The sequence below is a fragment of the Bacteriovorax sp. PP10 genome, from assembly GCF_035013165.1.
GTDB classification, from domain to species: Bacteria; Bdellovibrionota; Bacteriovoracia; order Bacteriovoracales; family Bacteriovoracaceae; genus Bacteriovorax; species Bacteriovorax antarcticus.
Genome location: NZ_JAYGJQ010000001.1, coordinates 979497 through 1036419 on the forward strand (window position 1 = coordinate 979497; position 56923 = coordinate 1036419).

A 56923-nucleotide genomic window follows, 5' to 3' on the forward strand; every position below is an offset into this window, starting at 1 on the left:
TGTCTACTTTTCGAAAACCACAGACTCTGAATAAGTAAATTATCCTTTGATTAGAATTCCGATACCAAAGGCAATGAAAAGCACGCATGAGAAAACACGCACCCATTTCATTGGAACTTTTCTCAGAAGTTTTTCACCTAAGAAGATGGCCAGTGCATTTGATCCCATCATCCCAATCGTTGTCCCCAACGTGACCATAACGATATCCTGATAACGAGCTCCCAGAGCAATCGTTGCTAATTGAGTTTTATCTCCCATCTCTGCGAGGAAAAAAGCAATGATGGTCGTAACAAGAGCACCGAAGTGTCCTCTTTCTTTAAACTCTTCTTCTTTGTCTGGAATTAAAATCCATAAACCAAAGACGAAGAAGATTCCCGCTAAAATGTAGATTAATGTCTGATGAGTTACGAGAGTTGAAACCCATGCTCCGGCCCATGTTGCTAGTGCGTGGTTTAAAACAGTCGCTATGAATACACCCAGTAAAATCGTCCACGGTTTTTTATAACGTGTGGCCAGAAGAAGAGCGAGTAGTTGGGTTTTATCACCCATTTCACTTGCGAAGACTAAAAGAAAAGAATTGATTAACGCTTGCATGACACCCCTACAGTATTTTAAGCCGTGAGGTTTTTGTTAGGTAATAACAAGACGACACGACGATTATAAAAATCATCAGTATCAGTCTCGCCGACAAGATTGCTCTTGCAGATGTGCCGGGGTTTTCACCCAATATGTCGACACAGCTTCTGGAATTTTAGGTATCCAGATGACTACTCCCTAATATGAGTCTTCAATTTACACGGTGATGGGAAATTTGGCAAAAGGAAATTTAGGATTTCAGTTCAGAATGACCATTTTTAGATATTTAAGCAAACCCAAGAGAACAAATTTTATCTACAATCCTTGATCCCATTCCTTTTCTGGAAGCCAGGTAATCACATTATTATCAGTCGCATTGACCTGGCCTGCTTCGATTTTTTTCATAACGGTTTCGTAAAGATCGCCAGTGCCTTGGCCTATTCGTGATCCAATTTTATTATTATGAATGTCCATTTGATCGAAGTGGTTCGTTGGATCTCTCTCACACATATAAGTCACAAATTCAACAACCACGGGAGAAAGATATCTCGATGTCAGAGCAGCAGAGTAGGTATGCCTGAAAGCATCCTGAGGGCCGCCTCTTCTTCCAGGAAGCTCCGTCGCCATGGCCAGGCGATAAAGAGCAAAGACAACAATCATGGGTGAAATAAAAATTAAAACCAAAAGTGAAATCAGAATTTTTTTCTTCATGAATTAAAGATCAGACGAATTTGCATGAATGTAAAGTAGCCCTTGGCCCTTTAGTTTTTTAATCACTCCTTCAATTTTATTCGGAGCAACCGCAGGACATCCTTGGCTTAATCCAAGTCTTCCCTTTGTATCAGCAAACCATTGAGTGGCATAATCAGCTCCGTGAAGAACGATAAGTCTTTCGCGTGCATTTTTATTAGTATCAGAAACTCCATCAAGCTTTAATGAAATTCCATGTTTTCCATAATAAGGTTCAACATCAGTAATAAAGAATCCCAGAGAACTCATCTCACTTCCGACGACATTAGAAAAAGCTCCGGCCCATCCAGGACTTGTCTCAGACTTTTTCCCGTGAGTCACAAGCATTGATTCAACGGCACCTGTTTTAAGGTTTAAGATAAAAAATCTATTCTTAGTCGATTGGATCGTGAAATCGATAATTCCAATATAGCTAGTATTAGCGACCATGCCGCCTTGATTGTTCTTATAAAACTGCAGAGCAGGCGCCAGGGCAAGGTTTGGGATCGATTCAGCACAGAATCCAGGCTTACAGTAGTTGGTACCGTTAAACTTCAACCACAGCTGCTTAGAGGAACTCTCAGCATGGGCCATTGAAGTGGCCGCAGCGATAATGGTAATAATGAATAGTGCTTTAAGATTTTTCATAGTGAGCCTTCTACATGTATTTTGTGGAGTCCGTAAGGGATAGGGAAAAAATTTCAAGGAAATTAAGCGGCCTGATGTTAAACCAGGCCGTTAATCATTAAAACTTGAGATCTTATTTAGTAAGGAAGGTTGTTAATTAAGCACTTTCTCACTTCAACCAGCTTTTCACCGTTAAAGTCTTCAGTGATTGTATAAGAGTCTTTTGTAATCTGAAGCTCAACTGACCCAGTTTTTGTAGGGTAAGACAGAACATATGCTCCGTTTACCTTATTAAGGGGAATGTTTTGAGCGTAAGCAAATCCAGTGTGCAGATCTTTGTCGCTAACAAGAAGTGCGTTAACAAAAAATACATTGTTTGAACCTTCCTCTGTTTGAACAAGAGTGGCCATATAATCACAAACAACAACTTCGTTATAGTCATAAGCAAAGACGTTTAAGCTCATTATCATTGCTGCAAGTGTAATCATTTTTTTCATCGATATCTCCATTGTTAATTATCGCCGAACGAGATGAAGCTAGCGTGGTTAAAGCTTTTTTGTCCAGTATTTAAGCTTAATCTTTCCTCAATCTGCACTCGCGAATTTTCAGTCTTTAGTTATAATTAAAGAACTATTAAGTTTGAAAATATTGAATGTAAGAATCAGTATCAAAAGTAATGAAGAAGTTACTTGAGATAGATGGATTACGCTGGGAGAAACCTTTGAAGAAGCGCGTATTGAGTTTTAAAAATCACTATCACGAAGAGACTCCTAAACATTTACAAAATTTTATGAAATCTAAAATAGAAGTCCATAATCACAAAACTCATATGTGGAATGCTTTTACTGACTCAGGGCTTTCAGATATTTTAGATCAAGACTGTTCTATCTATCCTCGAGTTCTTCCTGGCTCATACCTTCCTGTGATTAATAAAACCGCAAAACAAATCACAGAAATGATTTTAAAATTAATCACACTTCCCGAAGCAGAAGTGCAAGCAATCTTTCCATCAGGTCCCGTCAGAGATTTCTTAATTAAAGAATTAAAAGTGTTAAAACATAGACCAGATAGACTCGTTGGAAGTTTACGTTTTGATATGGCCATCGTTGGTGAGCCGACGGTCAATAATCCACCGAAGCTTCTAGAGATTAATGAAATTGGTTTTGATGGATTGGCGAGAATGCCTTTTATTCAAGACACATTGTTTTCTTTAATGCCTGACTTGAAGAAAAAGTATTTCTCTTTAAATACATCGCAAGCAGAAATTAAGAACATGAGACGCTTAGGAAAAAACTTAGCTCGTTTTCAAACTGATTGTTACAACTGGGATGAAGAGTGTCTGCTTAGACGTGCTAAAGAAATGAAGTATGACTTAAGGCTTATCACTCCGGCCAATTATGGATTGGATGTTGAGACAGAACATTATCCATCTTTAAGGGAAGAAAAAATCCAGATTAAAAATGGAAAGATCAAAATAGGTAATGACTGGTACCCTGAAAGTTATATGGTGAGTTTCGCTTTAACGATCGAAGATTATATTCAGCAAAAAAACTTCTATGCAAAACTTATTAAAGAAAAGGTTCCTCATTACGGGCCGTTTTTAACAGGATTGTTTGCTTCAAAAAGCATTCTTCCTATTTTAGCTGATCCACATTTAAGACTTAAGATGCTTGGATCATCTAATAAACTTAAAAACTCAATTCTTCCTGCCCAAATGCTTCCAACTGTAAGGGGAGAAGTTCTCGCTCACCCAGAAGATTACGTTATTAAGTTCACCGATGGATTTGGTGGTGAGCATGTATTCATGGATGATGAGCTGGTTAAAAATATTAAAAAGATCCCAGCGAATAAAATGCACGAGTGGGTTATTCAAAAGCGAGTGAACTTAAATACGATTGGTATTGATGGATTTTTAAGTCATCCTAAAAGAGCGATTTCCGATTTAGGAGTTTTTGTTCAGTACGACTGGAGCAATGGTAAGTTCAATCACTTTGAAGTGGGAGGATTCTTATCGCGTGCAACAAATACAAGCTTAAAGGTTAATATCAGCTCGGGCGGATCTCAGGTCGGAGTTATGTTCAGCAAAAAAGGTTAATAATCACATCGGCCCGATAGATATTGAATTAGTTGGATTTAAAATTATTTCAAAATATTGGGTCGCTGAAAAAAATAATAGAAACTAAGTTAGTTTAAATTAAAAAATCAATTAGCAATTCCCCATATACAAATTAAAAAAAACTATAAATGAAAAAAAATATTCTTCTTGATCTTCTCTGATCTCAGTTTTTTTCCTGATGAAAATCATGTTCACCTTTAATATTTTTATCCCGACTAGCTGGTGAAAGAAATCAAAGGAAGAGTGAATGAAAAAAATTGAAAACATGAAATTTAGAACTAAACTTTTATCTATTATAGGGATCTCTTGTTTAATATGTGCAGGCACATCAATTGTGACTTCATTATATTTTTCTAAGCATCAGTTGAATGCAGGTATAGAAGAAAAAGCTCTCACTATACATTCACGTCTGGAAGCAGCGACAGAATTCGTTGCTTTGCAGGGAGGATTAACCCCCTTTGTAGAGCGTTTAAAGAGCAAGTATAAATCAGATGCAGATATGACTGATGGAGATAAGTTAGATGTGCTTAAGCAGGTTCCCATTTTTGCAGCGATGAAAATTGGGGCAAAAGATGCTGAAAAAGAAGGTTATGAATTTCGAGTGTTCTCTGATGAGCCGAGAAAAAAAGAAAATCAAGCAACAGCATTTGAACTCTCAATTTTTAAGAAATTTGCAGACGATCAAAAGTTAGACAAGTTTGTTCATAATGATGGAGTAAGAATTATTGTTTATAAACCAGTTCGACTTTCTGACAAGCAGGGATGCATGACTTGCCACGGGGACCCAGTGACTAGCCCGTGGGGAAATGGAAAAGATGTATTAGGTCATAAAATGGAAAACTGGAGAGATGGTAAACTTCATGGAGTGTTTGCAATATCGACAAATATCGAAAAAATTTCTGAATTAAGAGAAGTAGATAAAAATACCAGAACGACGATTATGTTAGGGCTTGTTCCAATTGCAGTGTCCTTGTTTGTGGGCTCTTTCTTCCTTAAAGGCCCAATGGCCAGTTTAACTAGTATTGCTGAAGTACTTTCTCAAATCAGTGGGAATGTTGGAAAAACATCAACTAGTATGAGTGATAATTCGTCCGGTCTGTCTCAGGCATCAGTAGAGCAGATGGCCGCTCTTCAGGAAACCGCAGCTTCGCTGGAAGAAGTGGGGGCAATGATTAAGAAGACTTCAGAAAATGCCAAGGCCACTTCTGAGGCTTCAGCGAAATCTCATAGTAAGGCCAACCATGGAAATGAGATTGTAACTAAGATGATTCATTCAATGGAGGATATTAATAATTCTAACCATGCTGTTCAAGAGCAGATGAATAAATCTAATCAGGAATTTTCAGAGATTGTGAATGTCATTGTTGAGATTGAAAAGAAAACAAAAGTTATTAATGAAATCGTTTTCCAGACAAAGTTACTTTCTTTTAATGCTTCAGTTGAAGCAGCAAGAGCAGGAGAGCATGGAAAAGGGTTTTCTGTAGTGGCAGAAGAGATTGGAAATCTTGCCAGTATGAGCGGTACGGCGGCGTCAGAAATCAGTGCGATGCTTGATCATAGTATAAAGACAGTTGAAAAAATCGTAGCGACTTCAAAAGATAAAGTAGATAAGTTAATGGTCGATGGAAAAGAAAAAGTTAATTATGGAACTGAAGTTGCGCGAGACTGTGGAATTATTCTTCATGAGATTGTCGACAATATAAAAATTACTTCTGAAATGGCCGGAGAGATCTCTAGTGCCAGTCGTGAACAGGCACAGGGAGTTCAGGAGATTTCTAAAGCAATGTCTCAATTAGATATTGTGACTCAGGAGAATTCAAAAACCTCGCAGGATTTATCTGATATTGCCGGTAAATTGAATGAAGATTCAGTTACGCTAGAAAATACAGTTGTTGATCTAATTAAGACAGTAAACGGACAAAGTTAAAACATACGAGGGGGAGCAACAGCAAGAAGTTGTCCCCCTCTTCTTATTGGATTGTTGAAAAATTATTCTTGCCCCAATATGGGACATTTATGGTTTCAGTTTCGATTCAGAACTCATAAAAAAATGGTTTCCAATTTGCAATTAACCTTTTCGACTCTCTGTCGCATTATGCGCAATAATAAATTCGTAAAAGGGGGATACACATGATTTGGACATTAATAGTTGGTTTAGTTGTTGGGGCTATCGCAAAACTTCTTATGCCGGGGAAAGATCCTGGAGGAATTATTATTACCATGGTGATTGGTATCGTCGGATCTATGATCGCCTACTTTATTGGAAGAGGACTTGGATGGTACGCAGAAGGTGAGCCAACAGGGTTCATTGCCTCAGTCATCGGTGCAGTGATCTTACTTGCGATTTACCGTGCAATTATCGGACGCAATTCACGCATTCATCACTAGAAATCTTATTTTAAATAGAACGAGGTTTATATGGGACGCTTTGATAATAAAGTTGCTTTTATCACTGGAGGAAATTCTGGTATCGGTAAAGCAAGTGCTTTGATGATCGCTAAAGACGGTGCGAATATCATGCTGGCCGATTTGAAAGAAGACCGCGGTGTTTTAAAAGAACTCGAAGAGCTGGGAGTAACAGCATCCTTTGTGAAGTGTGATGTTTCTAAACCAGAAGATGTTGAACACGCCATTAATGAAACCATTAAAAAGTTTGGTTCACTCGACATTGCTCTTAATAATGCTGGAGTTGGTGATCAGGGAATGATTCACGAAAAAAGTATTGAGCAATGGCACAAGGTTATTGAGATTAACCTTAGTGGTGTCTTCTACTGCATGAAGTACGAGATCGAGCATATGTTGAAGCAAAAGGATGGCGGTAAAATTATCAACATCTCATCAATACTTGGACAGGTTGGTGAAGCTGGAGCTGCCGCTTACGTGGCCGCCAAACATGGAGTTGTTGGATTAACTCAAACAGCTGCTATCGAGTATGGCGCAAAAAATATTCGTGTGAATACTATCGGCCCCGGATATATTTCAACTCCCTTATTAAAAGATATAGATAAAGAAAAGCTTCACGAGATTGAAGAAAGACATGCGATGAAGCGCTTGGGACATTCAGAAGAAGTGGCCAAGGCCTTTATATGGCTGGCCTCAGATGACTCGAGTTTCTTAACCGGGGATTATATTCCAGTAGATGGCGGGTATCTCGCACAATAAAAAATAAAAGGGCCATCGTTTGATGGCCCTTGTTTATTTTATAATAAAGCTCTGATTTTTTCTTTAAGATTTTGAGGAGCAATTTGCTCAAGCCTGCGAAGAGTTTGTATCACGAAGAGTGATAATAAAAGGCCCTGCATAAAGCAAGGCCTATCATATTTTAAAATTAGTAAGGAAAACTTAATTCCACTGGCGTCTTGTTCGGAAGAAGTTCTTCAATTTCATCAACACCTGTCATGTTATCTTGCCATTTACCAAAAGAGACATTCAGTTTTGTACCTTCTTTTCCTAAGTAAAGAGAAGCTCTAATTGTTTGATTAGTTTCTTTGATAGTTGCTTCTAAATCAACACGAGTAAAAACTCTTATTTCACACTCATTTTTAGTTTGAGCATTAAGTTGTGTTTCAAGGGCCACATATTGAGAAACTAGTGCTGCTTCATTAACTTCTAAAGTTCTTGCCTTGTTGTTAGCAACTAAAAGATCACTCGTATCTTTAGAGATAGTAAGTGAAGCATAGTTATACTTTTGAAATGGGCTCGCTGGAACATTTAATGTTTTCTTATAACAAGCTTCCCACTGTCCAAATAACTTTGGGTTATTATCAGTTGTAGCAACAACTGATATTGCTGTGATTTTCGTAATTGTATATTCCGAGTACTCAGTACCTTGAGTGCGATCAACAGCATTACCAAGATTTACTGTCGCTGCCATTGATGAAGAGATTGTTAAAAGAATTGCAAAGGGAAGTGCTCTTAAAGCTAATTTCATAAATACTCCGATGATTGGTTACTTAAATTCAAAGTACCTTCTTTTCTCATTTAATTGGGAGTTTTGAAAAGAATTCATAGTGCCATTCATTAACAGAAATAAAGGAAAAGTGTTAAATACCAAAACGGGTATAAATGGTTATAAAGAGACGTTCCGCCCCGCAGGCCCTCAAAAATATTTTACTAACTATTAAGTTCTACATACTTTTCATTATTCTCTTAAGAAAGAATAGAGGTATCCATATTGCAAATTAGTAGTTTGATAATGAAGGCTTATCTCAGGAGAGAATTATGCTTTATGAATTTTTGCTAAAAAACCAAGAGGAAATCTTAAATTTGACTTCAAAGAAAACTCTTGAGTTAGCAGGAAAACGGTCAAGTTCTACGCAGCTTGAGGCAGGACTTCCCATTTTTTTTGAACAGCTTCTGGATGTGCTTTTGCTGGAAAGAGAGGAACATAAAATTTATGAAAGCGAAAATCAAAAGGTTCGTTTAAAAAATAAAGGACTGATGGTGAAGGCCGCAGATGAAAGCGACGAAACCTCTTTAGCAGAATCATCAGGCAGACCAGATGAAGCCGAGCTTGCCAAAACAGCTAAACGTCATGGGGAAGAATTACTAAGATTAGGATATACACTTTCCCATGTCGTCCATGCATATGGTGCTATTTGCCAGGCAATCACTGAACTTGCCGTCATAAAAGACGCTAAGATTACGGCCAATGAATTTCATGATTTTAATCGTTGTCTTGATATTGCAATCGCTGGTGCAGTGACAGGCTTTTCAAGTGATCAAAATCTTAAAGAAGCTAATAGAGAAGTTGAACATCTTGGATTCCTCGCTCATGAATTACGGAATGCACTTACAAGTGTGAATCTTTCATTTCAATTAATAAAAAGAGGCACAGTCGCGACAGGTGGAAGTACTGCACAGCTTGTGGATAAAGGACTTAGCAGAATTGAATACCTGATTGATCGCTCTCTTACAGAAGTGAGGATGAAAATCGACCCGAGAGTCATTATTGAAACAGGTTATTTATTGCAACTAGTAGATCAAATTGTTACGACTGCCTCAATTGAGTCCCAAATTAAACACCAGAGTCTTGAAATTAACATTGATCCAAAAATTGTTATTAAAGCGGATCAACAGCTTTTTTATTCTGCGATTTCTAATTTAATTCAAAATGCAATCAAGTACACACGTATAGGTGGTAAAATTGAAATACGAGGCAGAATCGTTGAACAAAATATTGTGATTGATGTAGAAGATGAATGTGGTGGTTTATTAACGGCAAATGCAGCAGATCTTTTTAAGCCATTCGAGCAACAACATAAAAATAAACAAGGATTAGGCCTGGGTCTTACGATTGCTCAAAAGGCGATAGAGCTCAATCTTGGAACTATCAAAGCAAAAAATCTTCCAGGTAAAGGATGTATCTTCACAATTACTTTACCAAATCATACGATGTGACATTCTGGATTTTTGACAAAAAAGCCTTATTTAAGAACGGCAGGGGACTTTAAGGGCGAATTTGTAAGTTTTTGAGGGAGATTTAAGGGCTTAGCTGTTGTTAATACTCGACTCATCAACGGGATATATTTTTCACTCCCATTGAAATATCAACATTTTTCAGTTAAAAATTGCTTTTATTTAATAAGGGTAAATCCATGAAAAGTTTATTTTCGCTAGCATTCATTTGCTCGGTCAGTTTCATTCCTGCTGCTGTTATGGCCTCTAATGCTCCTGTCGATAGACCTCGCGTTTTATTAGAAGAAATCAAAATGCTTGATGATAACAAACGCATCATCGTTCCCGTAAAAATCGAAGCAAAAATTCAATCTCTTGTCAGTGCCGATATCGAAGGTCACGTGACTCGCATTCTTAAACCTCTTGGTTCTCTGGTTAAGTCTGGCGAAGTGATTATGTATCTTGAAAATAAAGATCCAAGTTTTACTTACGCTGCAGTTCCGGTTAGATCTCCAATCACTGGAGTCCTAAGCCAAATGCACACGAGCCAAATGACGAAGGTTATGCGTGGAGATAAACTGTTTGCAGTTATCGATCCTAAATCACTAAAACTTTCTGCTGAATTCCCAAGTAACGACGTTATGTCAGTTCACTCAGGACTTGTTGGTCAGTTTAAAATGGATTCAAAGTCAGATATTAATCTTCCAGTGAGAATCACAGGAATCAGCCCATTAGTTGATTCACGTACAGGAACAGCATCAGCTGAATTCGAATTCACTGATTTCAAAAAAACACTTCCTCCAATTGGATCAATCGGGCAGGCGACTTTTGAAATCAATCAAGGATCAATCATCATGATCCCTGAAGCTTCATTAGTTTTCCAAGACGGTAAGGCCATGGTGAGAGTTCTTAAGGGAAAAAATCAATTCAGTAAAAAACTTATTGTTTTAGGTGAGCAAAGAGATAACAACTACGTTGTTAAATCAGGAATCACTAAAGGTGATAAGATTATTGTCCGCTCAAGCCGTCCTTTAAAAGAAGGCGAAATGTTTGATGTGGATGCACCAGCGAAAGTTCAATGAGTAATCTCTATTCCAAACCTCTAAGGGTTTATATTATCCTCGGAGCGCTTGCGATCTGGGGGATTATTAGTGGACTGCAGTTACCGATATCACTATTTCCTAACAGCAGTCAGATTACCATTTCAGTTAGTATCCCGATGGGATCTTTATCTTCACAACAATTCTTTGAAGCTTACGGGAATGACTTAGAGTCAAACCTGCAAGGGATGAAGATTGAGTCAGTGGCCGTTAAAGAACTTCACGCTGAATACAGAAACCAAAACGCCAATTACCAAATCACTTTTGAATGGGGTGCAGATCCTGAAAAGGCCAAGAGTGATGTTCAAAATCTCGTCAACTCACGTATGGCCAGCGCCAGTGAAGATATCCGCCGTGGGATTTCAGTTTACTCATGGAGCGAGAACCGTGGTTTTTTCGCCATAAGTTTTTATAGTCCAATGCGCTCTCTGGATGATTTATATCAAACACTAGAGCCGATGATTACTCCGCTAAAATCTAAAATTGAAGACGCAGGCGACTTCGGATTATTTAATCCAAACAGCAAAGAAGTCTCAATCAGTTTGATCCCAGAAAAGCTTGCTCAGTATGAAATCACCACTGTTCAAATTCAACAGGCCATCGAAAACTCAGTTGTTGGATTAACTGGTGGAACACTTAAGTTAGGTGAGAAAGATTATCTGATTAACCTTCCTAAAAACACTCCAACTTTTGAGCAGCTCTCTCAAGTCAGAGTTTCTGCAGCAGGAAAACCTGCCATCTTTTTAAAAGACATCGCCAAGATTACGATGGGAGTTTCGAAGAATAACCGTCAGAAGTTTAAAACCAGTGGTGTCGAAAGTTTGATTTTATTTGCCAGCCCTAAAGAGGGTGGAAACATCAAGCAAATGTCTGATCAGATTATGACCCAGATGGAAATTCTAAAAAAGCAGTGGCCAGCTGATGTTGAATTCAAAATCCTGGTAAACCCAGCTGAATTTATCAATAGCAGTGTAATGAGCGTTGTTCATGAAGTTTTTCTAGCGGCCTTTCTTGCTGTTATCGTTTTATTTGTTTTCTTAGGAAGCTTTAAGAACGTTATTACTGCTGCTATCGAAATCCCTTTAAGTTTACTCATGGCCTTCATTCTTATGCGTTTAGCAGGAATGAATTTAAACCTCATCTCTCTTGGTGGATTGGCCTTATCTGCAGGTATGAACGTTGATGCCTCAGTTGTTGTTTTAGAAAACATCGTCCGCCATTTTGAACATAAAGTAGGGAAGCTTACTTATCAGGAAAAACTTCAAACTGTTATAACAGCAGTTAATGAAGTGAGACTTCCGATCATTGCTTCTACGCTTGCTTCTCTGGTTGTATTTTTTCCATTAATTTTCACTCAAGGTTTAACTCACTCATTATTAGGTGACCTTGCTAAGGCCGTTATTTTCTCTCACGGTCTTTCGGCAGTAGTTGCTCTTGTTTTAGTTCCAACGATTCGTCTTCAACTTTTATCAATGGGACAAAACTTAGAATCAAAGTCTCCAGTTGAAGGAACAATTCTAAAAATAGAAAATTTCTATCGCAAAACTCTTGAGGCCTTTTTAAATAGCAAAAAATTGCAAAGTGGAGTATTCGGTGGAGTTATCCTTCTTCTACCTATTCTTTTCTTTTTAGTCATTCCACGCCTGAATAAAGAAGTTATCGGTAAACCTGATAGTGACTGGCTTATTATCGGAGTTTCATCACCATCATTTTCAACGATGAAGCAATTGGAGTCTGAACTAGACGATCTCGAAGCAAGCATTGATAAAAACTTTGGTGACGAAAAACTTTATACCTTCACTCAGATCCAGGGATCTCATGATGGAAACATCATGGTGAGAATGAAAGATAAAAGCAAAATCCTAAAGATGGTTGAGAAGGCCGAAGAATTATATAAAAACACTTCAACGAAATTCTACTGGGCAGAATCATGGAACCCGTCAGAGTTATCCATTCCTGATCCTCCTCAATACCGTTTAGAAATTACTGGTGGAGACCCAATCAAGAGACTGGAAGCCGCTCAGGACATTCAAGCATTGTTACTTGAAAATGGAATTTTTGATAAAGTCCGCGTAACTCCGACTGCCGATAAAGAAAAAGAAATCCGCGTGCAACAATTCGTGGAATCGGGAGCTGCGTCCGAAGTTCTTTCAAAGTATGAACTCTCTCATTATTTGCGAGTCGCAACTGATGGTGTGTATGCGGAAAAGATTTTTTTAAAGCAACAAGAGATGCCAATCTACTTAAGATTAAATAATGATGATGTGACTTCTGTTGATCAGCTTAAGGCCCTTCCAATTGGCTTTGAAGGACGCTTAATTCCACTTGGAGCGCTTGCTAATATTACCTTAGAAGATCGTGCACCTAGAATTTATAGAGAAGATCAAAAATCACTTATCGTTCTTACCGGAAGGCTTAATAAGGCCCAACTGGATCAGGCAAAAGAAAGAGTAAAGAAAGCTAATGAAGTGCTTGTGAAATATAAGGCCGGAAGAAATGCTAACAATCCAGACTTGCCCTCACTTGTAGAAGTTCAACCTGATAAAGAATTACAAGCTTCACTTGACCAGCTTAAGTGGGCCGTAGCGATTTCAATCGCTCTAGTTTTTTTAACGATGGTGATTCAGCTGGGAGACTTCGTTCACTCACTTTTAGTACTTGTTGCGATCCCACTAGGATTCATCGGTGTACTTGTATCGTTATTTGTTTTTAGCAGCACACTCTCACTTAACTCAGGACTCGGAACAATTCTCTTAAACGGAATTGCCGTCGCCAATAGTATCATCCTCGTGGACTTTATTCGTAAGCTTCATGAAGAAGGCAAGGACGCCAAGACTGCCACTGTTGAAGCTTCACTGGCACGTCTACGCCCGATCCTTATGACTTCCATGACAACTGTTCTAGGTATGCTTCCAATCGCTCTAGGCTTCGGTGAAGGTGGAAAGATCCTTCAACCTCTTGGGATTGCCGTATGCGGAGGTCTTTGGGTGTCGATGCTTTTAACTTTATATATTGTTCCCGCACTTCAGTATTTATATCTGCACAGCAAGGAAAAAAAAGCGTGATCATTTTACTTCTTAGCTTAATGGCATCTGCCCATGCAGAAATAACTCCCTTTTTTGGTGACCTGGAAAACTTTAAGACTAAAAGTTTAACGATTCAGACCGAAGAACAAAACTTAGTTGCGAGTAATGATTTACTTTTATCACGTAGACTTTTTTGGACGCCAAAACTGACTCTTTCATTAGATAAAAACCGCACGAAATTAAATAATGTGACTGTGACCGATAACGACGGCATCAATGCAGACCTGACGTTAAACCTCTTTAAAGGTGGGACAGACTGGAACAACATGAAGGATGCTAAGGCCCAAAGAAGTGCTCAGAGGCTTCAGGTCTTAAATGAAAATTTAAGGGTAGAAGTCAAAGCTTCTGACTTAATTTTCAGAGCTCTTTACATTAATGAGTCTCAGAGAATTGAAGAAAAACTTCTTAAGCTAAAAGAAGAGTCTTATAAAATTGTTAAGGACAGATACAATCAAGGGAAAATCCCACTTCAGGAAGTCACAAAGTCTGAAGTCGATCTTGTTCAACAAAAAAACAAATTAAGAACAGCTGTTTTAGAGTTAAGTGAAAACAGATCTCAAATCGCTTCTTTATTTATCAATGTGATTCAAACTAAGACTTGGCCTTTTGATGAAAAGACGATGCCGAAACTTCCGAGTTCGACAAACCTTCCTGTCGCGGAACAAAAGTTTTGGATTAGCCAGTCACGTGAACAAGCATGGCAAGCAACAAAAGGCTTCCATTGGCCTTCTCTTGATTTTCATCTTCAATATCAAGTCGCTCCAATAAAAGAGCGTACTGATAAGCAGATAGTAGGGGTGCTTTCTTTAACACTTCCTATTTGGAATCAATATGAGACTTCATCACAGATTTCTACTGCATATGCCTCTTATATAGGCGCACTTAACGATTACAAAGAAACAGACCAAGCTCTTCAACAGAGAACATTGTTTCTAAAAGAAAAAATAGAAATGGCCCGTTTGAACTTATATGAGTCGAAGAGAAATTTAGATTTATCTAAAAAGCTTTATGAAGATATTATGAGAAGCTTTCGATTGGGACGTATTTCAACGAATGATTTGATCATTGAGCAGAACCGCTTGCTGGAAAGTGAGAATAACTTGGCAATCAGTCAGTTGACGTTTCATCAGGGGATTATTGAAGCTTGCACGCTATCAGGGTTAAAGTCTGTAGAATGCTTGCAATAATTATCTATCGGACTTAGTTGAGGCCTTTCTTTCGAAATAAGCAATATCAATAAGCAGAGTTGCAGCTAGGATCAGCTCTTTTTCTTTTTGATGCATTTTTTGTGATCGGAAATCGATTGTGAAATTATCTGCGTCTGTAAAAGTTTCCTTCAGAAGCCCAGACCATTTCTTTAATATTAAAGCGACTTCAATATTGTTTCGAGTCACCGAGAAAGTCCATGGCCTCCAGATAGGGGAGTCAATGTTCATGATCGCATTGTCATTGGCATCACATAAATCGAATTTTTTATACAAAAGACCGAAGCGTTGTTGAATGCAACCAATCTTTATTCCAGTATTCGTTGTTAGCTCTAAACGTTGAAATAAAAATCTAAACGGATGATAAGCTAGATACACTGGGTTTCTTTCATTATCCATAATCGTAATTGTAAAAGTTCTCCAGTGTCCGAAAAACTGACGCCAGAGAGTTTGCGAAAGTTTCTTTCCATCTTCGGCCGCAAAACCAATCTGCTGCCCATACTCATTTTCAATGCTGTACTTATTGCGAGATTCAAATCCAAAAAGTTCGACGACTTCTTTTTTTTGATTGATGAGTATTTTGCTGCTGCTTTTAAGATGTTCTATGATCATAATTTTTTTCTTTTTAAGTTGAAAGGGGGGCAGTAGTTCCCGACAATGATACCAGACTTGCACTTATAGAAATAATATCTACTACTGCTTCGACCATGCATTTAAAAAACATAACCTTTTTCATATTCATACTTCCTCCTTAGTTTTTGTCTGATTTATTTCAGATAACTCGTAAAAATATCTTACGAAAGTGACTAAAAAGACCAAAAGTACAAATCCGGCCATTGCCATTGGGAACCCCACTGCCCCACAAATTGCCTGAGCAACTCGATTCCAGAAGAAGATACTCCTGAAACTAATCCCGAACAATTGATGTATGAATTTATAAGATTAATGACTGTGATTTAGATTTTGGACAAAAAAAAGCCTCGCGTGAGCAAGGCTATTTTCGTTTTTTTGTATGTCTCTAAAATGGCGGGAGCGAAGGGACTCGAACCCTCGGCCTTCTGCGTGACAGGCAGACGTTATAACCAACTTAACTACGCCCCCAACAATCTTAAAGAAGCTAAAATATAAGGATAAGAGGCAGAATCGTCAAGGAAAAAGTCAGGTATTTCAAAAAAAATGCGCCTGTTGCGATGCTTAAAGATTGTAGGCATCGGGGATTCATCTTAGACTATTAGTACAAAAATAACCGTTTATGTACTCATAGGAGTCTTGTGAATATTTTTATCACTGGTGGAACGACTGGTATTGGCCTTGCTCTCGCGAAACTTTATTTAGAAGAAGGGCATCGTGTAGGCATTTGCGCCAGAAACCTTAGCAAGTTCCCTGTAGAGATTAGGAATAAGTATAAGCAGCTTTCTTGTTACGAAGTAGACGTAACAAACAGAGAAGAGCTTCATAAAGCGGTCACACACTTTGCACCGGTTGAGCTTGATATGATTATCGCCAACGCTGGAAGATCTGTGGGAGCAAAATCAAAAACTCCGATGTTTTCTGTCGCTAACGAAATTATCGATATCAATGTTAAAGGTGTGCTGAATACTTTTGATATTGCTTTAGAGATCATGCTTCCAAGAAAAAAAGGTCACCTTGTAGCGACGGCTTCTGTTGCTGGATTCATGGGACTTCCTGGAGCGGGAGCTTATAGTGCTTCGAAGGCCGCTGTTTTAAAACTATGTGAATCTTATTCACTGGATTTAAAAAGACATGGGATTAATGTTTCGGCGATCGCGCCGGGATTTATTGATACTCCGTTAACACAAAAGAATAATCATAAGATGCCATTTCTTATGAGTGCGGAAAAAGCAGCGAAGCTTATTAAGCGCGCACTTGAAAAGAAAAAAGTTCTTTATGTTTTCCCATTCAGAATGAAAATCGTTGTTTCAATTTTAGATAAGATGCCAAGAAGCCTTTATAGAATGCTGATGAATTTAAAGTTTTTGAACTATAGTGAGGAATAAATGAAAAAATTAGTAATCCTATCTCTTATGCTTGTTTCAGTTAGTGCTTTTTCTCAATCGTCGAAAGCGGTTCAGGCCGTGATTCCTGAGAGTGCTCAGATTAATAAAGCTAAAAAAGCAGCTGATGCAAAAACAGCGGCTAAAGGAGCAGAAGCTCCATGTGCTGATTCGAAAGAAGATGTATTAAAGAAGCTTGAAGAAAAAAAGCAAGCTCAGGCGAAAGCTAACAAAGGGTTCAGTCTTCAAGGTAATACTGATACTGGTTGCACGATTAAATAATTAGAAAAATTATAGCAGATATAAAAAGGCCTCATGATTTCATGAGGCCTTTTTTATTTCTATTCGTCTAAAGTGTCATTCGGATGAGGCTTAAAGAATGTGCTGAACTCTTCAGAGTAAGCAAGCTTCGTCGTATCAGTAATACGATCGATATAAAGCTTTCCAAAAAGATGATCCAATTCATGTTGGAAAACCGTAGCTAAGAAATCTTCAACCACTAAAACTTTTTCTTCACCATGTTCATTAATATAATCAACTTGAATTTTTTTTGGACGTTCAACAAAACCGCGAAGACCTGGAACAGATAAACATCCTTCCCAGAATCCTTGGTGCTCTTGTGTAAGGTATTTCATCACAGGGTTGATGATAACCATCAGTGGTGTCCCAACGAGCTCACCATAGCGGTCATTATCTTCAGGAAGCTCAATAAGTGTGACTTGCAAAGGAACATTGATCTGAGGAGCGGCGATACCAATCCCACCTTCAACTTTCATCGTATCGTACATATCAATCAGGAGTTGTTTAAACTCTGGAGTTTTTAACTCACTAACTAATACCTGCTCTGCCACTTGGCGAAGCGTTGGATGACCCATACGAATAACTGTTCTTGCTACCATTTCAAAACTCCTGTTCGACACTTTATTCTTAGCATAATTTGGGGAATAGAGTAAGCTTTAGCCCTATGGAAAAGGAAAAAAACTATATTACTCCCAGAGGCTTTGCCCGCCTGCAAGAGGAGCTTCACCAGTTAGCTAGAGTAGAGCGACCGGAAGTCACCAAAACCGTGGCCTGGGCCGCTTCCAACGGCGATAGATCGGAAAATGCGGACTATATCTATGGCAAGAAGCGACTAAGAGAAATAGACAGACGAACTCGCTTTTTGACATCGCGAATTGATAAAGCAATTGTTGTTGATCCTATCCTCACAAAAAGTAATAAAGTCCAGTTTGGCGCAACTGTCACGATTGAAGATGAAGACGACGGTGAAACAAAAACTATTTCTATTGTCGGTGTAGATGAAATTAACACTGAAAAAAATCAAATTAGTTGGCGCTCACCCTTAGGAAGTTCTTTGATAGGCAAAGAAGTTGGTGATACAATCTTGCTCAGAATCCCAATAGGCACAAAAACGTACGAGATTATGGAAATAGTCTACGTGAACATTGAATAAAATATGATGAATATAAATTGCGAAATTTCTTTAGGTGAGTTGGTTGATAAACTTTCAATTCTAAGAATCAAATCACAAAAAATCCATGATGCTGAAAAACTTGTGCACGTTAGGAAAGAAGAAGAGATCTTGTCTCAGCTTTTAAAATCATTACAACTCGAAAAAATGCAACATCATCTTGATCAGATGATTGATATCAATTTGCAATTGTGGGTAATTGAAGACGACATCAGAGATCTTGAAAGAAATAAAGATTTCGGTGAAAAATTCATTCAACTGGCCCGCGCTGTCTACATCACAAACGACGAACGTTTCAAAAGAAAAAATACAATCAATACAACTTATAAATCAGGCCTCGTAGAGGTCAAGTCTTACAAAGACTACTAAGGAAAAAACACTCATGGCGATCAAGAAGACGAATACTCGCGTAGCAAAGAAGACCTCGAAGAAGGGCGCACCTGTAAAGAGCGCAAAACTAACTCGCGATGAAAAGTACCGCCTTTATTTAGGTTCAGTACAAAACCCAGCTGCTGATATTAAGTTCATCACTAAAGAGTACAAGTCTCTTTATGGAAAAGCTCCTCTTACACTTCGTGAAGACTTCTGCGGAACTGGTATGATGGCGTGTGAATGGGTAGAGCAGTCTGATGAGCACAAAGCATGGGGTATCGATCTTGATATGGAACCATTAGCGTACGGTGTAGTTAATCACTACGATTCTTTAGACGCCGATGAACAAGCACGTATGAAGTATATTAACGGAAACGTTATGTCGAAGTACGACTTTAGAACTGACGTAATCGTTGCTTTCAACTTCTCATACTACTTATTCAAAAAACGTGCTGACCTTCTAAAGTATTTCACGACTGTTAGAGCTCACATGAAAAAAGAAGGGGCCTTCTTTATCGATCTATTCGGTGGAACAGAAGCTCGTCAGGAACTTGAAGAGTCAGTAAAACACAAAGACCACACATACTACTGGGACTGCAGTAAATATAATCCTCTAACGTCTGAATGCCTTTATTACATCCACTTCAAAACGAAAGACGGTGTAAAACATGAAAAAGTATTCACATATGACTGGAGAATGTGGGACGCGCGCGAACTTCTAGATATTTTAGAAGAAGCAGGATTCTCAAAGACTCATATCTATTGGGAAGGCGTGGATAAAGATGGAACTGGAAATGGGGAATTCAAAAAGACATTAAAAGCAGAAAACTGCGAGTCTTGGGTTACTTATATCTGTGCTCAGCCTTAATTAAACTTCTAACACTCTGAACTCAAATTGCGGGTAACGCTTTTTAAGTTCAGAGTGCCATTGATCTTCAGTCTTATCAAAAACTAAAATCGTCTTATTCTCACTCTTCGCCGCCTGAATCAATGCAATCTGTTCATCAATATCGCCAGCGATCTGAGACTTCGTCGTATTTTTCGTACGCAAATGAGCAAGGAAAATTCTTTCGTTGTAATTTTCTGTGAAGAAAATGTGAGCGTGTTTTTCTGTGTGGTTTTCTTGTCCGTAAAGGTATTGAGAAATCAAACCATCAAACAGGTAATTAAAATCTTCAAAAGCAGCAAGGTCGCGGTTTAAATCCGAAGCCGTAATCCAAAAGATCCCAAGCACATCTGGTGTGAATTGATCTAGGATTGAAAGTTTCGCGCGTGTGCTGTTTACCATGATTTAAGTCTTATCCTTTTGCGATTTTATCAAGAACACTGTTGATGAATCCATGAGAGTCATTCGGGCAGTATTTTTTAGCAACGTTTACGTACTCATTGATGAATACACCTGGGCTTGTTTCTCTATCGTTTTGGATTTCGAAAGCTCCAAGAAGTAGGACAGCAAGGTTCATACGATCAACTTTTTGAAGGTTGTTGTTCGTTAAGTATTTTTCGATAAGTTTAGAATTCTCAGCTTCATTTTTTAATGACCCAAGAATTAATTCTTTAGCGAACATCTTCGTGTGGATGTCGATAGTGTTATCCGGGTGTTCATTGTCTTCTTCGTGAAAAGAAACATCAAATAGGTTTAAAGCATCATTAAGAGCTCTTGAATCATTTACGATATCGTTTTTTTCTTCAGCGAAGTCATTTAGTAAATGTTTGTAGATAAACTTAAAGGCGTATTCACGGCCAAGAGATCTTTTTGATGTAGCATTATTGTTGGTAGTCACGTTTTTCACCTTTATCGCTGATAGATTTTACTGAGTGTAGATTATTTTTTAAACCGAATACAAATTCTTCAATGTCTTTAAAGTCCCAATAGAAAGAAGCATAACGAACGTATGCTACACGATCTAGTTCCTTTAAAAGATCCATGATGATTTCACCAAGATCGCGTGCGTGAACTTCTGTGCGTGAGATTTCAAGAAGAGACTTCTCTACGTTGTTTAGAAGTTTATTTAACTGATCCGTTGAAACATTTCTTTTTTGACAGGCCTTATTCAAACCTTTCATGATCTTTTCACGGTTATAGTTTTCACGACGTCCGTCTTTTTTCACAATCAGAGGCATTTGAATCTGAATGTTTTCGTAAGTTGTAAAACGCGTCTCACACGCATCGCACTTACGGCGACGGCGTACAGAGTTTTCTTCGAGAAGCATTCTCGAATCAATAACTCGTGTATCGGCAGCGTTACAACTTGGACAATGCATATTACTTATATACCGGGAATGATTTACACAGATCAAGGACCTGCGTTTTAATTTTCTTTAATTCAGCTTCGTTCGTTGAATTCGTTAGTGCTGAATGAATCCATCCTGCCAACGTTTCCATGTGAGTTTCAGTTAACCCGCGAGTTGTGATCGCCGGAGTCCCTAGACGTACACCGCTTGTCACGAAAGGAGAACGTTTATCGTTAGGAACCATGTTTTTATTGCAAGTGATACCCGCCATTTCCAGCGCGTGCTCAGCTTCTTTACCAGATAGACCTACAGAGTCCGTTTTAACCAGTACAAGGTGGTTATCAGTTCCACCACTTACAAGTGCAATCCCTTTACTCATAAGAGCTTCTGCAAGCTTCTTAGCGTTTGCCACAACTTGTTTTTGGTAAGTGATGTAATCAGGTTGAAGAGCTTCCTGGAATGCAACAGCTTTAGCAGCAATCACATGCTCAAGAGGTCCACCCTGAATACCAGGGAAGATATTTGAGTTTAATTTCTTAAACAATTCTTCGTTATTCGTCAGAATAATCCCACCGCGAGGTCCGCGAAGAGTTTTGTGAGTTGTTGAAGTTGTTACGTCTGCCCACTCAATTGGAGACATGTGTAATCCAGCAGCAACTAATCCTGCGATATGGGCCATATCAACCATAAGTTTCGCGCCAACTTCGGCAGCGATATCATGGAAGGCCTTGAAATCGATTTCACGTGAGTAAGCAGAAGCTCCCGCAACGATAAGTTTTGGTTGTTCTTTTTTAGCTTGTGCACGAACGATATCAAAATCAATTCTTTCTGTTTCCGGGTGTAAGCCGTAAGAAGCAAAGTTAAACAATTTTCCAGAGAAGTTAACTGGAGACCCGTGAGTTAAGTGTCCACCTTCAGCAAGATTCATCCCAAGAACTTTGTCTCCTGGATTAATCATAGCAAAGTAAGCACCCATGTTAGCTTGAGATCCAGAGTGTGGTTGAACGTTGGCGAATTTTGCACCAAAGAGCTTTTTAACTCTTTCAATCGCTAGCGTCTCTGACTGATCAACGAACTCACATCCACCGTAGTAACGTTTGTTCGGTAAACCTTCAGCGTATTTATTCGTCAGGATTGAACCCTGAGCTTCCATAACCGCCGGGCTCGTATAATTTTCTGAAGCGATTAACTCTAATCCATCTTCCTGGCGCGCGCGTTCCTTGTTGATAATATCAAAAATTTCCGGGTCCATCGTTTTCACTGAAGATGCATCTTTGTTAAACATAATTTATACCTTTTTAAGAAGTAATGAAGAGTTTGTTCCACCGAAACCAAACGAGTTGTTTAAGGCGTATTTAATGTCTTTTTTAACAGCTTTATTGGCCGTGATATCAAGATCACATTCCGGATCAAGGTTTTGCACGTTGATCGTTGGAGGAATTGTCCCAGTGTGAAGCGCCATCGCACAGAAGATTGTCTCGATTCCACCAGCAGCACCTAGTAAGTGACCTGTCATTGATTTCGTTGAAGACACATTCAGTTTATAAGCGTGATCACCAAAAGTTTTCTTGATAGCTCTAAGTTCACCAATATCTCCAAGTGGAGTAGAAGTTCCGTGAGCGTTTACGTATCCAACTTCGCTAACAGCAATACCAGCATCGTCGATCGCCATTTTCATCGATCTAGAAGCGCCATCTCCTTCCGGATGTGGAGCTGTGATATGGTGAGCGTCTGAAGTTGCACCGTGACCTACGATTTCAGCATAAATCTTTGCTCCACGAGCAACAGCTTTGTCATAGTTTTCTAAAATTAAAATTCCGGCACCTTCACCAAGAACGAATCCATCGCGGTCAGCATCGTAAGGACGAGACGCCGTAGCTGGATCATCATTTCTTTTTGATAATGCTTTCATGTTTCCGAAACCGGCCATTGTAAGTGAACATACAACTGCCTCAGCTCCACCAGAAACCATCATGTCTTGTCTTCCAAACATGATTTCATAACAAGCAGCTGTCAGTGCGTGAGCAGCTGAAGCGCATGCCGATGCGATGGCGTAGTTTAATCCACCAAGGTTATAGCGGATCGTGATTACACCAGAAGGCATGTTAGGAATAATAGCTGGAATGAAAAAAGGAGACACTCTACGAGGCCCTTTATCAAATAGTGTTTTCGCTGTTCTTTCGATTTCAGGAAATCCACCGATACCAACACCAAGAATACATCCCATTCTTTCCATTGCGTATGGACGATTTTCAAGAAGACCAGCATCAGCTAGAGCTTCATGAGTAGAGTGCATAGCAAAGTGAATGAAGCGGTCGTATTTAGCAGCTTCTTTGGCATCTAATATTTCAGCCGAGAGTTCGAAGTTTTTGACTTCGCCCGCGAATTTTGTCGTTAGTAATTCTGTATCCATTTGTTCGATCAAAGTGACACCTGATTTTCCTTCAAGTGCGTTTGCCCAAACGTCTTTTAGATTATGACCAAGTCCATTGATCATTCCCATTCCGGTGATGGCCACTCGGTTGAGTTTTCTTCCTTCCGTCATGTTGTCCTCCGTATTTTTTTTGTACCGTAAAAACTACAAAGGCCTCTTTCGAGGCCTCAATGATTAGGATCTTAAGCTTGTTTTTTTTCTAAGTAAGTAACGATGTCTTTTACCGTCTTCAGTCCTTCAGCGTCTTCCTCAGGGATTTCAACACCAAATTCATCTTCCATTTTCATCATTAGTTCAACGATGTCTAGAGAGTCTAGGTTTAGATCGTCAACGAAACTAGTTTCAAGATTGATCTTAGCGATATCAATTTTAGTCGCGTCGCTGATTAGTTTAATAACCTTGTCTTTCATTCAATACTCCTGAATTTATCTAAAATAAGTAATAGTTTTATTAGATATATAATCCACCGTCAATTTTAATCGTTTCTCCAGTGATATATGACGATGCTTTGCTCAATAAAAAACAAACTAAGTTCGCTACTTCTTCAGCGTCACCCATACGTTTTAGGGGGATACTAGTTAGGTATGCATCCTTAACTTTTTCGTCTAGAGCATGTGTCATATCTGTAGTGATAAAACCGGGGCATATTGCGTTGCATCTTACGTTTCTTGAAGCTAATTCTTTAGCATAAGACTTTGTGAAACCAATCATCCCTGCTTTTGAAGCAGAGTAGGCAATTTGCGAAGCGTTCCCCATAAGCCCTACGATTGAGCTGATGTTAACAACTGAAACGTTTTCTGCTTTTAGGAAGCTTCTAGATAGAATTTGAGTCAGCATAATGGCCGACGTTAAATTTGTGTTGATTGTTGCTGTCACATCTTCTTCTTTCATACGAAGAACGATTTGATCTTTTGAGATACCAGCGTTGTTAACAAGACCAGTGATCGGGCCATTCGTTTCAACGAATTTTTCAACAGCTTCTTTCATTTGAGCCGTATTAGTCACGTCGAAGAGTAGGGCAGTCACGTTTGAAGCACCAAGAGCTTGAAGCTCTTCTTTTAACTTCATCGCTGCTGCTTCATCATTTCTATAATTGAAAACAACATGAGCACCTTGAGTTGCAAGAGCTTCTGCCATTTTTTTACCAAGGCCTCTTGAGGCACCTGTGATTAAAACTGTTTTACCTTTTAGGTCGTTGTATGTTGCGATCATTTTAAAAGCTCCTCGATTTCAGCTAAGGCTTCATCTCTATCAAGTGGGATAACCTTGATGTCCTTATTTATTTTACGGACCAGACCCATTAATACTTTTCCAGGTCCTACTTCAATACAAAGTGTGTCAGATGGAAGTTTCTCAATTGATTGCGTCCATAACACCGGGCCATATGCTTGGTGATACAAATTATCAATGATCACTTCTGGGTTTGTTCCAGCTGGATATTCTTTTGCATTGATGTTTGCGATGTACGGAATTTTATTTTCGTTCCATTTAAATTTTGTAAACGCTTCTTTTAATTTATCAGCAGCAGGCTTCATCAAAGAAGAGTGGAATGGTGCTGAAACATTAAGTTCCATTGCACGGTGAGCTTCTTTGTAATTTTCAGCAAGCCAAGCAACTGCGCGAGCGCAGGCTTCACTTTCACCTGAAATAACAATTTGAGAAGGGTCATTGAAGTTTGCAGGCATAACTTCTGAACCAGGTTTGCTAGAAACTTTACAAGCTTCTTCAACAACGTCAGCTGGCACCTTTAAAATAGCAAACATCTTTCCCATTCCAACAGGAACAGCTTCTTGCATGTATTTTCCACGAAGGTGAACTGCGTGAATAGCGTCGTATGGAGATAGAACTCCAGCAACAGCAAGGGCCGCGTACTCTCCAACAGAGTGGCCAAGTACGCGATCGATTTTTACATTGTGTTTTTCTAGAACAGTCATCAATTGAGTGAACAATGTGATTGAGTGTTTTAAGATGGCAGGTTGCGTGTTGTGAGTCAGTTTAAGTTCTTCTTCTGGGCCTTCTTGCATTAATTTTTTAAGGTCATACCCTAAAATCTCATTACCTTTATCGAAGAGAGATTGATCTAAATTTTTTCCCATTCCGACATATTGAGATCCTTGTCCGGGAAATAAAAGTGTAACCGACTTAACCATTAACAATCCTTTGAATTAGTATCTTAATAAAGTAGCACCGGCAGTTAAGCCCGCACCAAAAGCGTCCAGAAGAACAATGTCTCCACGCTTAATTCTTCCATCCATGATCGCTTCATGCATAGCAATCGGCACAGTCGCCGCAGATGTGTTTCCATAATTTTGAATATTCACGATCACTTTATCCATGCTTACGCCTAAGATATTCGCAGTCGTTTCGATGATTCTGATATTGGCCTGGTGAGGAACAATCCAATCAACTTGATCGAGTGTCATACCAGCTTGCTCTAAACATTTTCTTCCGTTTTCAGCAAGAGTTCTTGTTGCAACTTTGAACATCTCTTTACCTTTCATCAGCATGAATTGTTCATCGTTAGCAATATGTTCAGCAGTAATTGGAGTTACAGCTCCACCAACCGGGTGAGAGAAAAACTCTCCGCCTGTTCCGTCTGAATTTAAAATAGAAGCTAGTACTTTTGATTCCGATCCTTCTTCCGCGCGACCGATGATAGCGACACCACAACCATCTCCGAAAAGAATGCATGTGTTTCTATCTTTCCAGTTCACAACTCGAGAAAGCATTTCCGATCCAACAACTAAAACAGTTTTAGCAAGTCCTGTTTTAATCATCGAGTTTGCTAAGTTAGTTCCGTAAACAAATCCCGAACAAGCAACAGCAATATCCAAACAAGCACAGTTGTTTGTGATTCCAAGTTTTACTTGAAGAATACATGCAGAGTTAGGAAGTTTTACATCAGGAGTAACTGAGGCAAATATGATGAAGTCGATATCGTTTGGTTGTAAGTTAGCAGCAGCAAGCGCATCTTTAGCAGCGGCAAGTGCCATATCTGTTGGAAATTCTCCACCTTCAGTAGAACTGATGTGGCGTTGTTTGATTCCCGTGCGCTCAAAAATCCATTGGTCATTAGTTTCGACGATTGATTCTAGATCGAAGTTCGTCATGATCTTCTTGGGAGCGTACATCCCAGTTCCTAGAATCTTTGCTTCATAGGTTTTCATTTTGGACGTCCATGTTTTTGTTTGTCTTAAAAAAAAAGCCCTTAATTTCTTTCGAATCTAAGGGCTTCTTATATTTCAGACAAAATTTTTGCTTTAATTATTGAGCAGCTTCTTCAGTTGATGCAGCTTTAACTGAAACAACAACTTTTCCTTTGTAGAAACCACAAGCAGAGCAAACAGCGTGAGGCATTACATGCGATCCACAGTTTGAACATGACATTGGGTGTTTTCTATATAGTTTATGGTGTTGACCAGCTCTTCTTAAACCTTTTCTTGAAACTGAATTTTTCTTCTTAGGAACTGCCATCTTATACTCCGCGACAAATGTGTAACATCAACTTTTTTTAAATATGAGGGTAAATCAATACGTCAAAAACTGCTATCCGGCAAGTTTTTTTGAGTGAAAACCCTATTCTTGTGCTTCTTCAACTGTTTCTGATCTTGGGAAGGCCGGAACCTCCAGGAAGATCTGCTCATGGATAAATTCATTAATGTCCGCTAACCCTTTGCGGTAAAAATAAAGTTCCATTTCTTCGTTATCAGCGTAAACCGTTGTAGCTTCAACGTATTCTTCCATTTTTTCATGAGAATCGTGAAGGAAAGCCGCGTTAACATTTAAAAGCATGTGCTGCGCAAGTGGTACTAAAGTCAGTCCACATGGTAAATGATAGCGAGCGTCAATCTTAGCTCTGACAACTAAATGGTCTCCGATAAACGGATTTTTTTTACGTGTAATTTCTAAACTTAACTTCATTGACCCAGCAGGATAAACATCATCTGGATCTAATTGTTCATGAAGTTCAGTCAATATTTGCTGAATCCATGGAGTCTTCTCGTTTGATAATTCATAATCTTCAGTAATGTCATGACTGTAATTAGTTACAGCGACACTTGGATCGATCTGGCCGTTAATTTTCGTTATAATATTCATGGCTCCCATTTATCTTAGAAAGATTTAAAAGTACAATCGAGTTTCGAGGTAAAAGTGAATATTTTGGTCTGTGGATTTATGGGGTCGGGTAAAACCACCTTCGCCCTTGGTTTCGAGGGAAATGATTTAGGTTATATAACCTATGATCTCGATCATGTGGTAGCCGATCACTTGGGAATTACTCACCTGGAGCTGGGAGAGTGGATCAATAAAAATACTCTGCAAAAGTTCAGGGATGTGGAGATGGAAGTTCTCACTAACCTGGTCAACCAGAGAACGATGAAGATTATAGCTCTTGGTGGAGGAACTCCGACGGCCGAAAAGTTCTGGGATTTGAAAGACCAGACTAAACTTGTCTTCCTCGATGTACCTTTTGAAACTTGTTTTAACCGAATCAAAAATGACAGTAATCGACCTTTGACTGCGCTGGGCGAAGAAGGATTGAGGGATCTGTATCAAAAACGACTTCCCATTTACAAGAAAGCTGACCTTATCCTCTCGGAAACTGAGATAAAAGAGATTGAAGGCCTTGAGTCTTTAGTGCATAATTTATCTAGTATATAAAACCGACATGAGGTTAGTTGTGATAGACCAAAAAGTTTCAGTAGCACTTTTGCTTTCTGATATAAATGAAGTGAAAGAGATATCTTCGGTTTTTAAAAAACTTGGAGTCATCCCACATTTTTACGAAGACCTAAAAACATTCTGGAGTGGAACTCTGGAGCGTATGCCGGCGCTTTGTATTGTGGACGTGAAGAAGATGAGCGAAGGCGACCTTGTGCTTCGAAATCACCCGGCCGTTATGGCAGAAGAAATGCCATTACTTTTTTATTACACTCCCAACACAGAACCTCTACTAGTTTCGACTCATCATTTTTATCACCTTGGTGTTTTAAAGCAGTCGACGAATTACGAAGGTCCACTAAAAGCAATTTTAAAAAGATTAAATAAAGTGTCTGCTCTTGAGCAGCACTATCATATGCTGAAAGTGACGACGGTTGCTCAAAAAGAGCAGATCGAAAGACTTGAGATCGCCCTTCGTGAAGAAGAGCGCGCCGATAATTATCAGTCGATGGTAAAGAATGTTTGTCTTGAATTTGAAAAGTATCGTTTTGAAACAGATTTTTTTAGAGCACTGGAAAAAGTTTTTCACGGTGTAGATGAAATTGATGAGTTTGCTTTTTTAGAACTGAGCTTTAACGGACAGAAATTAATTTCTCCGATTTCTCATGTTCAGAAATTTAGAAATATTCCTTCTTTGTGGTTAGGTCAGGCCTGTATAAACGGGATTGAACTGTTTGCTCAGAATATGGCCACGCAAGTGACTGTTGATATCATGGGGGGAGATTTAGTATCTCTCTTAATCAAGGGATCGGAAGGCAAACCTGAAAAAATGATTTTCATCAAAGCAAAGAATGAAACTTTCTATAACAACTTTGACTGGAATTTATTAGAAGCTTATTTAAATGGCTTCTATGCAACTTTCAAAAATAAATTAAGCACACCGATTAACACTGACAGAAGATTTAGTTCAGCTTTCGAAGCAATGAGCTACATCGATCAATTTTTATTTGGTCAGACTGTAAGTGAAGTGACAGCGAATAAAAATTTAAATGATATGCGCCTGGTGGACTTAGACCTGGCAAGTTTAATACAAGTAGTTTTGAAAAAAGGTGGAAACCGTTTTTTCTGGAATCGCTTCTCAACAGAATTTATCAATAAACTGGAAATTCAGTCGCGCACTGATTTTAGATTCTTTGAATACGGAGTAGGGAATATTGGCTTTTTAGTTAAAGCATCTGACCTCGATGTATTTTTTGATCAGTTAAAAGATTTTGCTAATCGTTTTCAGTACTGGAAATATTTTGAAGACACCGAAGGTGTTCTTGCTCAATTGATCCAACCGAAGGTGACGATGTCGCCACTTTCAGCTCACGCTTATCTGTCGAAAGTCTTAAAGGCAGAACACGAAGTGAGAGAAAATACCAAAGATCAGAAAAAGGCCTGGACTTTTGTTGAACCAAAAACAAGTTTGGACATGTAGGAATTAAATGAAATTTAGAAGCCGCTTAGTGGTTAATCTCGATAATCTTGCTTATAACGTTAACCAGATCAGAAAAATTACTCCCAACACCAACATCCTCTTTATGATTAAAGCGGATGGTTACGGCCATGGGATGATTCCCATCGCTCGTTACGCGATTACTGAACTGGGCATCCGTGAATTCGGGTGTGCGACGATCGGTGAAGCGCTTAAACTTCGTGAAGAGTTGAATGAACTTGAATTTGATATTTATGTTTTTTCAGATATTCAGTTAGAGCTTTTAGAAAATGTTGATATTTATTTAAAGCGTAGAATTATCCCGGTTATTTCTAACGTCAGTGAGCTGGATTATATCCTGCACACTCCAGAGCTGAGAAATTTTCCGATTTGTTTAAAGTTCAATACGGGGATGAATCGCTTGGGGCTTGATCCTAACGACGCACCATTAATTGTGAATCGTCTAAAACAACATGGTCGCACCAGTGTTCACCATTTGATCAGTCACTACGCTAATGCGAGTGCTGGCATGGATGCAAATCAAACAAACGTTTTACAAAGAACTCGTTTCGAAGAAATTAAAAAGTTTTTCCGCGATGCGGGAATTACTTTGGAGAGAACATCTCAATCAAATTCTGGAAGTATCGAACAAAAAACCGGCCTTCGTGAAAATAGTGGAGACACTCACGCAAGACCAGGACTGATGTTATACGGGCCTAGTTCATTAAATGACGGAGTTCCAGGGAGCTTTCAAGGTAAGTTGGTATCGAAGCTGGAAACTTACATCCTTCGAGTGTTTGAAGTTCAAAAAGGTGATGTGGTTGGATACAATTCAACACCTTGTCCAGAAGATGGATTGATTGCCATCCTGGCGATTGGTTACGGCGATGGATTTTTCAATCGCTATTCGGGTGCGCATTTATATCACAAAGGTTTTGAAGGAACGATCATTGGGAGAGTCAGCATGGATATGACTCACGTGTTCTTTCCAAAAGAAGCTATCGGCAAAATTACTGCTCACGAAATATTTACGATCTGGGGACAGACAGAAGACGACTTAAAAAAATTCTGTATGGAGACAAAAACAATTCCGTACGAAGTTTTCTGCGCGCTTCTTCCTCGCGTTCCGAGAGTTTATCGTTTAAACTAAACACGTGATAACAAGATTAAAAAAATACTTTGAAGGCAAGATCGAAGAGTTCGGTCGTAGCATTCTAGACATGGTCGATGGCCTTGGGCTGATTACTATGTTTATGGGGAGATCATTCTATTGGATGGTCAGACCTCCGTTTCGTATCCGCATTTTGTTTGAACAGCTTTATGCTATCGGCAATAAAAGTATGACCATCGTTCTACTAGCAGGACTATTCACTGGAATGGTTTTTTGTACTCAAACTTATTTAGGTTTTAAAATGATCAACGTTGACTCCCTGGTAGGGTCAATCGTGGCGATCTCTCTGGCCAAAGAACTTGCTCCGGTGTTAACCGGATTAATTGTTGCCGGAAGAGCGGGCTCTGCTATGGCCGCACAAATTGGATCAATGAAAGTAACAGAGCAGATCGACGCTCTGGAAGTTATGGGGATCAACAGCATCCAGTATCTTGCAGTGCCAAGAATTATTGCAGCGACGATTGCTATGCCGATGCTCTCTATTTGTTTTCTTTTTATTGGAAATCTTGGGGCCTACTTGATTGGAACCACCACGTTGATGATTGATGAGGCGATGTTCTTTTCAAAGTTAAGTGAATTCATGTCGGTGGCAGATGTCGCTCAAGGCGTGATTAAAGCAACTGTTTTTGGTTACGTGATTGCAGTTATTGGAACTTATTTTGGCTTCCAGGTTGAAAAAGGTGCAGTCGGTGTAGGGCGCGGAACAAACCAGGCCGTTGTTTGGGGAATGGTTTCTGTTTTAGTTTTGGATTACTTCTTAACAACTTTCCTGGTGAAGATTCTTTAGGGGACTATCGTGTTAACTTTTGATGATCCGGCGATATCAGTTAAAAACGTTACCAAGATCTTTGGTGAACAAAAAGTCCTTGATGGACTGAGTTTTGATATCGAAAAAAATAGCATCACAACTATTCTGGGATTTTCCGGAGCAGGGAAGTCGACTTTAATTAAGCATATTTTAGGAATTATGAGCCCGACATCGGGATCAGTTGAAGTTTTAGGAACGGATTTAAAAAGTCTTGACCAGATGGAATTGAGAGAATTTCGTAGAAACTACGGAATGCTTTTTCAGTACGCCGCACTTTTCGATTCATTCACGGCCCGCGAGAATGTGGCCTTCCCACTTCGCGAGTTCACACCATTAAAAGAAGCAGAAATTATGAGTACCGTAAAAGACCTTTTACTCTCGGTAGGGATTAAAGAAGAGTCTTTTGATCGACTGCCTTCAGAACTTTCCGGAGGGATGAGAAAAAGGGTAGGCCTTGCTCGCGCTCTGGCACTTAGTCCGAAGATCATGCTTTATGATGAGCCGACAACTGGACTGGACCCAATCACGACAAAAATGGTTAACAATCTTATTGTCGAAACTTCTAAAGATAAACGAAATGACCGAGAGATGACTTCGGTTATTATTTCCCATGATATTAAGGCAACGCTTGAAATTTCCGACTATGTGGCATTTTTAGACCGTGGTAAGATTATTGAATATCTACCAGTTGAAGAGTTTAAGAAGTCGGACAAAGAAGTTGTTCAGGAATTTTTGAGACTATAAAACTAAAGGTGTTTAATTAATGAATGAATTTAAAGTAGGATTATTGGCAATAGCCACAATCGCAGCGATTGTGTTTATGTCGTTTAAAATCACGTCTAATCAATCTGGATTCGGGACGTATGTAACTTATAGAACAATTGTAAAAGATGCTTCCGGGATCTTTCCAAAAACTCCTATTAAAGTTGCAGGGATTGCAGCAGGTCGTATTACAGCAATCGAACTTCAAGGTAACACTGCTTTAATTACTTTCGAAATTTTAAAACAAATTAACGTTACAAAAAACTCTAAACTAAGAATCAAGTCTGTTGGTTTCCTAGGTGATAAGTATTTAGAGATTTACGTTGGTGACTCTCACGATATGCTGGCAAAAAATGATTTCATTGATTCAGAAGAAGCAGCGGGAATGGAAACCATTATCAAAGACGCTTCTGAAGTTTTAGCAGATGTTAAAATTATCGTAAAAACTCTAAAAGATACGATGGCGCCGGAAGGACAACCTTCACCACTGAAAAAAATCTTAGCTGACGTTTCTGAACTTGTAGAAAATACAAAGGAAGCGACGTTAACACTTAAACGTGTCATGAACGGAAACGAAGAGAAGTTCAACGCTCTTGTTGAGAATCTAGAATCGTTCTCTTACGAGCTTGCATATCAGGTTGATAAAGGAAATCCAGACAGTGCGATGGCCGATATCAAAGAAGTTTTAGCTAATACAAAAAAAATCACTGCTGACTTAAATTCAATTGTTGCTGATGTGAAGAGTGGGAAAGGGACAGTCGGAAAACTTTTAGTTGAAGACGAAATCGCTGACCAGGTTAAAGATACGTTATCAAGTGTACAAAAACTTGTTGGTAAAGCAGATGCGATCAGAACGGAGCTTTCAGTTTTCACCGGAGCTAACACTGAAGGTGGAGCAGAGAGTGAAGTTGCTTTAAGAATCTTCCCATCACCTGAGCGCTACTACCACTTAGGGGTTACGACTTCAGCAATCGGGCCGGACACAGAAACAATTACTGAACGAACAGTTAACGGAACAACAACTTACGAAAATAAAAAAGAACGTGAAAAAGACACTTTCAGATTTAACATTCAAATCGGAAGACGCGTTCAGGATTGGGGATTCCGCGGAGGTTTAATCGAATCTACCGGAGGTCTTGCTGTGGATTACTACTGGCAAAACCTTGGAACGAAATTCTCTCTTGAAGGATTTGATTACGACAAAGATAAGGGGCCTAACATCAGATTTATTACAGATGTACAAATCTGGAATATTCTATACGGACGAGCTTCAGCTAATAAAATTGGAACAAAAGATCGCAGTGCAACGGTGCAGGCCGGTTTAAGATTTAATGATGAAGACTTAAAAGGTCTTATGGGGTTCTTCTTTTAATGGAAAGAAACTGGCTAATCAGAACAGCACAAAATCAAATCTTGGGACCTGTCGCCAAGCAAAAGCTATTGGAGTTTATCCAAAAGGGCGCGCTTGGGATGATGGACGAAGTGACGAGTGGGAATGGTTACTGGTTTTCGCTAAAAGAAAAAGAGCTGGTTGAAAAATATCTTCATGGGGATCTTCCTCAAGGTTACAATCCCATTTCTGAATCAAGAAGTGTGGTGTCTAGAAAAGATAACCCTGATAAAACAACATCTATTAATACTGCTCCTGCAAACAATAACATCACTCAGATTATTAAACTTGATTTAGTAGGGCTCAATGCTGCTGTTCCTAAAGCAGATGATTTAGAATTACCTAATCTGGCCCCTGTTAAAAAAGCGGCACCAGTTCTGGAAGATACCAAACTTCCAAATCAAGACGACCTGGAATTTCCTGATATCGATTTAATTTCTTCATCAGTGAACGCTTCATTTAAAAATGGAGACCAGGACCTGAAGGCTGCACTGACATCGGCAAAGATCCCGATGCCGATTCCAAAACCTTCACATGTTCAAAGAGAAGTTCCCGTTTCAACTTCAACAGAAGACATCATTCTTCCTGCTGATGATGACCTGGCCTTCCCGGATATGGATGATCTTAAGACTTCAACTAAGATTGATAAAGATAATAAGATCGATTTGTCTCACCAATACACTCGAACAGTCGCATTAGATATTGAACAGGCCGCTGAGATCCTTCCTTTTGAAGAGGCAGATGATTTTTCGTTCGAAGTGACAAGAGTTGTTCCCATTTCTTTAACGAAAGAAGAAATTGAAAAAACGTTAACTGAGAAAACTCCTGGAGAGTCTCCGTTAAAACTTGATAGAGGCGGAGTGAAGGCCACTGGCCCAGTTGAGATGCCTGCCGCTAAAAAAGAGCGCCTTCAGGTTCAAGCGCAAGTAGAAGACAAAAAACTTCTTCACGATAGAAAAACAAAATCTAGTGTTGCTAAGGGTGCTGCTTTAAGAGACCCGAGCAGAGAAAATCACAAAGAAGCCGTTGAACCTCAAAAAAGAAACGACAATTATATCTTTTTTATTTTGATTATCCTTATATTGATTATTGTGGCCGTCTTCTTCTACTTTAAAGAAATTTTAAATAAGCCTCTTCCGGTATAGTTATGAAATTAAATAGTGAAAGTGTATTCATCTATCCTACTGATACGGTGTGGGGAATCGGGGCCAGCATTCATTCTCAGAGTGCCCAGAAAAAAATCGCTGCCATTAAAAGAACTGCTGATGATAAACCTCTGTCTATCATGTTCACTGATATCAATATTCTTTGTAAGAGTTTTAACTTTCCAGACAGCATGAGTAAGTCGTGGCTGCGCAATTATTTTAAACTGGAATCAACTCTTGGTGTTCCCTTAAAAATTTCTCGTATTCCAATTCCTTCATGGGTGACAGCGAAGAGCGATCTGGTATCGATCAGATGCTTAGAGCATCCGGAACTCAAAGAAATAGGTGAGACACTAAAAGCACCTTTCATCACCACCAGCTTAAACCTGACAGGTGAGCCACCGATCATCAACTTCCAGGACGCCAAACAGTTTCAACTGGCCTACGCTCCTGAAGCAGAATTTTTTGGCGATAGTTCACACAATCTTTCCGGCAGGTCATCGACCATCGTTTTTTTTAGAGGGAATCATTTTGAAATTATCCGCGAAGGATTAAAAGTAGAAGAGATTAAAAAACATCTGAAACTAACTGGGTTGGTAATTTCCTGATTGGATATAAAGCGAGATAAGCTTTTCTCTGTTGCCTTCATCTTCAATATCACGAAACATTTCTTCCGCTTCTTTTTTTAGACGTCTGTATTCCGGTGAAAATGGATGAAGTAAATTCTCATTTTGTTTTTTCAATTTTTCAGTGGGCATCGCAAACTGCGTGTACTGCTTAGTGAAGTGAGTGCTATCAACGATGAACTTAATATTGCGAATTGATTTTTCCAGGTTGGGAAACTTGGCAAAAATCTTTTTCTTTAAAGGAAGTTCCATGAAACTTAACTCATTAGCAAAGGCCGAATGGTTACTTAAAACCACCAGAGTTCCATTTTGATTTTTCAGTGGAATTGTATGCTGCGAGAGTTTATCTCCGGCAATTTCCTTCCAGGCCTTGATTAAACTTATAAAATCAAAGCTCTCAGACAGTTGCTGAGTCTTCGGCGTCGATTCTCTTTTGTTATTCTGAGAAGGGCCGTCAAATTGAATGTATTGGGACAGTTTTTTTAGCATAAAATGTGTTCAAGCCTTATAGCTTTTAAGGTAGCATTGACCCCATGAAAGTGCGATTTTTTTCTATTTTACTCTGCCTGTTGACGCTAGCTTCTTGTGCTGGATACCACTTCAATACTAATAATAACCCCTTAATCGGTTATGACATTCGTTCTGTTGCGGTGCCTATGTTCGTGAATCGCTCAGTTATTCCTGAGCTCGCTGCGCCAATGACAAAAGAGATCGTTTTCGCCCTAAATGATTATTCTGGGATCAGAGTTTTTAGCGGTGATAATGACAATGCAGACGCGGTTTTAATCGGAATTATTGAATCCCGCGATCACTACAATGAAGTTGTAAAAACCACTCAAACTCTCTTCACGGATGACACGGTTAAAGAGTCTATCGGTAACCGAGCACCGTTTTACTACCCGGTTCAAACGTCTTATGAATTTTCATTAAAAGTTATTTTAATCAAACGCCCTTCGAAAGAAGAGCTGGAATTATTAACAACTGACTTAGGCCAGTTCATGAAAGTGAATCCGAAAGTTGTGTTGATGGATACGATCAATATCTCTGGAAATTTTTCTCGTGTAGTAGGTGAGACGACAACGTCAAACGCTATCGGAAAAACCAACTTCACAAAAAATAAAGGGATCTTTGAAAAGAGCTTACAAGAAACTTCGATGAATGCCGCTAAAACGTTTAAGCAGGTTGTTCTCAATGCTTTCTAAGCTTCTTCCATGGGATTACCTCCCGAAACATCCAACGACGATTGATAAGAAAAAATCGGGCATCTACGCGTTCCTGGTTGAAGATCCTTATATGGAAAGAGTTCTCCTTGAGCGCATTCCAAAACAAGAGATTCCTTTTTCACTATACTCTGGTGTGGATATCACTCGCGATTTTATCGAGCAGCATTTCGTTAACCTTTCATTTTTTTCCAGCACAGATAACATCCAGATTATCAATGGTGAGAATATCAAGCCTGACGTTTTAAAGTTCTTAATTGAGTCGGGGATTGATTGGTCTGATCGCTTTATGCTGATCTTCTTTACTAAGACCAATAAAGCTTTTACCGAGCTTACAAAAGATCCTGGTGTGCATGGTTTTGTGATTGAAGAACCTCGCTTCTGGGAAGGCGTAAAGCTTTGGCAGTTTTGTCAGAAGGCACGTGAAATAAATCTTCCACCTGATGTTTCAAAATTTGTTCTCGATCATCTTGAACATAATTTTGAATCATTCTTCTGGGTGATCGATACAATTAAAATGAATTTTCCCGAAGGAAAAATCAACATCGAAGAACTAAAGTCTTTGGTTAAAAAAGAGCGTTGGGATTTTTTCGAGTTGATTGATATTTTCAATGAAAACCCTAAGCGTTTTTTCTCTGAAATCTTAAAAAAAGAAGAGCGTGACTACGAGTGGTTTAGGGCCCTGTTTTCTTTTATGCAAGGGCATCTTAGTAAGGTACTTTTCCCCGAGGAGTTACGTCAAAAGCCGAAGCTTTCTAAATATGACCAAAGTATTTTGGTTGTTAGTGAGAAATGGTCTAGAGGTGACGTCATGAAGTACTTGAAATTTTTCTCGGAGCTGGAAATCCAGGCGAAATCAAGCGATGAACTCCTGATCAATAAGCTACGACTAGAGACGATTTAGTCCAGTACCAACCTTGACTTTCATCTTTGTGATATCATCTTAATATCATGAAAAATTTTAAAAATTTCGAATTCAAAAAATTGTCCCATGAAGATATCCCTTTAGTGCACGAGTGGATGACGAGTCCACATGTTCGCGAATTCTGGACTGAGAAGGCCGTCGGTAATTTTTCTAATTTTAAGAAAACTTTCGAAGGCAAAATTGCTTCAAAAAAACTAAACCCCTATATTGTCTTTCTTCAAGGTAAGCCGATTGGATACATTCAGTCTTACGTTGTAGATGAGAAAACTTTCGGAATTCACCAGTTTATTGGTGTGGAAGAATTCGTGGACAAAGGATTGGGGAGCATGTTCGTGAAGGAATTCACGGATGAGTTACTTACGAGTAAAAAAATCACAAGAATTATCACAGACCCGTCGGTACTGAATTTAAGAGCTCAAAAAGCTTATGAAAAGGCGGGATTCAAGAAAGTTAAAAACGCCGATGAAAACATCGTGATGATGGAAAAGAAAATAAAAAAGGCTTCCTAAAAAAGGAAGCCTTTTATTATATGAATCAAATAATTAAAATTACTTTAATCCGTTAAGAGCAGCAGCTAGGCGAGAAGTTCTTCTTGCAGCAGCGTTACCTTTGATAACACCAGTCTTAGCAAGTTTCCCTAATTCAGCTTGAGCAGCTTTGAAAGTATCTGCAGCTAGGTTTTTATCTCCAGCTAAAATAGCATCTCTAACTTTCTTAACTGCAGTCTTAGTTTTAGACTCGTTAATCTTGTTGTTAAGATTCTTTTTGATATCTTGTTTTGCTCTTTTTTCTGATGATTTGTGGTTTGCCACAATTAACTCCTACCGTTAGATATTTTTATCTTTTTTGCACTAAGCATTTTATTGAGAATCATTTTTTATTCTAATTGTAAAAACTTGGCAAGGTTTTATTTGTGAAACTGGTCCACGGTTTGTATCATTAGGGCGATTTTCTATATAGAAGCGAGGTATCTATGCAAAATGTTCAGACAATAGGGATCGTTGGCGCAGGGCAAATGGGCCGCGGGATCGCGCAAGTAGCTGCAATGAGTGGTTATTCAGTACAAATATTTGATGTTTCTCCAGAAGGATTGAAAAAGGGAGTCGATTTTATCGAGTCTACGCTTAAAAAAGGTGTGGAAAAGGCAAAGTGGGACTTAGCTTTTGTTGAAAAAACTATGAAAGCAATTTCACCAGTTAATGATATGAAAGAACTTAAAAATTGTGATTTATTAATTGAAGCTGCTACAGAAAATAAAGCAATTAAATTTGATATTTTCAAGAAGCTTGATGAAGTGGCAAAGCCGGGAGCAATCCTTGCGACAAATACTTCTTCAATTTCAATTACAGAAATTGCGGCCGTGACAAAGAGACCAACTCTTGTAGCAGGTATGCACTTTATGAATCCGGTTCCTGTGATGAAACTTGTAGAGGGAATCAGAGGGTTGGAAACAACTGATGAAACGTTCGATACAGTAGCAGCAGTTGCTGAGAAGATGGGAAAGGTCTTTGTAAGAGCAAATGACGTTCCAGGATTCGCAGTTAATAGAATCCTTATGCCGATGATTAACGAAGCTGTATACGCGCTTTACGAAGGTGTAGCATCAGCTCCTGATATCGATCAGGCAATGAAACTGGGAACAAACCAACCAATGGGTCCGCTTGAACTAGCAGACTTTATCGGACTAGACACTTGCCTTGCTATCATGAACGTTCTTCATGAAGGTTTAGGGGATACAAAATACAGACCGTGCCCGCTATTAAAGAAATATGTACTAGCTGGTCGCATGGGGAAAAAATCAGGAAGAGGGTTCTATGAATACAAATAAAACTTACCAAACATTAACATTTGAAGTGAAAGATAGATTCGCGACTATCACGATCAATCGTCCAACTAAAATGAATGCACTTAACTCTGAAATGTTAGGAGAGTTAAAAGAACTTCTAGTAGATATCAAGACTGATAGTGAATACAAAATTCTTGGGATTATCTTAACTGGTGCTGGAGAAAAAGCTTTCATCGCTGGTGCTGATATCGCTGAAATGAGCGACATGACTCCAAGTGATGCTTACACTCTTGGGCAACTGGGACAACAAGTAACAACTCTTTTTGAAACTCTTCAGGTTCCAGTGATCGCTGCTGTTAACGGATTCGCTCTTGGTGGTGGATGTGAAATGGCAATGAGCTGTGATTTTATCTATGCAACTGACAACGCAGTTTTCGGTCAACCGGAAGTTAAACTGGGATTAATTCCAGGATTCGGTGGAACTCAACGTCTGGCAAAACTTGTTGGAAGAAATAACGCAAAAGAACTTATCTACTCAGGTAGAAACCTAAAAGCTGACGAAGCTTTAAGAATGGGGCTTATCGTTAGAACTTTCGCAAACAAAGACGCCATGATGGAAGAGGCGATGAAAACATTAAAGGCGATTTCAATGAATTCTCCTTTAGCTGTTTCGATGGCGAAAAAAGTTATGAATGAAGGTATTGACTTAACTATCGCTGAGGGTTTACAGCTAGAAAAGAGACAATTTTCTGGGATTTTCTCATCAGAAGATATGCGTGAAGGAACACGCGCTTTCGTGGAAAAACGAGCACCTAGCTTTAAAGGTAAATAATATTTTTCGTAAAAAAGGAAAAAGAAATGAGTATGTACGACCCGCAGTATAAAGAAATTAGAGATCTTGTTTCTAAATTTTCTGATTCTGAAGTGGCGCCACTGGCCGCTAAAATCGATCACGACGGAGAAATCCCGAAGGATTTGATCAATAAACTTTATGAAAATGGGTTTATGGGGTCGTATATTCCTGAAGAATTCGGTGGTGCTGGAATGGACTATACGTCTTATGCCATCATCGTTGAAGAAATCTCTCGCGGATGTGCTTCAACTGGAGTGCTTATTTCTGCACATACATCACTATGTATGTGGCCTATTTTAAAATACGGATCAACTGAGCAAAAACAAAAATTCCTTCCAGGCCTAGCTTCTGGTGGAGTGATTGGATGTTTCTGTTTATCAGAACCAAATGCCGGATCAGATCCTGGAACTCTAGGTACATTTGCTGAAGACAAAGGTGACTACTACGAATTGTCTGGAACAAAAAACTTCATCACTAACGGTAAAGACGCTGGGATTGCTATTGTTATGGCAAAAACAACGAAAACGACTGACCATAAAGGGATGACAGCTTTCATCGTTGATACAACGACTGAAGGATTCCAGGTTCAAAAACTAGAAGATAAGTTAGGGATCAAAGGATCAACGACTGCTCAAATCTGGCTGAACAAAGTAAAAGTTCCAAAAGCAAATATCATTGGTGAAGTTGGAAAAGGGTTTACTGTAGCTCTATCAACTCTTGATGGTGGACGTATTGGAATCGCGGCCCAAGCTTTAGGGATTGCAGAAGCTGCTTTTAGATATGCTAAAAAATACTCGAAAGAACGTATTCAATTTGGAAAACCAATTTCTGAACTTCAAGCTATTCAGTTTATGTTAGCTGATATGTCGACAGAGATTGCAGCTTCAAGACTTCTCATCATGCACGCGAGTTACTTAAAAGATAACAATCTTCCGTACTCTAAAGAAGCTGCTCAAGCGAAACTTTTCGCTTCAGAAGCTTGTATGAAAATCACAACTAAAGCGATTCAAGTTTTAGGTGGAAATGGATACACGAAAGAGTACCCGGTTGAGCGTCACTTTAGAGATGCAAAGATCACTGAAATTTACGAAGGGACTTCGGAAATTCAAAGAATCGTAATTGCTGCTAATGAATTGAAAGGCATGTAATTAAAAATTGTTAAAGGTTATATAATTGATAAAAAAAATATTGGAGAATCTTGGAATGAAAAAGCCTGTTAAACCGGCCGCTAAAAAAGCGCCAGCTAAACCTGCACCAAAAAAGGCCGCAGCACCCGCTAAAAAGCCTGTGGCAAAAGCTCCAGCAAAAAAAGCTGCTCCTCCTGCAAAAGCAACGGCTAAAAAGCCAGTTCATGCAGCTAAACCTGTCGCAAAAGCAACGAAAGTTGTGGCAAAGCCAGCTCACAAAGCTCCAGCTAAGCCTGCTGCAAAACCAGTAGCAAAAGCAACGAAGGTTGTAGCTAAAAAACCAGAAGTAAAAAACAAGTCTCAAGCTGGATTACAAAAGAAAATCCAGGACAAGATTCAAGCTTCTAAAACGAAGTCAGTTGAAAAAGCTAACAAGCACGCCGCTATCGCTAAGAAAGCAGCACCTGCTCCAGCTCCTAAAGTTGATACAAAGAAACTTGATAAAGCTAACAAAGAAAAAGAAAAATTAGCAAAAGCAGCAGCGAAAGAAGCTGAGAAAATTCAAGCTAAAGCTGATAAAGCAGCAGCTAAAGAAGCGGCTAAACCACCTAAGAAACTTTCTAAAAAAGAAGAAAAAGAACTTCTAAAAGCAAAAGGCAAAAAAGGCTCAAGCTTTGAAGATGAAGAAGAATTAGATGAAGACGGAACTCCAATCAAGAGACGTGTAGAAGAAGAAGACGAAGATGATGACTTCGAAAAAGACGCTGCTCCGAAAAAAGTTAAAATGACTTTTGACGAAGACATCGAAGAAGAAATCATTCCGGTAAGAAAGAAAAGCAAATCGCAAATCGATGACGATATCAAGGAAAACCTTGCTGAAGAAATCCTTTCGTTATCTGAAGACTTCACGATTGAAGATGTATTCGCTTCAATCAGAAGCATGGAACTCTTCAAAGTTGAAAGCGATGAGTGCGTGGTTCGTGGTTGTGATAACCCGTCTACGACAAACGGTTACTGCCGTTACCACTACATTAAACTTTGGAAAGATGTGAAGAAGAAAGAACTTATTCTTTCAGAAGGGCGCCTTGCTAAGATTATCGAAGAACTAGTTGGGAAATACCCAATGAAGTATATCGAAACTATCATTCAGGATTTAGCTGATGATAAGGCCTTCAACCACGTTCTTAAAGATCTTGATATCGAGACTGATGAGACGGAAATTGATGGATTTGATGATGATGAAGTTCTTGACGATGATCAGGATATTGCATTTGAAACTAAAGTTGTTAAGCCGTCGTTTGACGATTAAATAAGAGCTTACGAAATTTATTGAAACAATAAAAAGCTCCTTCGGGAGCTTTTTTTTGTTTTATCTTGCAAATTATTTTAATTGCCTCAATTATTATACTTTATTCTTTTGATTGTTGAGGAGAGCTTATGAAATTTGCAATGATTATTATGGCCATGCTTCTTAGTTTTTCAGTAGTCGCTGGAGAAATTCCAACTCCGACCGGAGACACTTTTATTAATCCTACACTTCAAGGTTTTCCTTTCTTAGCAGTTGAGGGCGTTGAATATTACCAAGCTGCGATAAGTGGTACTAGGCCTGATTTATTATCCAGAGCAGATCTTTTTTGTAAAATGCTAAATTACAAAAGAGTCTATCGTGCTGATGTTGAAGTATTAAGTGCTTACTCTACTACTGTAAATGCGATGGATGGTGTATATGCCAATGTAAGAGAGACAATTAGCTATGGAGGCCTTAACTCTTCAGTTTATTCTCTGATCACATGTATTTATTAAGATAAAAGAAATGAAATAAAAAAAGGCTCCTTATGGGAGCCTTTTTTTGCTTAAAATTTTAGTTTTTCAGAAATAATAAAAATACAGCTGCAGCTGTATTTTTTAGCTCTACTCATCAGCTAAATCGCCAAGTATCAAGTTAGCTTCCATAGTCAGCATCACATTTTCACGAGTCACTTTATAGAAAATCTTATCACTTCCAAACTCAGCATCTTGCCAGTCTAAAACGTAGTCATCCCAGATCTCATCTTCACTTTCTTCAGTAGCAAAATAAGAATCGAAGAAAACACCGGCACTATCAAACATAGTGTCCATAATTTTGTCTGTTGCTGTTTTTAACGTCAGGTCACTTGATAGAAATAGTGTCACAGGACTTTCGAATTTATCTAATCCGACATAAGAGATGATTAAAAGAACTTCGTTCGGGTATGAAAAACCGAAAATTTCGAAAGTTTTTTCGTCTTTGATGCATCTTTCGCCATAAATATTAAGAAGGATTTGTTTTAACCCGTCGGCCCAATCTTTAGGAAAAAGGACGGCTTTTGATTCGTGATCTAAACGTGAAAACATAGAGGATCTCCAATGAAAAAGAGTTTGTTTTGTACCCTAAAATAGGGAGCTTTGCAATGTTTCCAACTGGCAGCTTTCATGGTTTAATGGATGAAATTTTTGAAATATTAAGTAATTAAGACAGGAGACTATCATGAGCGTTTATATTTTATCTGGAGCACGTACACCGGTTGGAAGTTTTATGGGATCGTTATCGTCGGTATCAGCGCCGAAACTAGGTGCTGTTGCAATCGAGGCCGCTCTTAAAAAAGCAGAAATGGATTTCAATAAAGTAGACGAAGTCTTCATGGGGAACGTTGTTACTGCGGGTGTTGGACAAGCTCCAGCTCGTCAGGCCGCAATCTTCGCTGGTCTTCCTGAATCAGTTCCATGTTCAACAGTGAACAAGGTTTGTGGATCAGGACTTCAAACAATCATCATGGGAGCTCAATCAATCCTTGCTGGAGACAACAAAGTTGTTGTTGCTGGTGGGATGGAAAATATGTCGATGGCACCTCACTTACTAATGAATTCTAGAAATGGAATTAAATTTGGTGACGGAGCTATGAAGGATTCTATGCAATGGGATGGACTATGGGATGTGTACTCAAACCGTCCAATGGGGAACTGTGCTGAAGAAGCAGCGGCAAAATTTTCTAACCGTGAAGAGCAAGACGCTTACTCAATTGAGTCTTTCAAGCGCGCTCAAGCTGCTCAAAAAGATGGAATCTTTAACTCTGAGATCGCAGCAGTTGTGATCAAAGGGCCAAAAGGTGAGACGACAGTATCTAGTGATGAAGGTCCGGGAAAAGCAAACTTCGAAAAAATGCCTTCTCTAAAACCTGCTTTCGATAAGAACGGGACAATTACAGCAGCGAACGCTTCGACAATTAACGATGGAGCAGCAGCAGTTGTTCTAGGTGGTGAGGAATACAAATCACAAGCAAAATTTAAAATCGTTTCATACGCTAGCCACGCTCAGAACCCAACATGGTTTACGACAGCTCCAATCGAAGCTGCAAATAAAGCTCTTGCTAAAGCAAACCTAAAGCTTGATCAAATTGATTTGTTCGAAGTGAATGAAGCTTTTGCTATAGTTGCATTGGCCGCTATGAAGGAGTTAAAATTAGATCACAGTAAAGTAAATATTTACGGTGGTGGAGTGAGCTTAGGCCACCCAATCGGATGTTCGGGTACTAGGATTGTTGTGACTTTGATGACCGCAATGGAAAACAAAAAAGCAAAATACGGTATGGCCGCAATTTGTATTGGTGGTGGAGAAGCACTTGCTCTAGTATTAGAAAGACTCTAATACTTAATTTAGGCCATCTTCAAGGATTGAGATGACAACTGGAACTGCAACGACAGCTAAAAAATCAGGAATTAAAACTCTAGCACCTGGAGAAATTCTTTTTAATGAAGGTGATAATGCAAATTCCATGTACATCATTCAGAAAGGACAGCTGAGACTATTTCGTCCGAAAGGAAAAGGATTCGTCGAGATAGCTGTCCTTCGTGCTGGAGAAGTATTAGGTGAGATGGCCTACTTCGATCCGGATACAAAAAATAGAAGTGTTTCAGCTGCGGCGATCACTTCAGTCGACATCATCGAAATTTCATTCAATGCTTTAGAAAAAACCATGGCGGGATTAAACCCATGGTTTAAAACTTTAATTAACACACTTGCAGAACGTTTGAGAAAAACAAACGAAAGAGTAAGAAATCTTGAAAATAACTCAGTAGGTTTTTCTTCTGATTATAAATTCTTTCAATCGGCCGACGTTGTAAAAATTCTTTCTGTTCTCTTTTTAACTTTTAGAAGTTTAGGAGAAAACAAAGAGGGAAGATGGTATTTAAATTACAATCGAATTAAAACGTATGCGCTGGAAATTTTCAACATCAATGAAGCGAAGATGGAAGAGTTCATTCAACTCTTAACTGATGAGCAGATTATCGAAGTGACTGTTGATGATCAGGATGCTTCAAAAGTTTTATCAACTCGCGAGCCGGATACATTCAGAATGTTCCAGGTCTTTTTTAATACGCAAAGATCTCTGCGCGATGAAAAGAAACTTCATATTTCTTCGAAGTGTGAAAAGTTCATGGTGAGAGTGATGGAGGAGTGTTCATCTCTTCCGATCGTCGATGGGAAAGTTGATATTGAACTTTCTAAAATCGTAAGTCATTTCAAAGAATACAATCTGGGAATTACTCTTGATGACTTTCAAGGGGCGAAGAACGCAAAGTTTTGCGGAGAGTATCGCATGGGCGAAAACAATTCGATCAGCTCGACAATCAACATTGATTATATGAGAAAGATGTATCCGGTAGTGCGTTTTATGAACGCCCTCAACCGCGTGAACGAGTTGAAGGCGAAAGCTTAGATTCTAATTATTTCGAAATGTAGTAAATCGTAAATGTGTTACTAGCTGTATTGCTCTTTTTAGCAGTTCCATTCAATTTTAAAAAGTAACCTGAAGATGTTCCTGCTGGAAGATTGGCTACTTTTAGATTTGAATCAAGACCATTTGTATATTGTAGTCCCATATAACTCCAACCATTGTCTGAGTTTTGTGGAACAACGGCACCGTTAATTCTAACTTCAATTGTTGATACACTTGGTTCACCGTATTGAAGATAGATGTATCCGTATGTTGATTTAACTTCTGTGTATGTGACAGTTAAACAATCTGGGTAAACAAGTTTATCGTTTCCTTCAGCACCAAAAAGTTTGATTAGCTTTCCAGAAAATGGTTCACCGGCAGTTGGAGCGTAACGAGTATTGATTGTTGTGTTCAGAGCATTTCCTGATCCATCCATAACAACTTCAAATCCATTAGTCGCACTGTTATCAAATCTACGGTTAACTAAAAGTTTTCCATCTGATCTGATAACTCTAACTGTATCTGGATCAACTGAAGCTGTTGAAGCGGCCATTGGCCAGTAGTCGTATTTGTGTTTTAGTAATGTTTGTTTAATAGCAGTGTTAACACCATCAAAGATGTGTGAGAAGTCGAGTGAGCAAAGGTTGTAACTATCTGGTGCTCCTACAAGATCCGGGCTTAGGTGATCATTTGATGTTGGCCATCCGTTTGTATACGGTGCCTCATACATAGTTTTTGCCATCGCTTTGTACATGTAGTTTGTTTTATAGCTACCACTTGCACAAGATGTTAATGGAGAGATGTTAATAAATCTCATCATTGATGAATTTAAGATTCCTGGACCACCATTGGTAGCAGTAGAGTTACCACGAAGGTTAAGAAATCTGTTTATACGTGGAGCTAGGTATCTATTGTAATCTGCTGGTGAGCTACAAATTTGACTATAAGGATTTGTTTCAGCATCCATACTACATGCTTTATCATCTTCATTCGAAATAACGACAACTATAGTATAAGCACCAGGTCTAAAAATACCATTGCCTCTATTTTCATTAATAACGTTATAAGCGCGGTCAACACCTGATTCAGATGAACCTACACCTTGAGTAAATCCAAGACTGGCGATTGCGTTTTCTTTTGTTCTTAAAATATTATAAGCAGCTCCTGTGATGCCAGTTGGTGTTTTGGCAATTAGTTGAGCTTCATATAAACCGCCTGACTTCGCACCACCACCAGCGGCAGCTGGAACAAGCGGAGCAGAAAGTACGTGGTAATCGAAATTTTCCGATACACTCGAAATTAAATTCGACATTGATGATTTAGTCGCGCTGTTAACAAAGTTAAAACTTGAAGTGTTATCCCATAACATCAGGATATCTACTTGTGGTCTAATCAAAGTTGATTGAGCACAAAGTTTAGCTGATGTGGTAATCGCTTCACTAGTTGAAGAACTTTGTTTCCCTTTATTCGTCGCAAATTCTTCTTTCGCGCATGATGAAAGCACGAGTAGAGAAGTCGTGAGAAAGAGTGTTCTTTTTAAAAGTCGCTTCATATTTTACCTATATCCATTGAAATCAACTAACTAGTTCATAAGTCTACCTAAGACCTATCGGTCATTTGACGAATTCCTTGAGATACCTGAGAGAATTAGTTTAAAGAGGGGAAAAATGTTCAACCTTTTATTGTAATTTCAAACCGTTAAAATAGAACTAGAAAATTGTATATAAGGATGAGAACGATGGAGACTAATATGGTTAACTGGTATTACGTTATAGGTAGCGAGCGTGTAGGGCCTGTGAGCGTATCAGCTCTAAAAGTTCTTTTTTCAACCGGTGAAATAAATAACGATACATATATTTGGAAAAAAGGTTTCGCAAATTGGGAACGTTTAAAAGACGTGAGTGAATTGAAGCTTGATGAAATGGAAATTGAAGGTGCACCAGTGGCCGCACCAACTTCAGCTCCAGAAGTTGCTCCTGCTCCAGCTAGAAAACTAGATTTAGTTGCAGAAGATAAATTAGAATTAAAAGCACCTGTAAAAAAAGAAGTGACGAGAGAAATTAAAATCGATCAGTTGAAGAAAGAAGAAAAGACTTCACCTGAAGTGCATTTTTCTTTTAACTGGCACACGGTAAAAGAGCAGGAAGAATTATTTTTTCTTAAAATCGGTAAAGACCGCAAACATGCTGCTGATGATATTTACGGGCCTTATTCATTGGTGGAATTAAAAGAAGCACTGGAAGAAAAACGTGTGAATCTTCATACATTAGTTTTTTCACCAGGAATGAGCAGCTGGACGAAACTGCAAGATACACCGGTGAATCCTGATTACACTGGGATTGCTTTATCAAGTGTATCGTTAACAGAAATTCCGTTGATGTTGGTATTTGATTCTTTCCCACAACCGCTTACAACACTTGTAAAAAAGGCCGGCGTGAGAGGAGGACTTCTTTTAGGTTCAGGTCCATTTATTGAATTCCAAAATAAAACAGTACTGGCTTCACTTTATGTAGGAAGTGAAATGAAAGTTAAAAATGTGCAAGTTGTGGTTCAGAGTTATGACAAAAAAGACCAGTCTATAGAGTGCCTGTTTGTCGATTTAACGACTGATGCTAGAAAGATAATGCTTAACCATGCAGTCTAATAAAAATGATGAAATACTAAAATGGAAAGAGTTAAGTGGGGGGACATCTGTCACTCACTTTTCTTCTTTTTTACCTAATCAACAAATCTATCTTAAAAAAATAAAGGCCCACAAAAAAACTGAGAATCCTATCACGGTTTTTTTGTTTCATGACCTGGCCTCTTATCATGGGCGTTTTTATAATTTAATGAATTGGTTTAAGGCCCATTATCCGGAAGTTAGTTTCGTGATGATGGATTTCTTGGGGCATGGACTTAGTTCAGGAACGCGCGGGCATATTGAGCATTTTAACCATCTGGTTAATGATGTGGCCCACGTTTTTAGAATCATGGAAAAAGCTCCCGGTGAAAAATGGATGGCCCTAGGCCAGGGGATAGGTGCACTCAGCCTGCTTGACCTGGTTAATCGTTTTGATGAATCACTGAAAAATAAAATCGATAAGTTAATTCTTTCAAACTTTATTTTAAATTTTGATTCTCCGGTACTAAATCTTCAAAATCTTTTACTTGAAAAAATGAATCCACTTGAATCGTTGATGAGAACAACCAGACCGATGGAAATTTATCTGCCGGAAGAAGTCCTGACTCACCCAAGAGAGCAGGGGTTGTATATGGAAGACCCGCTGATTGTGAGAAAACCTACATTTCAGACTTTTAAATGTATTAATTTAAAAATGAAGAGTGTTTTTCAAGATTCTTATTTTCTTGATCGTCCTACTCTGATTTTACAAAGTGAAAGTCCGTACCTACTCACAAGAGGGATGGATTCATTCTCGAAAGGTCTCAAAAAAGGATTATTGTCAGAAAAGAAGTATTCAAATCTGAAACATGACTTGTATAATGAAAAAGACAACCTTCTTGTTTTTAACGATATTGCTGAGTGGATCCAATCATGAAAAAAACTATCATCCTACTTCTTACTCTTTTAACTCTTACTTCGTGTGCAAACCTGTCAAAGAATACAGTTAAAGAAGGTCCTTTTCTGGTAAGAAATGGAACGGCAGCAGATAAGACTTGGTATGAAACGTTAACGCTTAATCGCGTGTCTTGGTACCATGAATTGACTTTAGAGTTCGACCTGATGTTGGCGCCCATTGCTCCACAATCTAGTTTTAATTTTTGGTTTTCAAAAGATGAACTAGAAGCGATCGGTAAGTGCGGGGACTTCAAACTTGTCCTGGCCTACTCAAGGGATACTAAAATACTCCCGTACTCGTACTTGAATGAACAATTGGATAACTCTGGGTACAGAAAACTGGAGCTTCCATCGTTCAAAAAGAACTTTTTACAACACCCGGATGCTGAGATGAACTCACTTCGTTTATACCAAGTCTACGGAATTTGCCGCCCAGATCAGAACAATAAGCCATTGATTTTTAACTTCCCTGGCTTCAGCGAAAAGATCGTAAACTAAACAAGTTATAAATTTAAGTTTTTAATGCTTTTTACCGATATAGAGATCGGGAGCATTAAAAATGTCATCAGAAACTAAACGTGAACGCTTCGGGCGTTATCTTATCCTCGACCACCTAGTCGATGGCGGTATGGCAAAAATTTGCCGTGCACGTTTCTTAGGTGAGCAAGCGGATAAAGTTGTGGCCATTAAGATGGTCCAGCCACAGTTTTCTAAAGATGAAGCTTTCAAGACTATGTTCATGGACGAGATCAAAGTTACTTTTGGTCTGATTCACCCGAACGTTATTCAAACTTACGATTACGGTATGAACAAAGGGCAACTTTTCGTTGCGATGGAGTACTGTGACGGTCGTAACTTAAAAGAATACCTGGATAAATTAAAAGAAAGAAAATTCGTTTTCCCAGTCGAAATCTCGACTTATATTATCTCTCAAGCATGTCAGGGGCTTTATTACGCTCATACATTCAGAGATAAATTAACTGGGCAGGAAGCAAATATCATTCACCGTGATATCTCTCCTCACAACGTTATGCTTACGTACGATGGATCAGTTAAGATCATCGACTTTGGTATCGCGAAGTCTCAGACAAATTCAGAATCAACTCAAGCAGGAACAATTAAGGGAAAACTTTCTTACCTTGCTCCTGAATATCTTGAAGGGTTAGAGCTTGATGCTAGATACGACCAGTTCGCACTAGGAATCACTCTTTGGGAAATGTTATGTTCAAGAAAGTTATTCAAAGAAAATAACGATCTTGCAGTACTTAAGAAAATTCAGGAGTGTAAAATTCCTGTGCCTTCATCGATCAATCCAAACGTTCCAAAAGAGCTGGATGAAATCGTATTAAAAGCACTAAGCAAAAACAGATCTAAGCGCTACGAAAATCTAGACCAGATGAACCGTGCACTTATGAAGTTCTTATACGCTAAGTATCCAGACTTCAATGCTACCGATCTTTCTTATTTCGCTCAGGAATTATTCAGAGATGAAATTAAAAAAGACCGTGAGAAAATGTTTGAGTTCGGTAAAATCGACATCAAGCCTTTCTTAGATGACATGAGAAAAGAAGTAGAGCGTGGATCTAATAATCCAGAGTTTACTTCTGGTGGATCTCCTGCGAATTCTGCCGTAGAGTCTCCAGCGATTAAAAAAGAAGCAATCCTTGATTTTGGTTTTGAAAAAACTGAGAAAAAGAAAAATACGATTACTGTAAAGAAATCGGCCGTTGCTCCAAAAGATAAGACGAATTCTTCTGAAGACAGCACAATGTCTAGAAGAATTGCTGATATCAATGACAGTACGATGACCAACCTGAAAAGAGGTGCGGGAACTAAATCGTCGTCAGCTACGTCAGCGAATATTAAAAAAGAAGCGACGAAAGTTATCAAGACTGATACTAAAAATCTTGGTAAGCAAAAAACATCAATTGGAACTTATGCAGCGATGCTGGCGTTCTTGTTTGGTGGCGGATTCTATTTCTACACAAGCTTTATTGCTGAACCAGAAATGGAAGCAGTTGTTGAAACTGCAAAACCGAAAGCTATTCATGACAAGAGCAGAGTACCAGCAGCACAGACTGCGGCCACTGAAGAACTGAGTGGAACAGCAAAGATGATGCTGACCCATTTTGACAAGCAGAAGATGCAAGTGTTCATTAATGGAACGAGATCTGATGTTGACCTGTTAAATTCTGTGATGGTTCCGGTTGGAAAACCGTTTACTGTGAGAATTCAGATTGAAGGAAGAAAGCATTTTATTAAAGAAATGAACTTAGGAAATAATTCTACGTTTGAAGTGGAAATTCCAGAGACTCCAGCAATCGCTTATGGATATGTTTATACTTCTCCAGAGTGTAGTGCGAGAGGGGAATTACGTTTTGAAATCTATGGTGAAAAGAGAGTGAGTCCAGTACCAATGAGACAAGAATTTGGTGTGGCCTTCCCACTTAACCTGGATGAATACGGAAGCCTTGCTCCAGCAAGCTATGAAGTCTTCTTTAAGAAAGCAGGTGAAGATATCGAACGTAAGATCGAAATCAACATCAAGCGCGAAGATCAATCTATTGATTTATGTGAATTCCTTTAAGGATTTTCTCTCAAACTCAAAAAACTAAAAATTATGATCATACGAAGAATAGTCCAAAGGACTATTCTTTCGTTTGTTTGAAAATATTATTTTTTCTCATGCTTAAAAGTTTCATAATATCGGCAGCAGTCTCTTCAAGTGCCTTATCAGTCACATTAAAAACCGGCCAGCGTTTATTTTCTTTAAACAACTGGGTTGCCCATTCAACTTCTTCAACAATTTTGTTGTGTTCAGCATAGTCGCCCTGGTGCTTCTCGGCCCCTAATCTTTGCAGACGGTTCTTTCTGATTTCTCTCAACATTTCAGGGTCAATTGTCAGCGCAAAAATCTTTCTTTGATCGACCTCAAATAACTCTGTCGGCAGAGGCTGATCTTTAATCAGAGGGATATTTACAACCTTAATTCCGTGCTGAGAAAGATAAACTGAAAGTGGAGTCTTAGATGTTCTTGAAACACCTACGAGAATAACGTCAGCTAAGTGAAGTGAATTTAAGTTTCTTCCATCATCATGGTTTAAAGTAAACTCCATCGCTTCAACACGACGGTAGTATTCATCGTTCACGGCATGAAGAAGACCTGGCTCACTCATGGGCTCTTGATTAAAATAATTTGAAAATGCAGTAAGAGCAGGACCGATCAGATCCAGAGTTCTTACGTGAGTCGAGCGCGATAGCTCGGCGATATACTCTCTTAGTTTTCCAGAAACAATTGTGTGGATAATTAAATCGTGGTGAACAGCAGCTTCGTTAAAGATGGCATCAATTTGTTCAGTCGTACGAATGTTTTTATAGCGAGTGAAAAAAACTTCGCGTTCTTTAAACTGCGCCATAACTGCACGTGAAATGGCCGTTGCCGTTTCTCCCGTTCCGTCTGAGATAATAATGATCTTTAAGCGTTGAGTTTCGCGGTTCATTTTTTATTCCTTTAAAAACGATGTCACTCTTTCTTTAATCTTACCCTGATCATGAATCGGATTAAAACTTTCTTTTGGGGTAATTTTATTAAAAAAGGTTCTTTGTGCTTTTGCCAATTGGCGGGTAGAGATGGCAATACGCTCAATGCATTCTTCAATGTTGGCAAAGAGGCCATTCTTGAATTCCAGTGCTTCTTTATAACCAATAGAAGCGAGAGGCTTCTCAGTTAAGAAAAAACCAGCTTTTTCTAATTCAAGGACTTCTTCCATTAAACCCTGATCAAACATCTCTTGTGTGCGCTTTTTGATGATTTCAAAATGCTCATCTTTAGGAAGATCCAGATAAAAATGTAGTACATCCCAAGGATGACTAATCGTAGAGAAGTCGTATGGATTTAACTGATCATGCTCTTTTTTCTTATCCGAAATCTTAGTCCCGGTTAATTGAAAGTATTCTACGGCCCTCATCAGGCGGTAGTGATCATTTTCATGAAGATTGATAAGTGATTGAGGGTCATTAATTTTTAAAAATTCAATGAAAGGTGCAATCCCTTCATTTTTATACTGCTCAGTGATTCCTTCTTTTAATTCTTTGGGAGCAGTAGGGGATTCATACATACCCTTTAAGATGGCACGTAAGTAAAATGCACTTCCACCAACCAGGATCACAACTTTATTCTGCTTAAATAGCTCCAGAATAACTTCTTCACCTTTTTTGATGAAACCTGAAGCATTCATTGGGCTGTTGATTGATTCAATATCGATCATGTGATGTTCGATACCGTCTCGCTCTTCTAGCGTAGGCTTGGCCGTACCAATAGAAATTTCTTTATAAAATAAAAGTGAGTCGAAATTTACGACTGCTGCTTTCATATGAAGTGTGTTCTGAATATGTTTGGCGATTTCAATACTGGTTTTTGTTTTTCCGCTGGCCGTCGGCCCTGAAACAACAATTAATTTATGATTCATTTGAATAAACTCTTTAAACGATCTGCTGTCAGCTCAACCATCGCTTCGGGACAAGCGTTCTCCGCAACCACTCTTTCAATCCACGCACTAGGTGCTTCACTTAAAAGATTGTCAGAAAAATTCTCATCGAAGAATTTTTGGAAAGAAGCACTTTCAAATTGCTGAGTCTTTGGCAGGTTAAAATACTTAATCAGGACTTCAGATAATGAAGCCAGTAGAGCTTGTGGAAGAAACTTTGGAATAGTTCTTAAAACAATATACTCAGCATTCAAGCGATCGAATTCAAATCCCAGGGATTTAATCGTCTCAAATTGCGTATCAATTTTTCCTTTAAGGATCTTAAACGGTTCACTGATTAAAAGTGGCCCGGTTGATTCATCACTTAGAGAAAAGCTCTTTAATTCTTTTGTAAAATAGGAAACGATTAACTTCTTTAAATCGATCAGTGTCGGTTGTCCCAGATCAGCAATTAAAAACTGATTTTGTAAGCGTTGAAAACGAGGAGCTTCCTGGGTAAGGGCCGATTCTCTGTTAAAGAGATTATATTCAGACTGGTCATTATATGATGACGATGAATAGTTAGATCCTGATCCATTTCCAGAATCATTCACTAAGTTCATCAGGTCAAAGTTTTGATTATCAGCACGTGAGAAAAATGAAGGAGTCGACTCAAGAGAGATAGACTCAGTCGGCATCTGACTTACTACTTTTTTGATACCATTTTTAATGGCCGTAACTAAAAGCGAGTACACAACATCCGATCTTAGAAATTTCACCTGAATTTTATTCGGGTGAACGTTCACATCGATTTCTTCTGGAGGAGTATCAATCTGCACAACATAATGCCCACTTTCACCAAAACGCCAGAAGACATCGAGATTTCTAAGAAGTGCAGAGTGGAGTGATTTATCCTGGAAGAATCTTCTATTGGCAAAAAGATAATGGTGACGGTACTGAGGAGTCGTATAAGTTTCTTTTGTAAAATAAACTCTCACTCTATAGTTGTCGTACATTTCTTCTGAGAAAATTAAATTCTGTGTTTCGGCCTTTCTACCAAAGAAGACCTGAGCGATTCTTTCAGCAGCGTTTTCTTTTGCTACTGCTTTGAAGATTTCTTTTTCTTTTTCATCCCATTTTATCGTGAAAGTCACTTCGGGGTGGCAAAGAACAAATGAATAAATCATTTTCTTAAGAGCAGACTTCTCACTCACTTTAGATTTAATAAATTTTAAGCGAGCTGGCGTATTGAAGAAAAGGTCTTTGATATAAATGGCAGTTCCCTGAGTGCTTGCCTGTTGAGCAATCAAAAGTTCTGTGTGGCCGCCGGCGATAATAATCTTTCCGCCTTCAGCGTTCAGATCTTTAGGCTGAGTCGTACAAGTCACTCTTGCAGAGGCCGCAACAGAAGCCAGAGCTTCTCCACGGAATCCAAAACTATGTAAGCGGTAAAGGTCTTCAAATGTTTTTAGTTTGCTGGTAGCGTGGCGAAGAAAAGCGTAGGGAAGGTTCTTAAAAGTCATCCCGTGACCGTTGTCTTCAATCGAGAGTAGATCCATTCCGTTTTCAATTAAATGCAGATGAATTTCAGTTGAACCAGCATCGAGAGAATTCTCCAGCAGCTCTTTTAACAAAGAGGCAGGACGCTCCAATACTTCACCAGCTTTAATCTGGTCAATAATGTGTTCCGGAAGAATTTCAATTTTAGGATTAGTGTCTACTGTCGTCATTAGCCCCTATAGAATTGCACCTGATTCCTGCCTCCTTCCTTAGCTTTGTAAACAGCTTCGTCAGCTCTCTTAAAGAGATCTGTCCCAGTGATTACACCCTGGCGGTAATCTGCAACTCCAATAGATGCGGTTACGGGAAGTCGTTTCCCGTCGTACATGAATTCTTTGCTCTCAATTAATTTTCTTAAACGTTCAGCGATCTCGAAAGACTGCTTTAAATTCGTTTTAGGAAGGAGGATAACAAACTCTTCTCCACCGTATCTGGCGAAGACGTCCTGCTCTCTAATTCCGTTAGAACGAATAACCTGTGCCATTTCTTTTAGTACATAGTCACCGGCATCATGACCGAAGCCATCGTTTAGTTTTTTGAAATGATCCAGATCGAAAATGATAAGTGATAGAGGATCACCTGTTACTTTTGATTTATTAACTTCTAACGTGATGCGATTGTTGAAATAAGTTTTGTTATAACAACCTGTATGCTTATCAGTGTTAGCTTCAAGATTTAGTTTATCGTAAGTCAGTCTTTCAGGATCTCCCTTTGGAAGATACTTAAGAGCGATGCTTCCGATCTTAATGATGTCACCTTTTGCTAAAGGAGTGTTGCCTTCAACTTTTTTATTATTTAAGTAAGTCCCGTTTTTTGAACCACAGTCTTCAAGCACATGTGTTTCACCAGAAACGTGAAGTTTAAAATGGTAACGAGACACACCGTTAAATTCCAGCGCAATTCCATTGTCAGCATTTCTACCAACACCAGTCATTGATTCAATTAAATCAAATAGTGTTCCGTTAAGATCACCACCAACAACTAAAAGTGCAGCAGGCTTTTGTTGAGCTTCTTTTTCTGAAGCTTGCAAAGCAGCTCGTATGTCAGTTAAGACAATTGTTGTGTCGTCAGTACTCATTTTATCAGGGTCCTTTTTTCTAGATTTTCTTAAGCCTAATTTTAGCTAAGAGACTAACTTTTTACAACTGGTTCAAAAATTCAAATGCGTAGATCTTCCCGGCCTCTACACCTGGTTGATCAAAAGGATCAATCATTAAGTAGTCGCCCATAAGAGCTGTTAAGCTTTCGAAGAAGAGAATCAACTGTGCCAGGTGATATTCGTCGTTT

At 38.9% G+C, this 56923-nt stretch carries 63 protein-coding genes and 1 tRNA gene (2 of these 64 only partly in view); 36 read left to right on the forward strand and 28 right to left on the reverse strand.

Annotated features, from left to right (window positions below; all coding sequences use genetic code 11):
* Positions 1-34, forward strand: the final stretch of a protein-coding gene (locus tag SHI21_RS04790; RefSeq protein WP_323575060.1) for a phosphatase PAP2 family protein. The gene continues 650 nt to the left of window position 1, outside the view; 34 of the gene's 684 nt are visible here — the last part of the coding sequence; its start codon lies beyond the left edge, outside the window; it ends in the stop codon at positions 32-34.
* 5 nt (positions 35-39) lie between these two features.
* On the opposite strand, the gene SHI21_RS04795 is transcribed toward SHI21_RS04790, so the two are convergent.
* From SHI21_RS04795 to SHI21_RS04810, 4 genes are all read right to left on the reverse strand, one after another.
* On the reverse strand, positions 40-594 hold the full coding sequence (locus SHI21_RS04795) for a TMEM165/GDT1 family protein (protein ID WP_323575061.1): 555 nt from the start codon (positions 592-594) through the stop codon (positions 40-42).
* Between the two features lie 297 nt (positions 595-891).
* Positions 892-1287: a hypothetical protein gene (locus SHI21_RS04800; protein WP_323575062.1), complete on the reverse strand. Its 396-nt coding sequence runs from the start codon at positions 1285-1287 to the stop codon at positions 892-894.
* A 3-nt stretch (positions 1288-1290) separates the two neighbouring features.
* Complete coding sequence (locus SHI21_RS04805) at positions 1291-1953, reverse strand: murein L,D-transpeptidase catalytic domain family protein (RefSeq protein ID WP_323575063.1); 663 nt, start codon at positions 1951-1953, stop codon at positions 1291-1293.
* Positions 1954-2069: 116 nt separating this feature from the next.
* Positions 2070-2429 (reverse strand): hypothetical protein, encoded by a 360-nt coding sequence (locus SHI21_RS04810; RefSeq protein ID WP_323575064.1) that lies wholly within the window; start codon positions 2427-2429, stop codon positions 2070-2072.
* Positions 2430-2608: 179 nt separating this feature from the next.
* Between SHI21_RS04810 and SHI21_RS04815 the strand changes: the two genes are divergently transcribed.
* The 4 genes from SHI21_RS04815 (at position 2609) to SHI21_RS04830 (ending at position 7210) form a co-directional block, all read left to right on the forward strand.
* Positions 2609-4027 carry a hypothetical protein gene (locus tag SHI21_RS04815; protein WP_323575065.1) on the forward strand — a complete coding sequence of 473 codons (1419 nt, stop codon included), beginning with the start codon at positions 2609-2611 and terminating at the stop codon, positions 4025-4027.
* A 268-nt stretch (positions 4028-4295) separates the two neighbouring features.
* Positions 4296-5975, forward strand: a complete 1680-nt coding sequence (locus SHI21_RS04820; RefSeq protein ID WP_323575066.1) for a methyl-accepting chemotaxis protein — start codon at positions 4296-4298, stop codon at positions 5973-5975.
* 197 nt (positions 5976-6172) lie between these two features.
* On the forward strand, positions 6173-6436 hold the full coding sequence (locus SHI21_RS04825; protein ID WP_410198811.1) for a GlsB/YeaQ/YmgE family stress response membrane protein: 264 nt from the start codon (positions 6173-6175) through the stop codon (positions 6434-6436).
* 30 nt (positions 6437-6466) lie between these two features.
* The gene (locus tag SHI21_RS04830; RefSeq protein WP_323575068.1) at positions 6467-7210 is read left to right on the forward strand and encodes an SDR family NAD(P)-dependent oxidoreductase; all 744 of its coding nucleotides are present in this window, start codon (positions 6467-6469) and stop codon (positions 7208-7210) included.
* A gap of 166 nt (positions 7211-7376) precedes the next feature.
* Here the strand turns inward: SHI21_RS04830 and SHI21_RS04835 are convergent, their stop codons facing one another.
* Entirely contained in the window at positions 7377-7979 is a 603-nt protein-coding gene (locus SHI21_RS04835) for a hypothetical protein (protein WP_323575069.1), read from the reverse strand.
* A 290-nt stretch (positions 7980-8269) separates the two neighbouring features.
* Here SHI21_RS04835 and SHI21_RS04840 point away from each other — a divergent pair, with 290 nt between their 5' ends.
* The 4 genes from SHI21_RS04840 to SHI21_RS04855 all read left to right on the forward strand — a co-directional run bounded on the left by SHI21_RS04840 (position 8270) and on the right by SHI21_RS04855 (position 14818).
* Complete coding sequence (locus SHI21_RS04840; protein ID WP_323575070.1) at positions 8270-9448, forward strand: sensor histidine kinase; 1179 nt, start codon at positions 8270-8272, stop codon at positions 9446-9448.
* 197 nt (positions 9449-9645) lie between these two features.
* Positions 9646-10527 carry an HlyD family efflux transporter periplasmic adaptor subunit gene (locus SHI21_RS04845; RefSeq protein WP_323575071.1) on the forward strand — a complete coding sequence of 294 codons (882 nt, stop codon included), beginning with the start codon at positions 9646-9648 and terminating at the stop codon, positions 10525-10527.
* Positions 10524-13610, forward strand: coding sequence for an efflux RND transporter permease subunit (locus SHI21_RS04850; RefSeq protein WP_323575072.1), 3087 nt, complete (start codon positions 10524-10526; stop codon positions 13608-13610). Before SHI21_RS04845 ends, SHI21_RS04850 begins: the two co-directional genes overlap by 4 nt.
* A complete protein-coding gene (locus tag SHI21_RS04855) occupies positions 13607-14818 on the forward strand; it encodes a TolC family protein (RefSeq protein WP_323575073.1) in 1212 nt (403 codons plus the stop codon). Before SHI21_RS04850 ends, SHI21_RS04855 begins: the two co-directional genes overlap by 4 nt.
* On the opposite strand, the gene SHI21_RS04860 is transcribed toward SHI21_RS04855, so the two are convergent.
* On the reverse strand, positions 14819-15511 hold the full coding sequence (locus tag SHI21_RS04860; protein WP_323575074.1) for a phospholipid scramblase-related protein: 693 nt from the start codon (positions 15509-15511) through the stop codon (positions 14819-14821).
* Positions 15512-15860: 349 nt separating this feature from the next.
* Positions 15861-15937: transfer RNA gene (locus SHI21_RS04865), tRNA-Asp, on the reverse strand.
* 170 nt (positions 15938-16107) lie between these two features.
* Here SHI21_RS04865 and SHI21_RS04870 point away from each other — a divergent pair.
* A complete protein-coding gene (locus SHI21_RS04870; protein ID WP_323575075.1) occupies positions 16108-16854 on the forward strand; it encodes an SDR family NAD(P)-dependent oxidoreductase in 747 nt (248 codons plus the stop codon).
* Positions 16855-17133 (forward strand): hypothetical protein, encoded by a 279-nt coding sequence (locus SHI21_RS04875; protein WP_323575076.1) that lies wholly within the window; start codon positions 16855-16857, stop codon positions 17131-17133. It begins immediately after the preceding gene.
* A gap of 59 nt (positions 17134-17192) precedes the next feature.
* Here SHI21_RS04875 and def read toward each other — a convergent pair whose 3' ends face one another.
* Positions 17193-17750, reverse strand: a complete 558-nt coding sequence (gene def, locus SHI21_RS04880) for a peptide deformylase (protein ID WP_323575077.1) — start codon at positions 17748-17750, stop codon at positions 17193-17195.
* A 65-nt stretch (positions 17751-17815) separates the two neighbouring features.
* Between def and greB the strand changes: the two genes are divergently transcribed.
* From greB to SHI21_RS04895, 3 genes are read left to right on the forward strand one after another with little or no spacing between them, the layout of a single operon-like run.
* Positions 17816-18304: a transcription elongation factor GreB gene (greB, locus tag SHI21_RS04885; RefSeq protein ID WP_323575078.1), complete on the forward strand. Its 489-nt coding sequence runs from the start codon at positions 17816-17818 to the stop codon at positions 18302-18304.
* 3 nt (positions 18305-18307) lie between these two features.
* Positions 18308-18691: a DUF6165 family protein gene (locus SHI21_RS04890; RefSeq protein WP_323575079.1), complete on the forward strand. Its 384-nt coding sequence runs from the start codon at positions 18308-18310 to the stop codon at positions 18689-18691.
* A gap of 13 nt (positions 18692-18704) precedes the next feature.
* On the forward strand, positions 18705-19562 hold the full coding sequence (locus tag SHI21_RS04895; protein ID WP_323575080.1) for a class I SAM-dependent methyltransferase: 858 nt from the start codon (positions 18705-18707) through the stop codon (positions 19560-19562).
* Here the strand turns inward: SHI21_RS04895 and SHI21_RS04900 are convergent, their stop codons facing one another.
* The 11 genes from SHI21_RS04900 to SHI21_RS04950 all read right to left on the reverse strand — a co-directional run bounded on the left by SHI21_RS04900 (position 19563) and on the right by SHI21_RS04950 (position 27461).
* The gene (locus tag SHI21_RS04900; protein ID WP_323575081.1) at positions 19563-19982 is read right to left on the reverse strand and encodes a hypothetical protein; all 420 of its coding nucleotides are present in this window, start codon (positions 19980-19982) and stop codon (positions 19563-19565) included.
* 10 nt (positions 19983-19992) lie between these two features.
* Complete coding sequence (nusB, locus tag SHI21_RS04905) at positions 19993-20478, reverse strand: transcription antitermination factor NusB (RefSeq protein ID WP_323575082.1); 486 nt, start codon at positions 20476-20478, stop codon at positions 19993-19995.
* Entirely contained in the window at positions 20462-20959 is a 498-nt protein-coding gene (gene nrdR, locus SHI21_RS04910; RefSeq protein ID WP_323575083.1) for a transcriptional regulator NrdR, read from the reverse strand. The genes nusB and nrdR overlap by 17 nt, the downstream gene beginning before the upstream one ends.
* A gap of 1 nt (position 20960) precedes the next feature.
* Positions 20961-22214: a serine hydroxymethyltransferase gene (gene glyA / locus SHI21_RS04915; RefSeq protein ID WP_323575084.1), complete on the reverse strand. Its 1254-nt coding sequence runs from the start codon at positions 22212-22214 to the stop codon at positions 20961-20963.
* Between the two features lie 3 nt (positions 22215-22217).
* Positions 22218-23474, reverse strand: a complete 1257-nt coding sequence (gene fabF, locus SHI21_RS04920) for a beta-ketoacyl-ACP synthase II (RefSeq protein ID WP_323575085.1) — start codon at positions 23472-23474, stop codon at positions 22218-22220.
* A gap of 71 nt (positions 23475-23545) precedes the next feature.
* Entirely contained in the window at positions 23546-23773 is a 228-nt protein-coding gene (gene acpP, locus SHI21_RS04925; protein ID WP_323575086.1) for an acyl carrier protein, read from the reverse strand.
* 40 nt (positions 23774-23813) lie between these two features.
* Positions 23814-24575 (reverse strand): 3-oxoacyl-ACP reductase FabG, encoded by a 762-nt coding sequence (gene fabG, locus SHI21_RS04930; RefSeq protein WP_323575087.1) that lies wholly within the window; start codon positions 24573-24575, stop codon positions 23814-23816.
* Positions 24572-25513: an ACP S-malonyltransferase gene (fabD, locus tag SHI21_RS04935; protein WP_323575088.1), complete on the reverse strand. Its 942-nt coding sequence runs from the start codon at positions 25511-25513 to the stop codon at positions 24572-24574. The genes fabG and fabD overlap by 4 nt, the downstream gene beginning before the upstream one ends.
* Before the next feature lie 15 nt (positions 25514-25528).
* A complete protein-coding gene (locus tag SHI21_RS04940) occupies positions 25529-26530 on the reverse strand; it encodes a beta-ketoacyl-ACP synthase III (RefSeq protein ID WP_323575089.1) in 1002 nt (333 codons plus the stop codon).
* Positions 26531-26627: 97 nt separating this feature from the next.
* On the reverse strand, positions 26628-26837 hold the full coding sequence (rpmF, locus tag SHI21_RS04945; protein ID WP_323575090.1) for a 50S ribosomal protein L32: 210 nt from the start codon (positions 26835-26837) through the stop codon (positions 26628-26630).
* A 102-nt stretch (positions 26838-26939) separates the two neighbouring features.
* The gene (locus tag SHI21_RS04950) at positions 26940-27461 is read right to left on the reverse strand and encodes a YceD family protein (RefSeq protein ID WP_323575091.1); all 522 of its coding nucleotides are present in this window, start codon (positions 27459-27461) and stop codon (positions 26940-26942) included.
* 54 nt (positions 27462-27515) lie between these two features.
* Between SHI21_RS04950 and SHI21_RS04955 the strand changes: the two genes are divergently transcribed.
* From SHI21_RS04955 to SHI21_RS04990, 8 genes are read left to right on the forward strand one after another with little or no spacing between them, the layout of a single operon-like run.
* Positions 27516-28025 carry a shikimate kinase gene (locus SHI21_RS04955; protein ID WP_323575092.1) on the forward strand — a complete coding sequence of 170 codons (510 nt, stop codon included), beginning with the start codon at positions 27516-27518 and terminating at the stop codon, positions 28023-28025.
* A 7-nt stretch (positions 28026-28032) separates the two neighbouring features.
* Positions 28033-29505 carry a hypothetical protein gene (locus SHI21_RS04960; protein WP_323575093.1) on the forward strand — a complete coding sequence of 491 codons (1473 nt, stop codon included), beginning with the start codon at positions 28033-28035 and terminating at the stop codon, positions 29503-29505.
* 7 nt (positions 29506-29512) lie between these two features.
* Positions 29513-30652 (forward strand): alanine racemase, encoded by a 1140-nt coding sequence (gene alr / locus SHI21_RS04965; RefSeq protein ID WP_323575094.1) that lies wholly within the window; start codon positions 29513-29515, stop codon positions 30650-30652.
* Positions 30653-30656: 4 nt separating this feature from the next.
* Positions 30657-31460, forward strand: a complete 804-nt coding sequence (locus SHI21_RS04970) for an MlaE family ABC transporter permease (protein WP_323575096.1) — start codon at positions 30657-30659, stop codon at positions 31458-31460.
* Between the two features lie 9 nt (positions 31461-31469).
* The gene (locus tag SHI21_RS04975; protein ID WP_323575097.1) at positions 31470-32225 is read left to right on the forward strand and encodes an ABC transporter ATP-binding protein; all 756 of its coding nucleotides are present in this window, start codon (positions 31470-31472) and stop codon (positions 32223-32225) included.
* A gap of 19 nt (positions 32226-32244) precedes the next feature.
* Positions 32245-33615: an MlaD family protein gene (locus tag SHI21_RS04980; protein ID WP_323575098.1), complete on the forward strand. Its 1371-nt coding sequence runs from the start codon at positions 32245-32247 to the stop codon at positions 33613-33615.
* Entirely contained in the window at positions 33615-34778 is a 1164-nt protein-coding gene (locus tag SHI21_RS04985; protein ID WP_323575099.1) for a hypothetical protein, read from the forward strand. Before SHI21_RS04980 ends, SHI21_RS04985 begins: the two co-directional genes overlap by 1 nt.
* A gap of 2 nt (positions 34779-34780) precedes the next feature.
* Positions 34781-35386 (forward strand): L-threonylcarbamoyladenylate synthase, encoded by a 606-nt coding sequence (locus SHI21_RS04990; RefSeq protein WP_323575100.1) that lies wholly within the window; start codon positions 34781-34783, stop codon positions 35384-35386.
* On the opposite strand, the gene SHI21_RS04995 is transcribed toward SHI21_RS04990, so the two are convergent.
* Complete coding sequence (locus SHI21_RS04995; protein WP_323575101.1) at positions 35363-35893, reverse strand: DUF721 domain-containing protein; 531 nt, start codon at positions 35891-35893, stop codon at positions 35363-35365. The genes SHI21_RS04990 and SHI21_RS04995 overlap by 24 nt on opposite strands.
* Positions 35894-35937: 44 nt before the next feature.
* Between SHI21_RS04995 and SHI21_RS05000 the strand changes: the two genes are divergently transcribed.
* From SHI21_RS05000 to SHI21_RS05010, 3 genes are read left to right on the forward strand one after another with little or no spacing between them, the layout of a single operon-like run.
* A complete protein-coding gene (locus SHI21_RS05000) occupies positions 35938-36606 on the forward strand; it encodes a hypothetical protein (protein ID WP_323575103.1) in 669 nt (222 codons plus the stop codon).
* On the forward strand, positions 36596-37528 hold the full coding sequence (locus SHI21_RS05005) for a hypothetical protein (RefSeq protein ID WP_323575105.1): 933 nt from the start codon (positions 36596-36598) through the stop codon (positions 37526-37528). Before SHI21_RS05000 ends, SHI21_RS05005 begins: the two co-directional genes overlap by 11 nt.
* 47 nt (positions 37529-37575) lie before the next feature.
* Complete coding sequence (locus tag SHI21_RS05010) at positions 37576-38058, forward strand: GNAT family N-acetyltransferase (RefSeq protein ID WP_323575107.1); 483 nt, start codon at positions 37576-37578, stop codon at positions 38056-38058.
* A 39-nt stretch (positions 38059-38097) separates the two neighbouring features.
* On the opposite strand, the gene rpsT is transcribed toward SHI21_RS05010, so the two are convergent.
* Positions 38098-38361, reverse strand: a complete 264-nt coding sequence (gene rpsT, locus SHI21_RS05015) for a 30S ribosomal protein S20 (protein ID WP_323575109.1) — start codon at positions 38359-38361, stop codon at positions 38098-38100.
* A 161-nt stretch (positions 38362-38522) separates the two neighbouring features.
* On the opposite strand from rpsT, the gene SHI21_RS05020 reads away from it, so the two are divergent.
* The 5 genes from SHI21_RS05020 to SHI21_RS05040 all read left to right on the forward strand — a co-directional run bounded on the left by SHI21_RS05020 (position 38523) and on the right by SHI21_RS05040 (position 43118).
* Positions 38523-39377, forward strand: a complete 855-nt coding sequence (locus SHI21_RS05020; protein ID WP_323575111.1) for a 3-hydroxybutyryl-CoA dehydrogenase — start codon at positions 38523-38525, stop codon at positions 39375-39377.
* Positions 39364-40167 carry an enoyl-CoA hydratase/isomerase family protein gene (locus SHI21_RS05025; RefSeq protein WP_323575113.1) on the forward strand — a complete coding sequence of 268 codons (804 nt, stop codon included), beginning with the start codon at positions 39364-39366 and terminating at the stop codon, positions 40165-40167. Before SHI21_RS05020 ends, SHI21_RS05025 begins: the two co-directional genes overlap by 14 nt.
* A 26-nt stretch (positions 40168-40193) precedes the next feature.
* On the forward strand, positions 40194-41336 hold the full coding sequence (locus SHI21_RS05030) for an acyl-CoA dehydrogenase family protein (protein ID WP_323575114.1): 1143 nt from the start codon (positions 40194-40196) through the stop codon (positions 41334-41336).
* 55 nt (positions 41337-41391) lie between these two features.
* Entirely contained in the window at positions 41392-42624 is a 1233-nt protein-coding gene (locus SHI21_RS05035) for a hypothetical protein (protein WP_323575116.1), read from the forward strand.
* 128 nt (positions 42625-42752) lie between these two features.
* A complete protein-coding gene (locus SHI21_RS05040; RefSeq protein WP_323575118.1) occupies positions 42753-43118 on the forward strand; it encodes a hypothetical protein in 366 nt (121 codons plus the stop codon).
* Positions 43119-43226: 108 nt separating this feature from the next.
* On the opposite strand, the gene SHI21_RS05045 is transcribed toward SHI21_RS05040, so the two are convergent.
* Positions 43227-43688: a hypothetical protein gene (locus tag SHI21_RS05045; RefSeq protein WP_323575119.1), complete on the reverse strand. Its 462-nt coding sequence runs from the start codon at positions 43686-43688 to the stop codon at positions 43227-43229.
* Positions 43689-43821: 133 nt separating this feature from the next.
* On the opposite strand from SHI21_RS05045, the gene SHI21_RS05050 reads away from it, so the two are divergent.
* Together SHI21_RS05050 and SHI21_RS05055 are read left to right on the forward strand one after the other, a co-directional pair.
* Entirely contained in the window at positions 43822-44979 is a 1158-nt protein-coding gene (locus SHI21_RS05050; RefSeq protein WP_323575122.1) for a thiolase family protein, read from the forward strand.
* Positions 44980-45010: 31 nt separating this feature from the next.
* Complete coding sequence (locus tag SHI21_RS05055) at positions 45011-46051, forward strand: Crp/Fnr family transcriptional regulator (protein WP_323575124.1); 1041 nt, start codon at positions 45011-45013, stop codon at positions 46049-46051.
* A 7-nt stretch (positions 46052-46058) separates the two neighbouring features.
* Here SHI21_RS05055 and SHI21_RS05060 read toward each other — a convergent pair whose 3' ends face one another.
* A complete protein-coding gene (locus tag SHI21_RS05060) occupies positions 46059-47603 on the reverse strand; it encodes a hypothetical protein (RefSeq protein ID WP_323575126.1) in 1545 nt (514 codons plus the stop codon).
* A 186-nt stretch (positions 47604-47789) separates the two neighbouring features.
* Here SHI21_RS05060 and SHI21_RS05065 point away from each other — a divergent pair, with 186 nt between their 5' ends.
* From SHI21_RS05065 to SHI21_RS05080, 4 genes are all read left to right on the forward strand, one after another.
* Positions 47790-48695, forward strand: a complete 906-nt coding sequence (locus SHI21_RS05065; RefSeq protein ID WP_323575127.1) for a DUF4339 domain-containing protein — start codon at positions 47790-47792, stop codon at positions 48693-48695.
* Positions 48685-49590 (forward strand): alpha/beta hydrolase, encoded by a 906-nt coding sequence (locus SHI21_RS05070; RefSeq protein ID WP_323575129.1) that lies wholly within the window; start codon positions 48685-48687, stop codon positions 49588-49590. Before SHI21_RS05065 ends, SHI21_RS05070 begins: the two co-directional genes overlap by 11 nt.
* Positions 49587-50108: a hypothetical protein gene (locus tag SHI21_RS05075; RefSeq protein ID WP_323575132.1), complete on the forward strand. Its 522-nt coding sequence runs from the start codon at positions 49587-49589 to the stop codon at positions 50106-50108. Before SHI21_RS05070 ends, SHI21_RS05075 begins: the two co-directional genes overlap by 4 nt.
* Positions 50109-50169: 61 nt before the next feature.
* Positions 50170-52197, forward strand: a complete 2028-nt coding sequence (locus SHI21_RS05080) for a serine/threonine protein kinase (RefSeq protein WP_323575134.1) — start codon at positions 50170-50172, stop codon at positions 52195-52197.
* Between the two features lie 61 nt (positions 52198-52258).
* Here SHI21_RS05080 and SHI21_RS05085 read toward each other — a convergent pair whose 3' ends face one another.
* From SHI21_RS05085 to SHI21_RS05105, 5 genes are all read right to left on the reverse strand, one after another.
* Entirely contained in the window at positions 52259-53110 is an 852-nt protein-coding gene (locus tag SHI21_RS05085; protein ID WP_323575136.1) for a pyruvate, water dikinase regulatory protein, read from the reverse strand.
* Positions 53111-53113: 3 nt separating this feature from the next.
* Positions 53114-54079 (reverse strand): tRNA (adenosine(37)-N6)-dimethylallyltransferase MiaA, encoded by a 966-nt coding sequence (gene miaA / locus SHI21_RS05090; protein ID WP_323575138.1) that lies wholly within the window; start codon positions 54077-54079, stop codon positions 53114-53116.
* Complete coding sequence (gene mutL / locus SHI21_RS05095; protein ID WP_323575140.1) at positions 54076-55806, reverse strand: DNA mismatch repair endonuclease MutL; 1731 nt, start codon at positions 55804-55806, stop codon at positions 54076-54078. The genes miaA and mutL overlap by 4 nt, the downstream gene beginning before the upstream one ends.
* Complete coding sequence (locus tag SHI21_RS05100) at positions 55806-56714, reverse strand: GGDEF domain-containing protein (protein WP_323575143.1); 909 nt, start codon at positions 56712-56714, stop codon at positions 55806-55808. The genes mutL and SHI21_RS05100 overlap by 1 nt, the downstream gene beginning before the upstream one ends.
* Positions 56715-56775: 61 nt before the next feature.
* Positions 56776-56923, reverse strand: the 3' portion of a protein-coding gene (locus SHI21_RS05105) for a hypothetical protein (protein WP_323575146.1). It continues 1121 nt past the right edge of the window; 148 of the gene's 1269 nt are visible here — the last part of the coding sequence; its start codon lies beyond the right edge, outside the window; its stop codon occupies positions 56776-56778.

Coding starts and splice junctions, on each gene's coding strand:
- SHI21_RS05025 (WP_323575113.1), top strand. CDS start 39,364: ATGAATACAAATAAAACTTACCAAACATTAACATTTGAAGTGAAAGAT.
- SHI21_RS05080 (WP_323575134.1), top strand. CDS start 50,170: ATGTCATCAGAAACTAAACGTGAACGCTTCGGGCGTTATCTTATCCTC.
- SHI21_RS05005 (WP_323575105.1), top strand. CDS start 36,596: ATGCTTTCTAAGCTTCTTCCATGGGATTACCTCCCGAAACATCCAACG.
- SHI21_RS05040 (WP_323575118.1), top strand. CDS start 42,753: ATGAAATTTGCAATGATTATTATGGCCATGCTTCTTAGTTTTTCAGTA.
- SHI21_RS04835 (WP_323575069.1), bottom strand. CDS start 7,979: ATGAAATTAGCTTTAAGAGCACTTCCCTTTGCAATTCTTTTAACAATC.
- SHI21_RS05070 (WP_323575129.1), top strand. CDS start 48,685: ATGCAGTCTAATAAAAATGATGAAATACTAAAATGGAAAGAGTTAAGT.
- fabG (WP_323575087.1), bottom strand. CDS start 24,575: ATGATCGCAACATACAACGACCTAAAAGGTAAAACAGTTTTAATCACA.
- fabD (WP_323575088.1), bottom strand. CDS start 25,513: ATGGTTAAGTCGGTTACACTTTTATTTCCCGGACAAGGATCTCAATAT.
- greB (WP_323575078.1), top strand. CDS start 17,816: ATGGAAAAGGAAAAAAACTATATTACTCCCAGAGGCTTTGCCCGCCTG.
- fabF (WP_323575085.1), bottom strand. CDS start 23,474: ATGACGGAAGGAAGAAAACTCAACCGAGTGGCCATCACCGGAATGGGA.
- SHI21_RS05030 (WP_323575114.1), top strand. CDS start 40,194: ATGAGTATGTACGACCCGCAGTATAAAGAAATTAGAGATCTTGTTTCT.
- SHI21_RS04795 (WP_323575061.1), bottom strand. CDS start 594: ATGCAAGCGTTAATCAATTCTTTTCTTTTAGTCTTCGCAAGTGAAATG.
- alr (WP_323575094.1), top strand. CDS start 29,513: ATGAAATTTAGAAGCCGCTTAGTGGTTAATCTCGATAATCTTGCTTAT.
- SHI21_RS05035 (WP_323575116.1), top strand. CDS start 41,392: ATGAAAAAGCCTGTTAAACCGGCCGCTAAAAAAGCGCCAGCTAAACCT.
- nrdR (WP_323575083.1), bottom strand. CDS start 20,959: ATGCATTGTCCAAGTTGTAACGCTGCCGATACACGAGTTATTGATTCG.
- SHI21_RS04980 (WP_323575098.1), top strand. CDS start 32,245: ATGAATGAATTTAAAGTAGGATTATTGGCAATAGCCACAATCGCAGCG.
- acpP (WP_323575086.1), bottom strand. CDS start 23,773: ATGAAAGACAAGGTTATTAAACTAATCAGCGACGCGACTAAAATTGAT.
- miaA (WP_323575138.1), bottom strand. CDS start 54,079: ATGAATCATAAATTAATTGTTGTTTCAGGGCCGACGGCCAGCGGAAAA.
- def (WP_323575077.1), bottom strand. CDS start 17,750: ATGGTAGCAAGAACAGTTATTCGTATGGGTCATCCAACGCTTCGCCAA.
- SHI21_RS04995 (WP_323575101.1), bottom strand. CDS start 35,893: ATGCTAAAAAAACTGTCCCAATACATTCAATTTGACGGCCCTTCTCAG.
- SHI21_RS05100 (WP_323575143.1), bottom strand. CDS start 56,714: ATGAGTACTGACGACACAACAATTGTCTTAACTGACATACGAGCTGCT.
- SHI21_RS04850 (WP_323575072.1), top strand. CDS start 10,524: ATGAGTAATCTCTATTCCAAACCTCTAAGGGTTTATATTATCCTCGGA.
- SHI21_RS04890 (WP_323575079.1), top strand. CDS start 18,308: ATGATGAATATAAATTGCGAAATTTCTTTAGGTGAGTTGGTTGATAAA.
- SHI21_RS04990 (WP_323575100.1), top strand. CDS start 34,781: ATGAAATTAAATAGTGAAAGTGTATTCATCTATCCTACTGATACGGTG.
- SHI21_RS04845 (WP_323575071.1), top strand. CDS start 9,646: ATGAAAAGTTTATTTTCGCTAGCATTCATTTGCTCGGTCAGTTTCATT.
- SHI21_RS05075 (WP_323575132.1), top strand. CDS start 49,587: ATGAAAAAAACTATCATCCTACTTCTTACTCTTTTAACTCTTACTTCG.
- SHI21_RS04940 (WP_323575089.1), bottom strand. CDS start 26,530: ATGAAAACCTATGAAGCAAAGATTCTAGGAACTGGGATGTACGCTCCC.
- SHI21_RS04815 (WP_323575065.1), top strand. CDS start 2,609: ATGAAGAAGTTACTTGAGATAGATGGATTACGCTGGGAGAAACCTTTG.
- SHI21_RS05060 (WP_323575126.1), bottom strand. CDS start 47,603: ATGAAGCGACTTTTAAAAAGAACACTCTTTCTCACGACTTCTCTACTC.
- SHI21_RS05010 (WP_323575107.1), top strand. CDS start 37,576: ATGAAAAATTTTAAAAATTTCGAATTCAAAAAATTGTCCCATGAAGAT.
- SHI21_RS05055 (WP_323575124.1), top strand. CDS start 45,011: ATGACAACTGGAACTGCAACGACAGCTAAAAAATCAGGAATTAAAACT.
- SHI21_RS05000 (WP_323575103.1), top strand. CDS start 35,938: ATGAAAGTGCGATTTTTTTCTATTTTACTCTGCCTGTTGACGCTAGCT.
- SHI21_RS04830 (WP_323575068.1), top strand. CDS start 6,467: ATGGGACGCTTTGATAATAAAGTTGCTTTTATCACTGGAGGAAATTCT.
- SHI21_RS05085 (WP_323575136.1), bottom strand. CDS start 53,110: ATGAACCGCGAAACTCAACGCTTAAAGATCATTATTATCTCAGACGGA.
- SHI21_RS04895 (WP_323575080.1), top strand. CDS start 18,705: ATGGCGATCAAGAAGACGAATACTCGCGTAGCAAAGAAGACCTCGAAG.
- glyA (WP_323575084.1), bottom strand. CDS start 22,214: ATGTTTAACAAAGATGCATCTTCAGTGAAAACGATGGACCCGGAAATT.
- SHI21_RS04800 (WP_323575062.1), bottom strand. CDS start 1,287: ATGAAGAAAAAAATTCTGATTTCACTTTTGGTTTTAATTTTTATTTCA.
- SHI21_RS04840 (WP_323575070.1), top strand. CDS start 8,270: ATGCTTTATGAATTTTTGCTAAAAAACCAAGAGGAAATCTTAAATTTG.
- SHI21_RS04805 (WP_323575063.1), bottom strand. CDS start 1,953: ATGAAAAATCTTAAAGCACTATTCATTATTACCATTATCGCTGCGGCC.
- SHI21_RS04950 (WP_323575091.1), bottom strand. CDS start 27,461: ATGAATATTATAACGAAAATTAACGGCCAGATCGATCCAAGTGTCGCT.
- SHI21_RS04810 (WP_323575064.1), bottom strand. CDS start 2,429: ATGAAAAAAATGATTACACTTGCAGCAATGATAATGAGCTTAAACGTC.
- SHI21_RS05045 (WP_323575119.1), bottom strand. CDS start 43,688: ATGTTTTCACGTTTAGATCACGAATCAAAAGCCGTCCTTTTTCCTAAA.
- SHI21_RS04820 (WP_323575066.1), top strand. CDS start 4,296: ATGAAAAAAATTGAAAACATGAAATTTAGAACTAAACTTTTATCTATT.
- SHI21_RS05050 (WP_323575122.1), top strand. CDS start 43,822: ATGAGCGTTTATATTTTATCTGGAGCACGTACACCGGTTGGAAGTTTT.
- SHI21_RS05065 (WP_323575127.1), top strand. CDS start 47,790: ATGGAGACTAATATGGTTAACTGGTATTACGTTATAGGTAGCGAGCGT.
- SHI21_RS04875 (WP_323575076.1), top strand. CDS start 16,855: ATGAAAAAATTAGTAATCCTATCTCTTATGCTTGTTTCAGTTAGTGCT.
- rpmF (WP_323575090.1), bottom strand. CDS start 26,837: ATGGCAGTTCCTAAGAAGAAAAATTCAGTTTCAAGAAAAGGTTTAAGA.
- SHI21_RS04960 (WP_323575093.1), top strand. CDS start 28,033: ATGAGGTTAGTTGTGATAGACCAAAAAGTTTCAGTAGCACTTTTGCTT.
- SHI21_RS04985 (WP_323575099.1), top strand. CDS start 33,615: ATGGAAAGAAACTGGCTAATCAGAACAGCACAAAATCAAATCTTGGGA.
- SHI21_RS04900 (WP_323575081.1), bottom strand. CDS start 19,982: ATGGTAAACAGCACACGCGCGAAACTTTCAATCCTAGATCAATTCACA.
- mutL (WP_323575140.1), bottom strand. CDS start 55,806: ATGACGACAGTAGACACTAATCCTAAAATTGAAATTCTTCCGGAACAC.
- SHI21_RS05020 (WP_323575111.1), top strand. CDS start 38,523: ATGCAAAATGTTCAGACAATAGGGATCGTTGGCGCAGGGCAAATGGGC.